Annotated in this window: 49 protein-coding genes; 25 read left to right on the top strand and 24 right to left on the bottom strand. The window is 68.0% G+C overall.

Annotated elements, in window-relative coordinates; genetic code table 11:
* Window positions 1-1,637 (top strand): hydroxysqualene dehydroxylase (locus tag NJ1_RS30750; protein WP_067701284.1); only part of this gene is annotated, 1,637 nt, incomplete at its 5' end.
* Window positions 1,638-1,700: 63 nt separating this feature from the next.
* On the opposite strand, the gene NJ1_RS30755 is transcribed toward NJ1_RS30750, so the two are convergent.
* Both NJ1_RS30755 and NJ1_RS30760 read right to left on the bottom strand, forming a co-directional pair.
* Window positions 1,701-3,182, bottom strand: a complete 1,482-nt coding sequence (locus NJ1_RS30755) for a bifunctional phosphatase PAP2/diacylglycerol kinase family protein (protein ID WP_218025290.1) — start codon at window positions 3,180-3,182, stop codon at window positions 1,701-1,703.
* Window positions 3,183-3,338: 156 nt separating this feature from the next.
* Entirely contained in the window at window positions 3,339-3,851 is a 513-nt protein-coding gene (locus NJ1_RS30760; RefSeq protein WP_067701290.1) for a MarR family winged helix-turn-helix transcriptional regulator, read from the bottom strand.
* 176 nt (window positions 3,852-4,027) lie between these two features.
* Between NJ1_RS30760 and NJ1_RS30765 the strand changes: the two genes are divergently transcribed.
* The 4 genes from NJ1_RS30765 (at window position 4,028) to NJ1_RS30780 (ending at window position 6,719) form a co-directional block, all read left to right on the top strand.
* Entirely contained in the window at window positions 4,028-4,450 is a 423-nt protein-coding gene (locus tag NJ1_RS30765) for a cupin domain-containing protein (protein ID WP_245717664.1), read from the top strand.
* 158 nt (window positions 4,451-4,608) lie between these two features.
* Complete coding sequence (locus NJ1_RS30770) at window positions 4,609-5,025, top strand: acyl-CoA thioesterase (protein ID WP_067701296.1); 417 nt, start codon at window positions 4,609-4,611, stop codon at window positions 5,023-5,025.
* A 236-nt stretch (window positions 5,026-5,261) separates the two neighbouring features.
* A complete protein-coding gene (locus NJ1_RS30775; protein WP_067701300.1) occupies window positions 5,262-5,750 on the top strand; it encodes a hypothetical protein in 489 nt (162 codons plus the stop codon).
* Window positions 5,751-5,759: 9 nt separating this feature from the next.
* Complete coding sequence (locus tag NJ1_RS30780; protein WP_067701303.1) at window positions 5,760-6,719, top strand: MvdC/MvdD family ATP grasp protein; 960 nt, start codon at window positions 5,760-5,762, stop codon at window positions 6,717-6,719.
* Window positions 6,720-6,845: 126 nt separating this feature from the next.
* Here NJ1_RS30780 and NJ1_RS38475 read toward each other — a convergent pair whose 3' ends face one another.
* The 4 genes from NJ1_RS38475 to NJ1_RS30795 all read right to left on the bottom strand — a co-directional run bounded on the left by NJ1_RS38475 (window position 6,846) and on the right by NJ1_RS30795 (window position 11,787).
* Entirely contained in the window at window positions 6,846-7,094 is a 249-nt protein-coding gene (locus NJ1_RS38475; RefSeq protein ID WP_084479034.1) for a helix-turn-helix domain-containing protein, read from the bottom strand.
* 184 nt (window positions 7,095-7,278) lie between these two features.
* A complete protein-coding gene (locus NJ1_RS30785; protein ID WP_067701306.1) occupies window positions 7,279-8,910 on the bottom strand; it encodes an ABC-F family ATP-binding cassette domain-containing protein in 1,632 nt (543 codons plus the stop codon).
* 421 nt (window positions 8,911-9,331) lie between these two features.
* Window positions 9,332-9,748 carry a response regulator gene (locus NJ1_RS30790; protein WP_067701309.1) on the bottom strand — a complete coding sequence of 139 codons (417 nt, stop codon included), beginning with the start codon at window positions 9,746-9,748 and terminating at the stop codon, window positions 9,332-9,334.
* Window positions 9,727-11,787 carry a SpoIIE family protein phosphatase gene (locus NJ1_RS30795; protein ID WP_067701312.1) on the bottom strand — a complete coding sequence of 687 codons (2,061 nt, stop codon included), beginning with the start codon at window positions 11,785-11,787 and terminating at the stop codon, window positions 9,727-9,729. Before NJ1_RS30795 ends, NJ1_RS30790 begins: the two co-directional genes overlap by 22 nt.
* A 116-nt stretch (window positions 11,788-11,903) precedes the next feature.
* Here NJ1_RS30795 and NJ1_RS30800 point away from each other — a divergent pair, with 116 nt between their 5' ends.
* From NJ1_RS30800 to NJ1_RS39450, 7 genes are all read left to right on the top strand, one after another.
* On the top strand, window positions 11,904-14,225 hold the full coding sequence (locus NJ1_RS30800; RefSeq protein ID WP_067701315.1) for an ATP-binding protein: 2,322 nt from the start codon (window positions 11,904-11,906) through the stop codon (window positions 14,223-14,225).
* Window positions 14,226-14,452: 227 nt separating this feature from the next.
* On the top strand, window positions 14,453-14,803 hold the full coding sequence (locus NJ1_RS30805; RefSeq protein ID WP_218025291.1) for an STAS domain-containing protein: 351 nt from the start codon (window positions 14,453-14,455) through the stop codon (window positions 14,801-14,803).
* 43 nt (window positions 14,804-14,846) lie between these two features.
* Window positions 14,847-15,251, top strand: a complete 405-nt coding sequence (locus NJ1_RS30810; RefSeq protein ID WP_067701318.1) for an ATP-binding protein — start codon at window positions 14,847-14,849, stop codon at window positions 15,249-15,251.
* Window positions 15,252-15,469: 218 nt separating this feature from the next.
* Window positions 15,470-15,616, top strand: coding sequence for a hypothetical protein (locus NJ1_RS39445; RefSeq protein ID WP_157574365.1), 147 nt, complete (start codon window positions 15,470-15,472; stop codon window positions 15,614-15,616).
* Between the two features lie 185 nt (window positions 15,617-15,801).
* A complete protein-coding gene (locus NJ1_RS30815) occupies window positions 15,802-16,248 on the top strand; it encodes a hypothetical protein (protein ID WP_067701321.1) in 447 nt (148 codons plus the stop codon).
* 5 nt (window positions 16,249-16,253) lie between these two features.
* Entirely contained in the window at window positions 16,254-16,505 is a 252-nt protein-coding gene (locus tag NJ1_RS30820) for a DUF4235 domain-containing protein (protein ID WP_067701396.1), read from the top strand.
* 27 nt (window positions 16,506-16,532) lie between these two features.
* On the top strand, window positions 16,533-16,676 hold the full coding sequence (locus NJ1_RS39450) for a hypothetical protein (protein ID WP_157574367.1): 144 nt from the start codon (window positions 16,533-16,535) through the stop codon (window positions 16,674-16,676).
* A gap of 151 nt (window positions 16,677-16,827) precedes the next feature.
* Here NJ1_RS39450 and NJ1_RS30825 read toward each other — a convergent pair whose 3' ends face one another.
* Together NJ1_RS30825 and NJ1_RS30830 are read right to left on the bottom strand one after the other, a co-directional pair.
* A complete protein-coding gene (locus NJ1_RS30825; protein WP_067701324.1) occupies window positions 16,828-18,063 on the bottom strand; it encodes a thiolase family protein in 1,236 nt (411 codons plus the stop codon).
* Between the two features lie 82 nt (window positions 18,064-18,145).
* Window positions 18,146-18,484 (bottom strand): hypothetical protein, encoded by a 339-nt coding sequence (locus NJ1_RS30830; protein WP_067701327.1) that lies wholly within the window; start codon window positions 18,482-18,484, stop codon window positions 18,146-18,148.
* Window positions 18,485-18,690: 206 nt separating this feature from the next.
* Between NJ1_RS30830 and NJ1_RS30835 the strand changes: the two genes are divergently transcribed.
* The gene (locus tag NJ1_RS30835; protein WP_067701329.1) at window positions 18,691-20,856 is read left to right on the top strand and encodes a catalase; all 2,166 of its coding nucleotides are present in this window, start codon (window positions 18,691-18,693) and stop codon (window positions 20,854-20,856) included.
* Window positions 20,857-20,943: 87 nt separating this feature from the next.
* Here NJ1_RS30835 and NJ1_RS30840 read toward each other — a convergent pair whose 3' ends face one another.
* Complete coding sequence (locus NJ1_RS30840; RefSeq protein WP_067701332.1) at window positions 20,944-21,762, bottom strand: MBL fold metallo-hydrolase; 819 nt, start codon at window positions 21,760-21,762, stop codon at window positions 20,944-20,946.
* A gap of 40 nt (window positions 21,763-21,802) precedes the next feature.
* On the opposite strand from NJ1_RS30840, the gene NJ1_RS30845 reads away from it, so the two are divergent.
* The 7 genes from NJ1_RS30845 to NJ1_RS30875 all read left to right on the top strand — a co-directional run bounded on the left by NJ1_RS30845 (window position 21,803) and on the right by NJ1_RS30875 (window position 29,117).
* A complete protein-coding gene (locus NJ1_RS30845; RefSeq protein ID WP_169813226.1) occupies window positions 21,803-22,477 on the top strand; it encodes a helix-turn-helix domain-containing protein in 675 nt (224 codons plus the stop codon).
* A 144-nt stretch (window positions 22,478-22,621) separates the two neighbouring features.
* Window positions 22,622-23,257 carry a TetR/AcrR family transcriptional regulator gene (locus tag NJ1_RS30850; RefSeq protein ID WP_067701335.1) on the top strand — a complete coding sequence of 212 codons (636 nt, stop codon included), beginning with the start codon at window positions 22,622-22,624 and terminating at the stop codon, window positions 23,255-23,257.
* Between the two features lie 86 nt (window positions 23,258-23,343).
* Window positions 23,344-24,471 carry a phosphotransferase family protein gene (locus tag NJ1_RS30855; RefSeq protein ID WP_067701338.1) on the top strand — a complete coding sequence of 376 codons (1,128 nt, stop codon included), beginning with the start codon at window positions 23,344-23,346 and terminating at the stop codon, window positions 24,469-24,471.
* Window positions 24,472-24,517: 46 nt separating this feature from the next.
* Window positions 24,518-25,603, top strand: a complete 1,086-nt coding sequence (locus NJ1_RS30860) for a TIGR03857 family LLM class F420-dependent oxidoreductase (RefSeq protein ID WP_067701402.1) — start codon at window positions 24,518-24,520, stop codon at window positions 25,601-25,603.
* 395 nt (window positions 25,604-25,998) lie between these two features.
* Complete coding sequence (locus tag NJ1_RS30865; protein WP_067701341.1) at window positions 25,999-26,835, top strand: SAM-dependent methyltransferase; 837 nt, start codon at window positions 25,999-26,001, stop codon at window positions 26,833-26,835.
* Window positions 26,836-26,974: 139 nt separating this feature from the next.
* Window positions 26,975-27,412, top strand: a complete 438-nt coding sequence (locus NJ1_RS30870) for a nitroreductase family deazaflavin-dependent oxidoreductase (RefSeq protein ID WP_157574369.1) — start codon at window positions 26,975-26,977, stop codon at window positions 27,410-27,412.
* 541 nt (window positions 27,413-27,953) lie between these two features.
* Complete coding sequence (locus NJ1_RS30875; protein WP_067701344.1) at window positions 27,954-29,117, top strand: 3-ketosteroid-9-alpha-monooxygenase, oxygenase component; 1,164 nt, start codon at window positions 27,954-27,956, stop codon at window positions 29,115-29,117.
* Here NJ1_RS30875 and NJ1_RS30880 read toward each other — a convergent pair.
* The 4 genes from NJ1_RS30880 to NJ1_RS30895 all read right to left on the bottom strand — a co-directional run bounded on the left by NJ1_RS30880 (window position 29,114) and on the right by NJ1_RS30895 (window position 33,315).
* Entirely contained in the window at window positions 29,114-29,893 is a 780-nt protein-coding gene (locus tag NJ1_RS30880; protein ID WP_067701346.1) for an SGNH/GDSL hydrolase family protein, read from the bottom strand. The genes NJ1_RS30875 and NJ1_RS30880 overlap by 4 nt on opposite strands.
* 93 nt (window positions 29,894-29,986) lie before the next feature.
* Window positions 29,987-31,135: an FAD-dependent oxidoreductase gene (locus tag NJ1_RS30885; RefSeq protein WP_067701349.1), complete on the bottom strand. Its 1,149-nt coding sequence runs from the start codon at window positions 31,133-31,135 to the stop codon at window positions 29,987-29,989.
* On the bottom strand, window positions 31,132-32,022 hold the full coding sequence (locus NJ1_RS30890; protein ID WP_067701352.1) for a DUF1295 domain-containing protein: 891 nt from the start codon (window positions 32,020-32,022) through the stop codon (window positions 31,132-31,134). Before NJ1_RS30890 ends, NJ1_RS30885 begins: the two co-directional genes overlap by 4 nt.
* A 12-nt stretch (window positions 32,023-32,034) precedes the next feature.
* A complete protein-coding gene (locus NJ1_RS30895; RefSeq protein WP_174557142.1) occupies window positions 32,035-33,315 on the bottom strand; it encodes a hypothetical protein in 1,281 nt (426 codons plus the stop codon).
* Between the two features lie 173 nt (window positions 33,316-33,488).
* Between NJ1_RS30895 and NJ1_RS30900 the strand changes: the two genes are divergently transcribed.
* The 3 genes from NJ1_RS30900 to def all read left to right on the top strand — a co-directional run bounded on the left by NJ1_RS30900 (window position 33,489) and on the right by def (window position 37,221).
* On the top strand, window positions 33,489-35,327 hold the full coding sequence (locus NJ1_RS30900; RefSeq protein ID WP_084479039.1) for an LVIVD repeat-containing protein: 1,839 nt from the start codon (window positions 33,489-33,491) through the stop codon (window positions 35,325-35,327).
* A 48-nt stretch (window positions 35,328-35,375) separates the two neighbouring features.
* The gene (locus NJ1_RS30905; protein ID WP_067701360.1) at window positions 35,376-36,380 is read left to right on the top strand and encodes a PHP domain-containing protein; all 1,005 of its coding nucleotides are present in this window, start codon (window positions 35,376-35,378) and stop codon (window positions 36,378-36,380) included.
* Window positions 36,381-36,585: 205 nt separating this feature from the next.
* Window positions 36,586-37,221 carry a peptide deformylase gene (def, locus tag NJ1_RS30910; RefSeq protein WP_067701363.1) on the top strand — a complete coding sequence of 212 codons (636 nt, stop codon included), beginning with the start codon at window positions 36,586-36,588 and terminating at the stop codon, window positions 37,219-37,221.
* Here the strand turns inward: def and NJ1_RS30915 are convergent.
* The 11 genes from NJ1_RS30915 to NJ1_RS30965 all read right to left on the bottom strand — a co-directional run bounded on the left by NJ1_RS30915 (window position 37,148) and on the right by NJ1_RS30965 (window position 49,559).
* A complete protein-coding gene (locus NJ1_RS30915; RefSeq protein WP_084479040.1) occupies window positions 37,148-38,095 on the bottom strand; it encodes an alpha/beta fold hydrolase in 948 nt (315 codons plus the stop codon). The two genes, def and NJ1_RS30915, sit on opposite strands and share 74 nt — an antisense overlap.
* 18 nt (window positions 38,096-38,113) lie before the next feature.
* Window positions 38,114-39,328 (bottom strand): cytochrome P450, encoded by a 1,215-nt coding sequence (locus NJ1_RS30920; protein WP_067701366.1) that lies wholly within the window; start codon window positions 39,326-39,328, stop codon window positions 38,114-38,116.
* Between the two features lie 28 nt (window positions 39,329-39,356).
* Window positions 39,357-39,800: a PaaI family thioesterase gene (locus NJ1_RS30925; RefSeq protein WP_067701369.1), complete on the bottom strand. Its 444-nt coding sequence runs from the start codon at window positions 39,798-39,800 to the stop codon at window positions 39,357-39,359.
* The gene (locus NJ1_RS30930) at window positions 39,797-41,602 is read right to left on the bottom strand and encodes a fatty acyl-AMP ligase (protein ID WP_245717662.1); all 1,806 of its coding nucleotides are present in this window, start codon (window positions 41,600-41,602) and stop codon (window positions 39,797-39,799) included. The genes NJ1_RS30925 and NJ1_RS30930 overlap by 4 nt, the downstream gene beginning before the upstream one ends.
* Window positions 41,599-42,879 carry a cytochrome P450 gene (locus NJ1_RS30935; protein ID WP_084479041.1) on the bottom strand — a complete coding sequence of 427 codons (1,281 nt, stop codon included), beginning with the start codon at window positions 42,877-42,879 and terminating at the stop codon, window positions 41,599-41,601. Before NJ1_RS30935 ends, NJ1_RS30930 begins: the two co-directional genes overlap by 4 nt.
* Before the next feature lie 5 nt (window positions 42,880-42,884).
* Window positions 42,885-43,778 (bottom strand): SAM-dependent methyltransferase, encoded by an 894-nt coding sequence (locus NJ1_RS30940; RefSeq protein WP_067701372.1) that lies wholly within the window; start codon window positions 43,776-43,778, stop codon window positions 42,885-42,887.
* 2 nt (window positions 43,779-43,780) lie between these two features.
* Window positions 43,781-44,038 (bottom strand): acyl carrier protein, encoded by a 258-nt coding sequence (locus tag NJ1_RS30945; RefSeq protein ID WP_067701375.1) that lies wholly within the window; start codon window positions 44,036-44,038, stop codon window positions 43,781-43,783.
* A gap of 11 nt (window positions 44,039-44,049) precedes the next feature.
* Window positions 44,050-44,949 carry an acyl-CoA desaturase gene (locus tag NJ1_RS30950; protein WP_245717663.1) on the bottom strand — a complete coding sequence of 300 codons (900 nt, stop codon included), beginning with the start codon at window positions 44,947-44,949 and terminating at the stop codon, window positions 44,050-44,052.
* Between the two features lie 225 nt (window positions 44,950-45,174).
* Window positions 45,175-47,223, bottom strand: a complete 2,049-nt coding sequence (locus NJ1_RS30955) for an MMPL family transporter (protein ID WP_084479045.1) — start codon at window positions 47,221-47,223, stop codon at window positions 45,175-45,177.
* Window positions 47,224-47,342: 119 nt separating this feature from the next.
* Window positions 47,343-47,945, bottom strand: a complete 603-nt coding sequence (locus NJ1_RS30960) for a lipocalin family protein (protein ID WP_067701381.1) — start codon at window positions 47,943-47,945, stop codon at window positions 47,343-47,345.
* Between the two features lie 150 nt (window positions 47,946-48,095).
* Window positions 48,096-49,559 carry a dihydroorotase gene (locus NJ1_RS30965; protein WP_067701384.1) on the bottom strand — a complete coding sequence of 488 codons (1,464 nt, stop codon included), beginning with the start codon at window positions 49,557-49,559 and terminating at the stop codon, window positions 48,096-48,098.
* 145 nt (window positions 49,560-49,704) lie between these two features.
* Between NJ1_RS30965 and NJ1_RS30970 the strand changes: the two genes are divergently transcribed.
* Both NJ1_RS30970 and NJ1_RS30975 read left to right on the top strand, forming a co-directional pair.
* Complete coding sequence (locus tag NJ1_RS30970) at window positions 49,705-50,892, top strand: CaiB/BaiF CoA transferase family protein (RefSeq protein ID WP_067701386.1); 1,188 nt, start codon at window positions 49,705-49,707, stop codon at window positions 50,890-50,892.
* Entirely contained in the window at window positions 50,889-51,707 is an 819-nt protein-coding gene (locus NJ1_RS30975) for a cyclase family protein (RefSeq protein WP_067701389.1), read from the top strand. The genes NJ1_RS30970 and NJ1_RS30975 overlap by 4 nt, the downstream gene beginning before the upstream one ends.
* Window positions 51,708-51,820 lie beyond the last annotated feature (113 nt).

The raw sequence follows: 51,820 nt of genomic DNA on the forward strand, positions 1-51,820 counted from the left end.
CGGGTGCCGAGCGCACGGTCGCGGTCTTCGGCGGCGGCGTATCGGGGCTGACCGTCGCGCACGAACTGATCGAGCGCGGCTACGAGGTCACCGTCTACGAACCCTCGGCGCTGGGCGGCAAGGCCCGGAGCATGCCGGTGCCCGGGACCGCCGCCGGCGGGCGCATGGATCTGCCCGGCGAGCACGGCTTCCGCTTCTTTCCCGGCTGCTATCAGCACGTTCCGGACACCATGCGCCGAATCCCGTTCCCCGGCAACGCCAATGGCGTGGCGGACAATCTGGTCCGGGTCGAGGCCACCACCGCCGGATTCCCGAACCTGCCGCCCATCGTCCTGCCGGTGGAGATCGGCGGCCTCTCCGAACTGACACCGGAGGTCATTCGCTCGACGATCTCGGGTGTGGTGGGCTTCGTCCCGCAATTGCCGCCCCAGGAACTGGCGTTCTTCACCCAGCAGATGATGCGGTGGTTCACCAGCTGCACCGAACGCCGCTTCGGCGAATGGGAGTACCGGTCCTGGACCGATGTCATGCAGGCCGAAGGAAAATCCGCCGCCTACCGGGACTATCTGGTCAACGCGCTCACCCGGATCACCGTCGCCGCCAAGCCCCACCGCAGCTCCGCCCGCACCATCGGAACCATCGGCGAGGCGCTCGTGCTGGCCGGAACCGGACTGGTGCCGGGCTATCAGGGCGGAGTGGATCGAATTCTCAACCGCCCCACCAACGAAGCGTGGATCGAGCCGTGGGTGGACTACCTGCGCGGCCGGGGCGTGCGATTCGTGCTGGGGTCCAAGGCCGTCGGATTCCGGACCGACGGTGCGCGGATCGTGTCCGCGACGGTCACCGGAGCGGGATCGGTGCAGGCGGACTGGTACGTGTGCGCGATGCCGGTGGAACGCACGGTGCCGCTGCTGAGCGAGGACATCCTCACCCTGGACCCGAGCCTGGCGGGCATGGCGGAACTGGAGGTGGACTGGATGGTGGGCATCCAGTACTACCTGACCACTCCGACCGCACTGCCCGAAGGACACGTCGCCGCGCTCGGCTCGCCGTGGGCGCTGACCGCCCTGCGCCAGGCGCCGATGTGGGTGGGCGATTTCAGCTCCCGATACGGCGACGGCACCGTGCGCGAATGCCTCTCGGTGGACGTCTCGGACTGGGACAGCCCCGGCATACTGTTCGGCAAGGCAGCCAAGGAGTGCACGAAAGACGAGGTGGCGCAGGAAGTCTGGGCGCAGTTGAAAATGTGGCTCAACACCTCCACCGGCTGGCTGCGCGACGAGGACATCCACTCCTGGTTTCTGGACCCCGGCGTGCACTGGTCCGGCGGGACCGCGACCAATGACACTCCGCTGCTGGTTAATACGGCCGGTTCCTACGATCACCGGCCGACCGCCGCGTGCGCGGTGGGGAATCTCTTCTTCGCCGGAGACCACGTGCGCACCCATATCGATCTGGCGACCATGGAGGGCGCCAACGAATCCGGCAGATCCGCCGCCAACGCGGTACTCGACGCGGCGGGTGACAGCGCGGAGCGAGCAAGGATCTTCCCGCTTTTCGCACCGCCGGTATTCGAACCGTTCAAGCAGGTCGACGCGCAGCGATATCGGGCCGGACTCCCCCATCTGCTCGGCTGAGCCGATCCGGTCGGACGGCTCACCGCTCGCGCTCGAGCCGGCCCGGCGCCGCTGTCCCGTGGGTCAGGAGGGCCAGGGGGAACGCCGATTGTGCGGGCGGAAACGATCGGCCCAGAGCGGATTCGACTCGTCTCGCCGATAGACCGCGAGGCGACCGGCCATGGAGAAGCGCAGGCGGGTGGCCGAGCCGACCACTTCGCCATCGGTCGCGAGTGCCTCGGGGCTGGGCAGGTGCACCCGCAGCTCCGGTAGCCGGCGTTCGCCGTAGACCTTGCTGTTGCCGATCGCGGCCAAGGCCAGCGCCACGATCGCGCGGGTGCGCGACCAGCGCACATCGGCCCGGACCCAGCGCACGTCCAGCAGGCCCGAGTCCAGCCGATCGCGGAAGGCGGGCACGGCTCCGCGCGGATGGTAGGGCCCGTTGCCGATGAACAGGAACCAGACCCGCTGCCAGCGACCGTCGAGGCAGATCTCGATCGGCTCGGCATTGCGCAACGTCACGACCAGGGCGGCGGCGAACGCGGGCCATTTGCCCCAGCGCTTCTCCCAGTGCTCCCGCAGGCGCACCAGCTCCGGGTAGGTGCCGAGGCTGGCGGTATTGATCAGATTCTTGATGCGGGTGCCGGATTCGTCGTCGAACTCGACCTGGGCGATGTCCACCGCGACGGCCTCCCCCGCCCCGGTCGCGTCGACCACCTCGATCAGGTCGTAGACACCCAGGTCGCGGGCGAAATGGTTGAGGGTGCCGGTGGGGATGACGACCAGCGGCAGCCCGTGTCGCAGCGCGACCGCGGCGACCGATCCGACCGTGCCGTCGCCACCGGCCACGCCGAGCGCCAGCATCGGCTCGGCCTGTTCGGCCAGGAACTGTTCGAGTTGATCCGCGCCATCGAGATCCGGTCGGGTGCGCAGCAGCACGGCGGCGGGGAGTGCGGCGGCGATATCGTCGGTGGGGTCGTACTTGGCGTCACCGGAGACCGGATTCACCACCACCACAAGACCTTTGCCGTCCACCATCGCGGGCACCTCGTGCACCGATCGGGCCCGCGCCTCGTCGGACTCACGGACCGGCCACCAGCGCCGGGTCGCCAGTGCGACGCCCGCGCCCACCACCGCGCCGACGAGTACATCGGAGCTCCAGTGCACGCCGGTGTGCACCCGCGAATAGGCGACCGTCGCGGCCAGCGGCGCGACAATCATTGCGGTGCGCGGACTTTCGAGTGCCACCGCGGTGGCGAACGCCGCCGCACTGGCACTGTGTCCCGAGGGAAAGGACGAGGAGAGCGGCGCGGGAACCAACCGGCGGTGCTCCGGCAGCAGGTCCGCGGCGGGGCGGCGTCGGGCGACCAGGGGCTTGAGCACGCCGTTGACGAGCAGACTGGCCCCCGCGATGGAGACGACGCCGCGCATACCGGCCCGGCGCAGTGTCCCCTTGCGCGTGGCGAGCAGGGCGGCCGTGCCCAGCCACAGCATTCCGTGGTCGGCGCTGCCGGTGAGCCGCAGCAGGCCCGCGTCGATCGGGGTGGGTGGCAGGTCCGCGACCATCGACCCCAGGGTCCGATCGAACCGACCGACACCGCGAAACTTCTGCCGCACCACACCACTCACAGACTCGAGCCTACCCATCGCCCGATCGCGTCAGCGCGAAAGCGTGCGGCACAGGCTGTTTGGAGAGCTTCGCCGATCGGTTCGCGGGTGCGATCACGGCGATTCCCCGCGTTCGAGGTCGGTCAGCAGCGCCCGTGTCAGCCGATCCAACTCCTGTCGATCCTGCGCGGAAAGCGCCGACAGCATCCGGGTCTCGTTGGCCACGTGCTCGGTCACCACCACATCGATCAGTTCCAGGCCCCGGTCGGTGAGGGCCACCTTCACCGCCCGCCGATCGGCCGCGTCGGCGATCCGCCGTACCAGCCCGGCCTGTTCGAGCCGGTCGAGGCGTCCGGTCATACCGGCGCGCGAGAGCATGAGCGTGTCGGCCATGACCGACGGGTTGAGCTCGAACGGCGCACCCGAGCGGCGCAGCGTCGCGAGTACGTCGAATTCGCCGCGCTGCAGGTCGTGGGCGGTGAACACCGCTTCGATCCGCTTGCCGGCGACGAGCGAGAGCCTGCCGAGTCGCCCGATGATGGCCATCGCCTCCACTTCCAGATCGGGCCGTTCGTGCCGCCACTGTGCCGCGATCGCGTCCACCGCGTCCGGTTGTGTCTCACCCATGGACAACATTCTATTCGCTGAGATATAGTTCGGTAGCGAATTATCAATCACCGAACAGTTCGGAGCTCGACATGAACGCCCTCGACATCAACGCCTCGGCCGATCACACCGCCGCCCGCCCGGTCGCCATCCGCCAGCCTCAGGAGGCGATCACCCTCGGCACGGACTCGGTCACCATGCGACTTCTCATCGACGCCAACGAGACGGGCGGGTCGGTCAGCACCCTCGAGGTGTCGATGGCACAGGGCGCGGACGGCGCGGCCCCGCACTTCCACACCCGCTCGGACGAGTTGTTCTATGTCGCGGACGGGGAATTGCAGCTGCTGGCCGGGGATCGCATCGTCACCGTCGGTGCGGGCGGATCGATCGTGGTGCCCAAGCACATGCCGCATGCCTTCGGCGCGACCGCGGACTCCTCGGCCCGGATCCTGATCGCCCTCATGCCCGGCGTCGAGCGCTTCGGCTACTTCCGGTTGCTCGACCGGATCGCCAAGGGCGAATCGGACTTCACCGAACTGGCTGCCGCCCAGGAGGAATACGACAACCACTTCATCGACGCTCCCGAGTGGTGGGCCGAGCGCAACGCGAACCGTCGCTGAGCCGGAGCGCGATGCGGCCGAGGCCAATCCGCGGCAATATCGACGGAGCGGACCCGACGGCGGATAGCCCGGCAGTCGCCCGCCCGCACCGGAACCACTGTGCCCCACACCACTGTGAACAGGGAATGGACGCCGGAGGTCCCCGGGTTGTTCGCTGTATGGCTTTCTCCGTTCCCGTCACCGTCCGCGGCTATGAGCTCGATATCAACGGCCATCTCAATCAGGCCGTCTATCTGCAATACGCGGAGCACGCGCGCTGGGAGCTGCTGCGGGCGGCCGGGGTGCAGGAGGAGAAGATGATCGGCTCCGGAATCGGACCGGTCGTACTCGAGAACACCATCAAGTACTTCCGCGAACTGCACGGCGGCGACGAGGTGACGGTGAGCTGCGAGTTCGAGTGGCTGGGCGGGAAGACCTTCCGCATGCATCAGCTCATCAGCAAGATCGACGGCACGGTGTCTGCTCAGATCGACGTGGTCGGCGGAATCATGGATCTGACCCTGCGCAAACTCGTCACCGATCCGGGTGGGCGGCTGCGCGAGATCGCCGAATCCCCCGAGGTACTCGGCCTCTGATCATGGGGCGGGCCATCGTGCGTCGCGACCCGCCGGCTCCGCACTTTCGGTTGCCACGGTCGCAGCCCAGCTGAACTCACGGCGAAAAACTCTCGGCCGTAGCGGTTTCCGTTATCCAGGCAAAGTTTGCCGGGACGGTTGAAATCTCTCGTTGCGAACCGAATACGCCCGGTCGCGGGATATGATTCAGATCACGCTCGGCCCCTCAGCAAATCCCGAGCAGATCGGAGTTCAGCATGACTGGCGCCCTGCACCGACCCGGATCCACCACCCTCACCGCAGCCGCTCCGCCACTACCTGGCTATCTCGTCGCAGCCACCGAGAGACATATCAGCGTGCGCGTCAGCGACGGCACCTGGACCTTCTGCCGAGCCGACGTTCTCGATCTGACCGATTGGGACGCCGCCGCGCCGGACGTTTCCGCACGGGACGTTTCCGCACGGGACGTTTCCGAAGGCCGCCCGGTCCTGGTGCGCCTGCGCAACGGCGCCACCGCCGACTTCACCCAGCGCCGCCGGATCGAACTGACCGAACGGCCGCTCTCGCTCGCCCAGGAACTCAGCCCCGCGCGCGGCGACGAGGAATTGCGGCGGCTCACCGAAACCTGGGCTCGCGGACTGGAACTCACCCCGCATCCGGGCGCGGGCGGCGCCACCATGACGTGCTGCCAGACCCGCTCACTGCACGGCAGCGACGACGGCATCGCCTGCGACAGCCTGGACTGACGAACCCGCATGACCCCCCGCACCACGGGCTCGGTGCTGATCGTCACCGAAGCCGACGACCTGCACGGCGACGCACTCGCCTCGACGCTGCGGAAGCATCACGCGCTCAATGCTCTTCGCATCGACATGCGCGACTTCCCGCGTGAGAACGGCACTTTCCGCCTGGGTGAGGACGGCAGCTACCGCTCCCTGTCGCACGTGCTCGGACTCGACGACGTCACCTCGGTGTGGTGGCGGCGACCGCAACCCTGTGCGGTACCCCGCAGCGCCCGCGCCGAGGACGATGCCTATCGTCAAGCCGAATCCGACGCCTTCCTGCAGGGTCTGCTGTGGTCGATTCCCGCACTGTGGGTGAACGATCCGGGCGCGGACCGCACCGCCGGTCGCAAGATCGTGCAGTTGGAGACGGCGTACCGCGCGGGTTTCTCGGTGCCGGAGACGCTGATCACCAATGATGCCGAGGAAGCGCGCTCGTTCATCGAATCCCGGCCCGGCCCCGTGGTTTTCAAGCGGATCGGCACCGTACGCGGCGCGTTCACCGAAACCCGCCTGGTGACCGCCGCCGATCTGGATCGCCTCGGCACGATTCGCAACTCCCCCACCGTGTTCCAGGACTACATCCACGCCGAATGCGATCTGCGGGTGGTGTGGGTGGACGGCATCGAGTGGACGGTGCGGATCGATTCGCAATCCGGTGTGGGACGGGTGGATTCGCGACTGGACACCGCGGTGGCGTTCACGCCGGACCGGTTACCGGCCTCGGTGAGCAAGTCGATGACCACGCTGATGGGCGCCCTCGGGCTCGCCTTCGGCGTGGTCGACCTGCGAGTCGGCCGGGACGGCGAATTCCACTTCCTGGAGGTGAACCCGCAGGGGCAGTTCGCCTATCTGGAGATCAAGACGGGCATGCCGATATTCGAGAGCCTGTCGAACCTGCTGGTCTACGGTGACGGCACCGTCACGCACTGACGGCATCGTCATCGGCCAACGGCCGCAGTCTGATTCGCGAAGCGATCGGACCCCGAGGGTGGAACGGCCCGAACCCGGGGGTTCCGCGGACCTGGCCGCGAAAGTCCCCCCGAGAGCCGGGATCTGCTACTTGCTACCGGCTTTGGCAGCCTTGCGGCGGTTCGCGCCGCCTCGGCTGCGGAGTTGCACATGCGACTCCACCAGCACATTGTGGATGAAGCCGTACGATCTCCCGGTATCCCGGGCCAGGGACCGGATGCTGGCTCCGGCCTCGTACTGCTTCTTGAGTTGGGATTGCAAGCGGTCTCGCGACTTTCCCGTGACGCGCGTGCCCTTACCCAATACGGATTTTCCCTGTGCGGGCCTGTCACTCATGGGGCTTCCTCCGAGTCGCCGTGGCGCCTCATTCCAGGTTAGAGACTCGGAGGGCTGTGATCAATGAAACGGTGTGATCGGTGTCACCAATTACTCAATCGGGACGTTTCCGGGACCGTTTTCGCGGCTGCGGACCGGCTGCCACACCGGAAAGCGGTGTGGCGCCGAGCGAAACGGGACGTGCTCAGGCGAGCTGGATGAGCTCCAGATAGTCCTGGGACCAGTGATCCTCGGTGCCGTCCGGCAGCATGATGACGCGCTCGGGGTTCAGCGCCTCGGCCGCACCCGGATCGTGCGTAACCAGCACCACGGCACCGGCGTACGAGCGCAGCGCGTCCAGCACCTGTTCACGCGAGATCGGGTCGAGGTTGTTGGTGGGCTCGTCCAGCAGCAGGACGTTCGCGGCGGAGGACACCAGTCCGGCCAGGGCGAGGCGGGTCTTCTCACCGCCGGACAGGGTGCCCGCGGGCTGATCCAACTGGGGTCCGGAGAACATGAACGCGCCGAGCAGACTGCGCAGATTCTGTTCTCCCGCATCGGGAGCCGCGTACCGGATGTTCTCCCACACGGTCGCGTGATCGTCGAGGGTGTCGTGCTCCTGCGCGAAATAGCCGACCTTCAAACCGTGGCCGGGCTCGATGGCGCCCGCGGTGAGCTGTTCGGCGCCGGCGAGCAGTCGCAGCAGCGTGGTCTTGCCCGCACCGTTGAGCCCGAGCACCACGACTCGGCTGCCACGGTCGATCGCCAGGTCGACACCGGCGAAAATCTCCAGCGAGCCATACATTTTGGTGAGATTCTTGGCCATCAGCGGCGTCTTGCCGCAGGCGGCGGGCTCGGGGAACCGGATCTTGGCCACCCGGTCGGACACCCGAATCTCGTCCACCTCGCTGAGCATTCGCTCCGCGCGCTTGAGCATGTTCTGTGCCGCAACGGCTTTGGTGGCCTTGGCGCCCATCTTGGCGGCCTGCACCTTGAGCGCGCCGGCCTTCTTCTCCGCATTGGCGCGCTCGCGGCGGCGGCGCTGCTCGTCGGTGGCCCGGGCGTCGAGGTACTTCTGCCAGGTCATGTTGTAGATGTCGGCCTCGCCGCGCACGGCGTCCAGGAACCACACCTTGTTCACCACGTCGGCCAGCAGATCCACATCGTGGGAGATCACGATGAGGCCGCCGTCGTGGTTCTGCAGGAATCCGCGCAGCCAGGTGATCGAGTCCGCGTCGAGGTGGTTGGTGGGCTCGTCCAGGAGCAGGACCGTGTCGGACTTGCCGCCGCTGCCGTCGGAGGCGGCGAAAAGGATGCGCGCCAACTCGATTCGGCGACGCTGACCACCAGAGAGGGTGCGCAACTGCTGGCTCATCACCCGATCCGGCAGCCCGAGACTGCTGCAGATGCGAGCGGCTTCACTCTCCGCGACATATCCGCCCAGTGCGGAGAAACGGTCCTCGAGCTGTCCGTACTTGCGGATCGCCCGGTCCCGCGCGCTCTCGTCGGCCACCTCGGCCATCAGCGCCTGCTGCTTCTCCATATCGCGCAGCAGCGTGTCCAGGCCACGCGCGGACAGCACCCGGTCGCGCCCGAGCACGTCCAGGTTGCCCTCCTTGGGGTCCTGTGGCAGATACCCGAGATCACCCGACCGGATCACCTTGCCCGCATACGGCTCGCCCTCACCGGCGAGGATCCGCAGCGTGGTGGTCTTCCCGGCGCCGTTGCGGCCGACGAGACCGATCCGGTCGCCGCTCTGCACCCGCAGCGCCGAACCGGGCGCTGTCAGCAGGGTGCGGACTCCGGCCCGGACCTCCAGGTCGGTCGCGGTGATCACAAATCTCTCCTCGTACGCGTGGGTGCTGATCGATAACTGAGCGATTCTGCGTCGTCCAGACGGCAAGAACCACCGATTTTATCTCGAGCAACGGAGACCCCGAGGTCAGGGGCACCCTCCGGGGGCCCTACCTGCTCGGATTCCCTTTCACGCGGGCACCGGGTCCCGATGTGGGCCGGGATATCGTGCGCACAGCGGAGAACCCGAAACAGCACAGATCGACCGATTCACTCCGCCCAGTTCATCGACCGCTTCCCGGCGGATCCGAACACTCATATGCCGGACTGTGGGTCTCCTGTCACCGCACCGTGCACGATCTCCTCACCGAGCGCAGTCCAGGACCTCGGCGCCGGGCACGACGGTTCGGCAGGTACAGCCGGTCGATCGGAGGACCGATCTCCCGGGTGTACCGGCCGCGAGCCTAGGCAGCCGTCCAGTAATCGACCGCGCCCTGCAGCACGGTACGGAACAGCGCGAAGTCCACCGGCTTGTAGATATAGCTGTCCGCCCCCGCCGCGTAGCAGCGTTCGATGTCGTCGGCGGTGGTCGACGAGGTGAACACCACCACGGTGATGTCGGCCAGGGCGGCATCGGCCCGAATCCGTTCCAGCACAGACAATCCACTGATACCCGGCATGTTGAGATCGAGGAAGACCAGCATCGGCCGCGGCCGCGTCTCATCGCGCAGGCGCGTCAGCGCGGCATGGCCATCGATGACGAATTCCAGCCGCAGATGCGGATGTGAGGCATGGAGCGCGCGTTCGATGGCTTCACGGTCCTCGTCACTGTCCTCCACGAGCAGCACGAGTTGCTCGGTCAGCTGGTCATCTCGGCCCATGCCGAGCCTCCGTTCGTAGCGCGCTCGGGTCCCGCGGGGGTGATGTCCAGGCGCGTCCACGCGGCGTCGCCGCAGACGCGCAGATGTGCCGTGGTGATTCCGTCGGCCTGCCACGCTCGCAGCCGTTCGGTGAAATCGACCGGCAGGGTGGTGTTTTCAGCGTCGCCGCGCAGTCTCCCGACAGCGTCCAGCGCGGTCTCGACCACGTTCTCGAGTTCGACGGTGGCGTCGTGGACGACCGGGCCGAGATGGCGCAGGACCAGCACGGCCGCATCGTCGTGCACGCGGAATCGACCTGCTCCCGCGGTCAGCGTCCGCGCCAGCTGCGCGGGCGGAAGCTCGCGCAGCCGGGTGAGCGTAGCGGGAAGTTCGGGTTCGAAGAAAAGCCCGTCGTCGTCGCGCGCCTCGGTCAGCCCGTCGGTGTACAGCAGCACGGTATCGCCGGGACGCAGCCGGACCGTGGCGGGCTCGAGGGAGAGTTCGGGCAAATGTCCGACGAGCAGACCCGAGCAGGCGGGTTCCTCCACCTGCCCCTCGCGCCGAATCACCAGCGGCCGCGGATGCCCGGCGGCGAAGATCTCCGCGCGGCAGTCCTGGCCGCCGGGTTCGACGCTCAGGCTGGCCACCGCCAGAGTCAGGAAGCGAGTGATCTTCTCGTGCAACATCTTCGCGTTCAGCGCGTGCAACGCCCGCTCGACCGAATGCCCCGCGGTGAGCAGAGTCTCCACCGTGTGCCGGGCGAGTCCGGTCAACGCCGCCGCGGCCGCGCCGCGTCCGCACACGTCGCCGATCACCGCGTGCAGCCGAGCATCGGGCGCCACGACCGCGCCGTAGAAGTCACCGCCGACATCGAGCGTGTTCTCGGCCACCCGGTACGAGGAGGCGATCTCGATCCCCTCGACGGTGGGCAGGATGCCCGGCAGCAAATGCTGCTGCAGCTGCAGCACGTCGCGGCGCTGGCGTTCGTGCAGGGCGGCATTGTCCACGGCCAAGGCGGCGCGACCGGCGAGATTGTGCAGGAACTCCGCGGTCACCCGGCGGGGCGAGCCGTGCCGCTGAAAGACGCTGAGCAATCCCACTTCTCGCCCGTGCGCGCGCAGCACCATGGTGGCCATGGTGTCGAGGTTGGCGTCCGCGGGCAGGTCGGCGGGCCGGGGCCGGGCCGAATCCTCCCCGGTGCTGTCGAGACCGTGTACCGACACGCTTCCCGCCCAGCGCCCTTCGCGCAGATACTCGGCCAACCGGCGCTCCCTGCGAGCGTCGACGTGCGCGACCGCGACCGGTTTCAATCGGCCGTCGCGCTCGACGTGCACGGCCGCGCCGTCGGCGATCGCGGGCACCACCATTCGCACGATGGCCCGCAGCGTGTCATCGATGTCAAGGGATGAGCTCATTCGCAGCGACGCCTCGGCCAGGATCGCGTCCTGTACCTGCCGCCAGCCCAGCGCCGAACGCTCGGCGCGCCTGCGGTCCGTGGCCGCGGCGATATCGCGCACCTGGCCTACGGCTCCCACCACCCGGGCGGCGGAGGGCCCGGCGGTGATCACACCGATGACGGCGCGCCCGCCGCCATCGCGGCGATAACTCGCGGAAACGACGTGTGCCCCGGCACGGGCCCGGCCGGTTGCCACGAGCGGTCCGAGTCCGGCGGCACCCACCTGGAACGAACCGGGTCCCGGATCGGACCGCTCGGGCGACGGACCGCTCGATCCCACACCATCGTCGGGTCGGTCGCGTCTGCGCGCGGGGATCTGCTCGCGATCCGGGGCGAGGCCCGCCGTCGTGCCGGCAGCGGCCGCATGCGCGGTGTGGCGCGCGATCTCGCTGTTCAGCTCCGTCGCCAGTTCGTCTGTGAACAGGTGGATTCCGTCCGCATCCGCCCAGGCGCGCCCGGAGGACCCGGGACCGTCCAGGCTGAACGCCGCCTCCACATCCGGCCGGTCCCGCAGGCCGCACAGCAGCGCGGGGATCGGGTCGTCGGCCTCGTGCAGACTCGACCACCACCCGTGCAGCAGGGTCGACCATGACGGCTGTTCCATGCGCTCACACACTCCCTTCCGGGAGTCCGGGACACCCGACACCTACTGTAGGGTCCCGCCTCGACATGGTGTTCGCTCGGCTCGCTCGACGAGCCACCTGCGGGGAAGGTGTGCCTGTGGATCGATCCGCGGATCCGGCGACCGACGGCGGCTGGCAGCTCGACGAACGCGCTCGGCTTGCCGAAGCGGCGGCCGGGCCGAGCTTCGATCTGTCGGTCTGCCTCAACGAGCCCATCCACCAGCTGGGCGGTATCCAGTCCTACGGCGCGCTGCTCGCGCTCGACGAAGCCGGCGCGGTAGCGGTCGCCAGCGCCAATTGCCAAGACGTGCTGGGTGTTTCACCGGACTCGCTGCTCGGCTCCCCGATCGAGGCGCTGATCGGCGCCGAGGGCGTCGCCGCGCTGGAATCCACCCTGGCCGCGCCCACCGGCGATCGCGGGCTGACGGTGCTGACCGTGCGCGATGCCGAATTCGACGTCACGGTGTACCGCTCCGACGAGCTTCGGGTCCTGGAATTCGAACCCGCTCCCTCCACCCGCCCGTTCACCTTCTCCCGCTTCTATCCGAGCCTGCGCGCCACCCTGACCCGCCTGCAGGACGGGCGCGGCGTGCTCGAGGTGTGCGCGACCGCGGTCTCCGAGATTCGGGCACTGACCGGCTACGACCGGGTCGTGGCCTATCGTTTCGAGGGCCGCGACGGCCCCGGTGAGGTGATCGCGGAATCGGTGTCCGAACGCCTCGAGCCCTGGTACGGCCTGTGGTTTCCGGCCACCGATATCCCACCCCAAGCGCGCACCCTGTACGAGCGCAACTGGATTCGCGTGATCGACGACGTCGACGACGCCACCGCTGCCCTCGTCCCACCGGTGCTCACCCACACCGGCAGGCCGCTGGATCTGTCCGATTCCACCCTGCGCACCGTGTCCGGCTTCCATCTCGAGTACCTGCGCAACATCGAGGTGGCCTCGTCGATGTCGGTATCGCTGCTGCGCGACGGACAGCTGTGGGGGCTCATCGCCTGTCATGGCCTGAGCCCGCGTCGGCTCACACCCGAGATCCGCTCGGCCTGTGAGCTTTTCGGCGTGATGCTGTCGCTGCAATTGGCCGCCCTGCAGGACTCCGAGTTCGCCGAGGCACGACAGCGAGCCCGAAAGGCGTTGTCGCGTCTGGTGACCGCGCTGGACGCCGATATCGGCGCGTCCGTGTCGGCCAATGGTGAGCTGTTGGGCGAGCTGGTCGATGCCGACGCGGTGGCGCTGTCGGTCGACGGGGACACCACCCTGGTGGCCGGTGCGCCCGAACTGGTCTCTGCCGAACTTCTCGACACGCTGCGCCGGCACCTCCCACCGCTGGGCTCCGGCAAGGTCTGGAGCAGCGATTGCCTCGGTGACGTGGATCCCGACCTGGCGAGGCTGTCCCCCGGGCTGTGCGGCGCGCTGGTGCTGGGCGTCAACGGCACGCAGGACCTGATCGTGTGGCTGCGCCGCGAACGGCCCACCTCGCGTACCTGGGCCACCGATCCGTCGATTCCGGTGCGGCTGGGTCCACACGGCGAACGACTGACCCCTCGCGGTTCATCGGCCGTGTACCGAGCCACCGTGAGCGGCCACAGCCTGCCGTGGACCGCGGCGGACGTGGCCGTGGCCGAGGAGTTCGGGAACGCCGTCACCGAGGTGGTGCTGCGGCACAGCGCCCGGCTGGCCGCGCTCAATGCCGAATTGCGCCGACTGAACGACGATTTGCACACCTTCGCCCATGCTGCCGCGCACGAGCTCAAGGAGCCGCTGCGCGGTATTGCCAACTCGGCCATCTTCATCACCGAAGATGCCGCGGACGACCTCGACCCGGTCACCGTGCGCCGTCTGGACACCATTCGCGGTCTGGCCAAACGGATGGACGAGCTGATCAACTCGCTACTGCATTTCGCGCAGCTCGGCCGCGCCGAACTGCGCCGCGACACCCTCGATCTGCGCCGGGCGACCGAACACGCGCTCGAGATCGCCGGCCCCAGGCTCGACGAGCAGCGCATCGTGTTGGCCCTGCCCGAGCCGGGCGTGATCGTGGCCGCGGACCCGGACCGGTTGCAGGAGGTGCTGATCAACCTGCTGGTCAATGCCGCGAAGTACGCCCGCGCCGAGGATCCGCGTGAGGTCGCCGTGGGCGCGGTCACCCAGGATTCGGGCGTACCGGCGTACTTCGTCGCCGACAACGGCATCGGCATTCCGGGCAGCGATCAGAAGGAAGTGCTGCGCCTGTTTCGCCGCCTGCACCCGCGCGGCGCACACGGCGGCGGCCATGGCGCCGGGCTGGCAATCGTGGAGCGGATCATCACCCGGCACGGTGGCCGTCTGTGGCTGGACTCGGAACCGGGGCTGGGGACCACGGTGTGGTTCACCCTCGCGCCCGAACCGGAGCAGCAACCCGCGAGCGAGGGCTGACTCCACACGCCCCACACTCCACACGCGATCGCGCGCTCCGGATATGCTGTCTGGCGCGGCGATTGAGCAAACAGTCGACCGCGTTATCGTCACCGCGTGCGGACACGCGCGTCATCGCGCCCGCCGACGAGGACGTTCGGCGTGCGTGAGAGCGCGCGCTCTCGGCCGACGACCGTGCGGCCCAGCGGGTTTCGCACCCGCGGAAATCGCAGAGAAGGGTCTTGTTTGTGCGTTTGACGGATCAGCAACGTGGTTTCGACGTCGATGTGGTGTCGATCGGTTCCACCGCCGTGGTAGTCGCCAGCGGTGAAGTGGACATCAACACCGCCCCACAACTGCAGGATGCGATCGAGCACGCCCACGCACAATGGGGCGGTGACCTCGTGATCGATCTGTCCCGTGTCGAATTCTTCGATTCCACGGGCGTGAACGTCCTGCTCCGCGCGATGAAGACCATCGGATCACCCCCACGGGTGGTGGCGTCCTACGCCGTTCGCCGACCACTCGAAGCCACCGGTCTGACAAAAATCTTCACCCTGTACGAATCCGTCGACGACGCCGCCACCGGGCTGCGCTGAACGGATCGAGTGAACAATGTTTCCCCAGAACCCAAGGGACATCATGGACGATTCCGGTCACGGCGAGCGCGTCTTCGACCTCGAATTCCGCGCCGTCAACGAGGAACTGCAACGAGTGCGCCACGCTCTGCGAAACTGGTTGCGCGACATCGTCACCGACGAGCACCACGCGTACGACATCCTGCTCGCGGTCGGTGAGGCCTGCACCAATTCCGTGGAGCACGGCCATCGCGGCGACGGCCGCAACCTGCGCGTGCGCGCCACGGCCGACGATGTGCAGGTACGCATCACCATCGTCGACGGCGGCACCTGGCGCGTCCACCGCTCCCTGCCCGACACCGATCGCGGCCGCGGCCTGCGCCTGATGCGCACGCTCGTCCCCGAGGTGAACATTCGCACCAGTGGCACCGGCACCGTGGTGGAGCTCGCCACCCCGCTCTCGGCCTGAACCACCGCGGCGCCCGGGCCCGGTCCCCGACGGTGGCCGGGACTGCCGGGACGCAGCACGAGCGAATGAAAACTCGGACATAGGACATTGATCACGACGACCGCCCGGATTGCGGCTGCTCGTTCGGGGTAGCTCGCGGAGTACGGCTCGAGTGTGGGGATTCCCGCACCGATGACTCCGTGACGACTTCCTCCGACGCCAGGGAACGGATCGAGACAATGACCGCTGCACGCACTGACGAACCTTTCGGGGACCGCGACGACGAGCGCGATGATCAGGGGCGGACCGAGTCTGCGCCGGATCCCGTCGCGACCACCGAAGATCAAGCGGCCAATATGGATAACGAAGGTGACATTCCGAAGTGAACGCGCCTCGGCCGGGCACGGGCACCGGTCACCCGGAGAACACGCCGCGCCGTTTTATGCGCGCGTTGCCGGGTAACTCGCCCTCGAGCGTGAGGCGAACGGCAGTGAGCCATGGCTCCGGCGCCGAACGAGGCGATCGAGAATGTCCGAGAGGACGTCGAAACCATCAAGGACGGGAGTCGACGATGAGCGACACTCCAGAACCGCACAGGCCCGAATCAGCCGAGGAATCGCGGCACAACCGCGACGAGGCACCGCAGGAACTCGGGCTAACCATTGCCGAATCGGACCTCACGCAGACCATCGCCGAATCGTCGGACAAGGCGGATATCGAGGCCCGCACCGAGGATGCGGATATCGAGGCCCGCGCGCAGGACACCGTCCGGGCCACCGCCGACGCCGCACACCGAGGCGCCGCCAACGCGGATGAGCATGCCCGGGACATCGCGGGACAGGTGCGCGAACAGGTCGTCCGAGCGGTCGGCACCGCCGCCACAGCCACACCCGCACCGGTCGCCGCTCGCGGCCGCCAGCTGGCCGACATCGTGCGGCGACACCCGATACCTGTCGCGACCGCCGTCGCCTCCGGGTTCGGTTTGACCTGGTGGGCCACCAGGCGGGGGCGCGCGTGAGCACGATGTACAAGCCCATCGGCCTGCTCATCGGGGTGCTCGGCGGCATCGCCGCCAACGCGGCCTTCACCCAGATCTGGCGTCGAGTCAGCGGAGAGGACCAGGCGCCCAGCGCCACGGCCCGCGAATACGGCTGGCGCGAGGTTCTGGTGGCCGCGGCGCTGCAGGGCGCGATCTTCGGATTGGTGAAGGCGACCATCGACCGGGCCGGCGCCTCGGGATATCAGCGCCTGACCGGAACCTGGCCCGACAAGTAAGACCATTCCTGAGAAAGGTTGAGGACCATGGCTTTTCGAGACATCATCGCGCAACTGCACCAGGACATCACCACCGCCGAAGACGCAGGCGATCAAGTGACCGCCGCCCACCTGCGCAAGGAACTCGACGAGGCGAAGCGCAAGGGCGAGGAAGCCGCCGAACCGCAATAGCCTCACCATCCAGTCGGCTCCGACAGGAGGCCGTGGTGCAGCCCGTCCGGCCCGTAACCCCGGACGGGCTGCACCACGGCCTCCTACGACAAGACCTCCGGCTCGCTCGCGGGCGTGGGATCGCGCGAGCAGTCGGCGAGTGCCGCTTTTCTCAGGCGGCGGGGTTTTCCAGCACGATGGCGACGCCTTGGCCGGATCCGATGCAGACCCCGATCGCGCCGTACCGCGCATTGCGTTCTCGCAGTTCGGTAGCCAGCGTCAAGACATAGCGGGCGCCCGTCGCACCGAACGGATGGCCGATCGCCACCGCGCCGCCATTGGGTGTCAGCTTCTCGTCGGGAACGGTGAAACCGCCCAGCTGAGTGGGCAATTCGCGTAACACGCCGAGCGCCTGGGCACTGAATGCCTCGTGCACTTCCCACACGTCGATCTGCTCGGGTGCGAGTCCGGCTCGTCGCAGAGCCAGCGGCAGCGCCCACGCCGGCGCCAAACCCATGTAGAGCGGGTCGATCCCGTACACCGCGGAGGACACCACTCGGGCCAGCGGTTCGACACCGAGTTCGGCCGCTCGTTCACCCGATGCCAGGACCAGCGCACTGGCACCGTCCGTCAGCGGAGTCGAGTTCCCCGCGGTCATCTGCGTCGTCCCCGGCTGCGGGGCCAGCGCGGCCAGCCGCTCGGCTGTCGTGTCCTGCCTGATGAATTCATCGTGCTCGAACAGGCGAGTGGGCGTCTTCCTGGTCCCGGCGATCTCGACCGGCATGATCTCCTTCGCCAGTCGCCCGGAATCCCTGGCCGCCAACGCGTTCCGCTGCGTGCGGAGCGCGAACGCGTCGATCTCCTCACGAGTCAGCCCGTAGCGGTTCGCGACATTCTGCGCCGTCTCGATCATTCCGATGTAGGCATTACGCGCCAGCAGCGCGGGATTGGCCGGCCCGCCCGCGCCCGCCCACATGGTGTCGAGCAGGATTTGCGGGCCACGGGGCCCGAACGCGGAGTCGCCCTTCATATATGCCCACCCCGACCGCGACATCGACTCGACGCCACAGGCGATCCCGACTCCGAGATCCCCGGCCTTGATCGCGTGCGCGACATTGATCGTCGCGCTCAGTGACGACCCGCAGAACCGGTTGATCGTCACCCCGGCCACGGTGTCGGGGAATCCCGCCGCCAAGGCGGCCCACCGCGCGACATCGCCCATCCCCTCATGTGCGGGGTTCACACACCCCGCGACGATGTCCTCGATCTGATCCAGTCCCACCCCGACGCGCTCACACGCGCCCCTCATGGTCATCCCCAGCAAATCGTCAGCCCGAATGTGCGAGAGCGAGCCACCATAACGAGCGAACGGTGTCCGCACACCGCCGAGCACGAACGCGTCGGTCATCACATCTCCTTCGATCGGGTCCCGAGCCTCACCGCCACCGGCGCCGGAACCATCATGAGCACGGTGATCGGCAGCTGGGCCACTATCCCAGGTCGCCGGCCGCCCCGCGCGCGTCGCGATATGCGAGCAGATGGGTCAGGAACGGATGCGGGCGCTCGATACCCAGTGTGCGCAACGATGGTGTGTCCGTTGCCATGTCAGGAGTCGGCGGCAGCGCGAGTTCGCCGAACAGCACACCTTGCAGCTCACGTTCGGAGTACAGATCCACCGGTCGGCCGATGACCTCCCACGCAGCAGCCTCGGACAGCTGTGAGGGGCTGGGGTCATTGCTCTTGACAACATGGGTAGGGGAAAGATCGGACCTCTTCGATTCGTAATCGGAATCGGTCATGTCAGCATGCTCGTCGACGATGTGCGTCATATTCCAGCCGACACGCCGCCGAGGGCTATCGATAAGTGCCAGAGACGCACCGCCCGACCTCCGCGGGCCTCCCTGTCCTCGGTTCCGTTGTGCATGACCCGAGGCCGTCCACCCCGCCGCTGCCGGGCGCGTTTGTTTGGCGCCTGACGACGTGGGCAACCGCTCGCGCATCCACCGAGTTCACTCGTCCACAGGAGGTACGCCCGATGGCTGGATCCACCCGCCGCCCCAAGTCACAACCTGTCCTGCCCGGCGCTCCCGCCAGTGCGCCGCCCAGCCTCGAGGAACCCACGAAGGCGCGCCCGCCGCTGCCTCCCAAGCCGGACCAGGGCGGGCCCGCCACGATCACCCCGACCGGAGCCGCCACCGACCTGCCCCGGGCCGCGGTCGCTCAGCAGGGTGCGCTGCTGACCACTTCGCAGGGCGCGCGGCCCGGCGACACCGATCACTCCCTCAAGGCCGGCCCCCGCGGTCCGCTGCTGCTGCAGGATCATCATCTGCGCGAGAAGATCACGCACTTCGACCATGAGCGCATTCCGGAGCGAGTCGTGCACGCGCGCGGAGCCGCCGCACACGGCGTCTTCATCGGCAATGGCGCGGCCAAGAAGGTCTGCTGTGCCGGGCTGTTCGAAAAAGGCCGGGAGACAGAGGTTTTCGTACGGTTCTCCACCGTCCTCGGCTCCCGCGGATCTGCCGACACAGTCCGGGACACCCGCGGCTTCGCGACCAAGTTCTACACCCGGGAGGGTGTGCTGGACCTGGTCGGCAACAACATCCCGGTGTTCTTCATCCAGGACGCGATCAAGTTTCCCGATGTCGTGCATGCCGCGAAACCCCATCCCGACCGCGAGATTCCCCAGGCCCAGAGCGCGCACGACACGTTCTGGGATTTCGTCACCCTGCACACCGAGGCGACCGCGCACACCCTGTGGAACATGTCCGACCGCGGCATTCCGCGCTCGTATCGGATGATGGAGGGGTTCGGGGTACACACCTTCCGGTTGATCAACCACAAGGGTGAATCGGTGCTGGTGAAGTTTCACTGGAAGCCGAAACTCGGTGTGCACTCGCTGATCTGGGAGGAAGCGCAGATCGCCGCCGGGGTCGATCCGGACATGCATCGCCGCGATCTCGCCGATGCCATCGAATCCGGCGCGTTCCCGCAGTGGGATCTGGGCATTCAGGTGTTCCCCGATACCGAGGAGCAGATGTTCGACGGCATCGATCTGCTCGATCCGACCAAGTTCGTGCCCGAAGAGCTTGCGCCCGTACAGATCATCGGCACCATGACGCTGACCGCCAACCCCACCAATTACTTCAGCGAAACCGAGCAGGTCGCCTTCCATCCGGGGCATCTGGTGCGCGGGATCGACGTCACCAACGATCCGCTGCTGCAGGGCCGGTTGTTCTCCTACATCGACACCCAGATCACCCGGCTCGGCGGACCCAACTTCGCCCAGCTCCCGATCAACAGGCCGCATGCTCCGGTCAACGACATGCTCCGCGATGGAATGCACCAGAGCGCAGTGCATTCCGGCGTCGCACCGTATCGACCCAACAGCCTCGACGGTGGCTGCCCGTTCATCGCCGGTGCGCGCGAGGGTGTGCAGATCGAATTCCCCGAACTCGTGCACGGGAACAAGGAGCGTTCCGCCGCAGCGACTTTCGACGATCACTTCAGCTCCGCCCGGCTCTTCTACGCCAGCCTCAGCGATATCGAGCAAGCTCATGTCGCCGCTGCCTACACCTTCGAACTGGGCAAATGCTACGAGACGGCGATCAAACAGCGCGCCATCCCGATCTTGCGGCAGATCGATGAGAATCTGGCTCGCACGGTCGCCGCTGGGCTCGGACTGCCCGTCGAAGGCAAAGCGCCCAAGGCGCCCGAACCGACCGTGTCTGCAACACTTTCGCAATTGGGCGAGACCTGGCCCACGGACGGACGCATCATCGGCCTGTTCGCCACCGAGGACACCGATCTCGCTGATCTGTCCGCGACCGTGGCGGCCATCGCGAAAAGCTCCATGACACCGCTGGTCATCGGACCGCACGGCGGCACTTTCGGTTCGGGGGCGAAACAGGTGCCGATCTCGCGCACCCTCGACACCGCCCGCTCCATCGAGTTCGACGCCCTCCTCATCACCGGCATCGCACCCGACCCGCGACTGAACGTGCTGCTACAGGAGGCGCACCGCCATCTCAAGGCCATCGGGTACACCCCGCAGGGCCACGAGGCGATCATCGCCGCGGGAATCGACGACAAGTCCGCCGGAGTCGAGCCCGGCACGAATATCAAGGCCGCGTTCGACGCTGTCGCGACACTGCTGCCTGAGCATCGAGTGTGGGCCAGGGTGGCCGAGCAAACGCGTTGAGACGCACAGCCATCCGCGTACGAGTCCGAATGGGGCCGCAGTGTATGACCGGGCGCACCCATCTCCGGCCCCTGAGCGACAGCTCGGTCAGCCGATCGGCGGTGCGAGGTATTCCAGCGCGTAGCCCGCGCCCGAGGCGCTGACACGGGCGATGCCCGGGGAGTCGAGGTGGGCGCCGGCCACGAAGTGATGTGGTCGGGTCAGTCGTTCGAGCAGGGCCGCTCGCGCGGTGCGCGCCTGACTCTGATCGCCGTCGAACTCCCAGGACACGCCCGGTCGCTCGAATTGAAGTGTGGGAACGTGAACTGTGTCGCCCCACACGATGAGATGCCCGGCGCCGCTGCGAATCTCGTAAACGGTGTGCCCGGGTGTGTGGCCCGGTGTCGGAATCGCGGTGGCCCACTCGTTGATGGAGACCAGCTCCGACACGGGTACGACCCGGTCGAGGATCGGCGCGAGCCGCCCGGTGAACACCGAGGTGTCACCCGCGCCGATCCACACGCGCTCGAGCCCGGGGAACGCCTGCGAACCGCCCGGGGCGATCAGTCCGCTCACGTGGTCTTCGTGGTTGTGTGTGATGGCCACATCGGTGATGCGCGCGCGGTCGATTCCCGCCTCGTCGAGCGCGTCGTAGATCAGCCCCATGGTCGGGTCGTGCCAGTTGTCGGATGCACCGGTGTCGATGAGGACCGACCGCGTGCCGTCGGTGACGAAGAAGGCGTTGACCGAGAGTCGCAAATTGTCCCCGACCAGCGGAACCGAAGGCGGCAGCTCACCGAGAACGCACCCGTCCTCGGTGCGGAGCCGGGTGGGTGGCATGTCGATGTACCCGTCTCGCAACGAGATCACCCGCAGATCGCCGAATTCGAACGTGGCATGGTGCCGGCCACTCGAGATCGAGCGCATGGATCCTCCATCGGTGTCGAGCGCCTGACGCGCGTCTCTGATGGAAGACAGTATCTTCTTTAGAAGAAATGTACAGTGTGGGCGGCGAGATGCCCTTCGATCGAGGAGCACGGTGGTCGAGCAAGACGACAGCGCGACAGCAGAGCACGGCGATTTGGCCGGCGCGTTCGGCGGTAACGTACGGCGCCGCCGCGAGGAAGCGGGCCTGACGCTCGAGCAACTCTCCACACAGTCGTCGGTCAGCCGCGCGATGCTGTCCAAGGTCGAACGCGGCGAGAAGAGCCCGACAATCGGCGTCGCGTCCAAGATCGCCCACGCGCTCGACGCATCGCTCTCGGACCTGATCGGCGGGCCGGCGGCCGCCAGAACCGAAGTGGCGGTTGTCATGCGCAAGAACGAACGCCCGGTCTTCCGTGATCCGGAAACCGGCTTCGAACGGCACATGGTGTCCGCAGCCCCTGGCGCGGGAGGCGGCGAGATGGTCGTGCACTACCTCCCCGCGCACGTCTCGACCGGTCTGCTGCCCGCCTATCCGCCGGGTACGGAAAAGCAGCTCGTGGTCATCGAGGGCACTCTCACCGTCGCGATCGGTGGAATCAGCGAGACCCTGAACGCGGGCGACTCCGTGTTCTTCCAGGCCGACGCGGAGCACGGCTTCGCCAACCGAACGAATTCTCCCTGCGAATACATCATGGTCATTTCGCGCAGAAGCTGAACCACCGCACGGGATCTCCGACCGGCACGGCCTCGGGAACCCCGTCGCCTTCCGACCTCACGACCGGGCTCCGTTCATCCTGCCGCTATCGTCGGAGCGATCGGAGACTCCGGGAAATCAGGGACGGGTGGAGCGGAAGCAGCGATGAGCGAGACGAGTTCGACAATGCAGTCCGCGGCGGGAACTCGACTCAACCGCAAGGGGCGTGAGACGCGGCAGCGGCTGCTCGATATCGCGATCGTGTGTCTCGCCGAGGGGTCCGGAGAGCCGTTGTCGGCCAATCGGATCGCCCGTGAGGCGGGGGTCAGCTGGGGCACGCTGAAGCATCAATTCGGCGATATCGACGGGTTGTGGGCCGCGGTGCTCGTGGAATTGACCGATCGCAGTGGGGCGAACAGTCCCGAGATCTGGCCGCAGGTGAGCGGATCGATCCGGGATCGGGTGCGGGAGATGGTCGATGCGATGTGGACCATCCTGGACACGCCCGAAGGGCGGGCGGTCGAGACGCTGCGGGCCGGGCTGCCCACCGGCCGGGACGAGCGGCTCGAGGTCTTTCCGCTGACCACGGCGGCGATGGCCGGGTACGAGGACGCCTGGCTCAGGGCGTTCGAGTACTTTCTGGCGGACCTGACCCTCGATTCGGGCAAGGTGCATCGGGTCAGGGCCATGATTCCGATGGCCGTGCGCGGCATCAATAACGAGCGCCGACTCTCCTCCCCCGCCGAACTGACCGACGCGCGCCACTGCCTGGTCGATGCCGTGGCCTCCTACCTGCGGTAACTCCATTCTTTGAGAACCCTCGTTGACAATTGCGATGGGGAGGCCCACTGTTACCTCCACCTTTCGCAATCAGTCAGGAGTGATCCATGTCTCCGTCTTCCGAGGATCAGGGCATGCGCCTGCAGCGCAGCAGCCGCGACCCGGCCGCCCTGATCCCCCGCCTCACCGAATGGCTGGCGACACAACTGCCCGAGAAGGCCGACCCGACTCTCGCACTCGGATCCGGCATCGACAGCAACGGCATGTCGGCGGAGACCCTCACGCTCACTCTGAGCTGGCGTGAAGCCGGGGAATCGCAGGTCGCCGAACTGATCGCCCGGGTGGTACCGGCTCCGGGCGACTTCCCCGTCTACGAGACCTACAGCCTGCCCGACCAATTCGAGGTCATGCGCATCGTGGCCGACGCCGGCGGCGTGCCGGTGCCGCGGGTTCGGTTTCTCGAGCCGACCGGTGAGGTACTGGGCACGCCTTTCCTGCTGATGGACCGCGTCCAGGGCCAGGTGCCGCCCGATGTCATGCCCTACACGTTCGGCGACAACTGGCTCTTCGACGCCACGCCCGAGCAACAGCGCCGCGTGCAGGAAAGCACGATCGAGACCATGGCGGCGCTGCATGCGATCCCGAACGCCGCAACCACTTTCGCGTTCCTTGACGCCGCACAGGCCGGTGCGAGTGTGCTCGAACGAAACCTGAACCGAGCCAGGGCGTGGTACGAGTTCGCGGCGCGCGATATCGGTCCGTCACCGTTGGCGGAGCGAATCCTGAGATGGCTCGGGGACAACGTGCCGCAGTCCCACGAGACCGTGCTGTCCTGGGGTGACGCGCGCCTCGGCAACTGCATGTACCGGGACTTCGCGCCGGTCGCCGTGCTCGACTGGGAAATGGCGACCATCGGCCCCCGCGAGCTCGACGTGGCCTGGATGGTGTTCGGGCACCGCGTTTTTCACGCGATCGCCCAGAACTTCGGTCTGCCTGGCATGCCGGACTTCATGCGCGAGCAGGACGTGCGGGCGAGCTACGCCGCGCACTCGGGCGTCGAACTCGCCGACCTGACCTGGTACACGATGTTCGCCGCCCTGAACTACAGCGTCGTCTTCCTGCGCGCGGGAGGTCGGCAGATCCACTTCGGCGAGATGGAACGCCCCGACGACATCGAAGTGCTGCTCCATCACCGCGCACTCGTGGAAGAACTGCTCACCGAACTCGGCGCCTGACACCCGGCCTCGACTCCACAACCTCTGGGAAAGAACAACTCTCGTGATCGACCAACTGAACGAACTGGCCTACTACTGCATCACCCGGCACCCAGCGGACGCCCGTGTCCTGCTGCCCGAGGCCCGCGACGCGGAGCGACTCGGACTCGGCTCGTGCATGATCGGCGAGCGCATGACGGTCAAGGACTCCGCCGTGCTGTCCGGCGGCCTCGCCGGATGCACGACCGACCTCGGAATCGCCGCCGCCGCAACGAATCACCACACCCGGCATCCGATGGTGACCGCGACGATCGGCTCGACCATGCAGGCGATGACGGAGGGCCGCTACGCCATGGCGTTCGGTCGCGGGATGGCGGCGAACTGGAAGGCGATCGGCCTGCCCGCCGTCACCGAGGCCCAGCTGCGGGATTTCGTCGGCATCCTGCGCCGCCTGTGGAACGGCGAGACGATCCTGAATCATGATGGGCCCGCGGGCACATGGCCGGTCCTGTATCACCAGAACGGGCTCGACGACGCACCCCCGATCGGGTTCGTCGCGGTAGGCCCGAAGACTCTCGAACTCGCGGGTGAGATCGGCGACTTCGTCGTGCTGCACACCTTCTTCTCCGACGAGGCCACCGCCAATTCCGTTGCGGCGGTGCGCCGCGGCGCCGAACGAGCGGGCAAGGATCCCGACAGTGTCCGCATCTGGTCGTGCCTGGCGACCGCGAGTGACGCGCTCTCCGAGGCCGATCAGCTGCGCCGGCGCACCGGTCGCCTGGTGACGTACCTGCAGGCGTACGCCGACATCCTGATCAGCGCCAACGGCTGGGATCCACAGGTGTGGGACCGAATCCGCGCCACTCAGCTGTTCCAGGACGCCGCGGCCGCCGGGCCTATCGACGCCTCCGCGTCCGTCGAGGTGCTCGAGCAGTTCGACGCCCTCATTCCGGACGAATGGCTCGATTCGGCCGCGTACGGCACCGCACAGCAGTGCGTGCGGAAGATCTCCCGCGAGCTGGACCTCGGCTGCCACTCGGTGATCATGCACGGCGCGAGCCCGCACGAACTGGAGTCGATCGTCGAGGACTACCGCGCGAACCGACCCACCCTGCGCCGCGCCGTCGCGGCGAATCCGGGAAAGTTCGCCTGAGAGAACGGGTCTCGCATCCGCCGGGCCGACCTCCATCGCGTCGGCTCGGCGGCCGGATTCGTGAATCAGGACATCGGGAGCGAACCGGCCATTTCCGGCGCGGGATCTCGGCGGGGACGGTGGCCGCCGCCAAGACGGTACCCACCCCCAGCCCTGCCATCGGCCGACTGCCGGGTGCGTGCCGATCAGGTGACGGCCATCCCGGCGCACTGCGGATTCATCACCGCCGCAGAGCGATCGGGCGCCCGAGATCCGGCTTCGGCCAGGCGAAACATGATACCGGTGTCCTTATCGGGTATCCAAAGCTGTTGCTGATCAACGTATTCGCGCGATATTTGCGGTCTCCATGCCGCATAATTGTGGCGATTCGACCACACCACACCGAGGAGTCTGCGATGCCCGAGTCCGACTACCCGAGCTCGGTGCCGGTCGGGGTGGACACCACCCGCGCCAGCATCGCCCGGGTGTACGACGCCTTCCTGCACGGCAAGGACAACTTCGCGGTCGACCGCGAGGTGCTCGCCCGAGTGCAGGCCGTCGCCCCGCAGGCGACCGACCTGGCCTGGGCCAACCGTGACTTCCTGATCCGAGTGTGCCGCTTCCTGGTTCGCAACGCGGGTATCGACCAGTTCCTCGACCTCGGGTCGGGGCTGCCGACGGCCGAGAACACCCACCAGGTGGTCCAGCGCGTCAATCCCGACGCGCGGGTGGCGTACGTGGACAACGATCCGATGGTCCTGGCGCACGGCCGGGCCCTGCTGGCCGAGAACAGCAAGGCCACGATCTCCACCTGCGACATCTTCCAACCGCTGGAAGTACTCAAGAGCGCATCGGTTCTCGAGCATCTGGATTTCTCCCGCCCGGTGGCACTGTTACAGGTGGGGACGCTGCACCATTACCTCGGCGACGACTCGGCCGAGATCATGCAGACCTATATCGACGCGCTGCCCTCCGGATCGTTCGTGGCGATCTCGCACTTCTTCGACCCGAAGGATCCGCAGGAGCCCGAGCTCAGCGAATTGGCGGAGAAGATGGAGGACAAGTTCATCCACAGCCCGATGGGCAGCGGCCGTTTCCGCACCCGCGAGGAAATCCAGGCCATGTTCGGTGATCTGGAAATGATCGAACCCGGACTGGTGCTGTGCGACGACTGGTGGCAGGACGGCCCGCGCATGAGCATGCTCAGCGCCGTGCGGCACTGCATCGTCGGTGGCGTCGGCCGCAAGCCGTAACGGACGAGCCGGTCGCATGGATGGGCCGGCCGAACCTGCGCCGGTCGGACGGCCCGAAAAGCTGACCGACCGACCGGTTGACAGGTCTTCGCACCGGGGGCAAAGTCGTTGGGGCAGGGTCGTTCTGGGGAGGAAAACGATGGCGAACGGATTCTCGGGCACGGTCGCGGCCGTAGCGGTACGCCTGTCGTCCATGATGGGGCCGCGCAGAATGCGCACCCTGGCGAAATTCAACAGGTACGTCACCAACCCGGTTCAGCGACTCTGGGCGCCCCGGCTTGCACACTACGCGCTGATCGAACACGTCGGCCGCAAGTCCGGCAAGACCTTTCGAACCCCGGTCATGGTCTTCGTCGAGAACGACGCCCTCTCGGTCCTGCTGAACTACGGCGCCGGCTCCGATTGGGTCCGCAACATCCAAGCCGCCGACGGCGCCGAGCTGACCCACCGCGGCCGCCGCTACCGCCTCACCGACCCCCGAGTCCTGCCCTCGAACTCACCGGACCTCCCCATCCAGATCCGCGAAGCCGGAACCCACGCCGACAGCGCCCTGTACGGAATCCTGGCCCCCATCTGATCCGAGGTCTCACCGCGGCCGCCCGAGGGCGATCGCTCATCGGCCGCCGCCCTCGCCGTGACGGTACGGCAGGGTCATCGATCGCAATCGTCGGCCACACGTTCATCCTCGCCTAATGTGTTGCCCGACACTCGTGTTCGCGGCCATTGACAGTATCCGCCATGTCACTGCCACGGGGGTGGGCGGCGGGTTGCGCGATCAGTGCTGACCGGTGTGATTCTCGCGGCGGAGGCCGGCGTGTGCGGCCACAGGGGGTGTGGTGGTCGGTGTGATTTCGCACTCTGCCGGGTCGATCGGCGAATATCTGTGGTGGCGTGGACGGTTCGGGGTCGGTGTGGGGCGGGTGCTCGCCAATGGCCTGATGGGGACGCTCGTGGCGGGTGAGTGAGCGCCGCCGGGGAGGGTTCTACACCGGATTCGCGGTTGGGCCGAATGCCGTCGGCAGGTGCGCGCGAGGCCATTTCACCGATTTGCGGGACCTCCGGGCAGCTAGGAAGCTGGTCCGGTTCCGAGTTGCCGCAGTAAGGGAGGACTTCACACCATGGCCGCTACTCCCCCTGTGCAAACCCATAGGGTCCGCGAGATCGATGTGGGCGCCGCGCCTTCCCGGTACGCGCGGGGCTGGCACTGCGTGGGTTTGGCCGCCTCGTTCCGGGACGGCGAACCGCACTCGATCGAGGCGTTCGGCACCAAGCTGGTGGTGTGGGCCGACAATGACGGTGACCTCAAGGTGCTCGACGGTTACTGCCGTCACCTGGGCGCGGATCTATCCCGGGGCACGATCAAGGACGGCAATATCGCGTGCCCGTTCCATGACTGGCGCTGGAGCGGTTCGGGCAAGTGCGCCGATATCCCGTACGCGCGGCGCGTTCCGCCGCTGGCCCGCACTCGCGCCTGGACCACGCTCGAGCGCAACGGGCAGCTGTTCGTGTGGCACGACCACGAGGGCAATCAGCCCCCGCCCGAGGTCACCATCCCGTGGATCGAGGGCCCGTTCGAGCAGGACGGCAGCCACAATCCCGAGTGGACGCAGTGGACCTGGAACTCGCTGCTCATCGAGGGCGCGCACTGCCGCGAGATCATCGACAACGTCGTGGACATGGCGCACTTCTTCTACATCCACTACGCCTTCCCGGTGCACTTCAAGAACGTGTTCGAAGGCCATGTCGCCACGCAGTACCTGAAGACCAAGCCGCGCACCGACATCGGGTTCGCGGCCGAGTACGGCGACACCCTGCTCACCTCCGAGGCGTCCTATTTCGGCCCGTCGTACATGATCAATCCGCTGCGAAACAACTTCGGCGGCTTCGAGATCGAGAGTGTGCTGATCAACTGCCACTACCCGGTCAGTCAGAATTCCTTCGTCCTGCAGTGGGGTATGACCCTGCACAAGCCCGCCGGCCTGCCGGACGAGGCCGCGGACATGATGGTGAACCAGATGGAGCAGGGCATCAGCGTCGGCTTCCTGCAGGACGTGGAGATCTGGAAGCACAAGTCCAAGATCGACAATCCGCTGCTGTGCGAGGACGACGGCCCGGTCTATCACCTGCGCCGGTGGTACGAGCAGTTCTATGTCGACGTCGCCGATATCGATCCGAAGTCGGTGAGCCGCTTGGAGTTCGAGGTCGACACCACCAAGGCAAACGAGGCGTGGGAAGCCGAGGTCGCCGACAACCTCGCCCAGCGCGCGCTCGAGAAAACCTAGGACGGCCCGTCGTCGTACGGAAGCAGGTCGGGTCGTTTGGCCGGGCGGCCGTCTCCGGAGGATCGACCGGTGATCCGACGCCCGATCCACGGACCCAGGTGCTCACGCGCGAACCGCAGATCACCGATCCGCCGGGTGCCCCAACTCGGCGGCACGGTGGCGGCCAGCGGGGCCAGCCAATCGTCCTCGGCATCCATGCCCAGGCCCTGCCACACCGCTTCGGCCACCCGCCGATGTCCCTCGGCGGTCAGGTGCAGCCGGTCCACGTCCCACATCCGCTGATCACCCAGGACCGCCGCGCCGTAGAGGTCCACGACCACCGCGTCGTGCTCGGCCGCGAGTTCCTCGACGATGGTGAACAGTTCCTCCACCCGCGGGCGGAACCGTTCGAAAACCGGGCCGTTGCGGCCCGGACTGCGCATCAGCACCAGTTGTTTGCAGGAGGGTGCGAGCATCTCGACGGCCTCGGTGAGCTTCGCGCGGACCCGGCCCATGTCGACCTTGGGCCGCAGGGTGTCGTTCAAACCGCCGACGAGGGTCACCACATCGGCCCGCATCGCGGCGGCGAGCGGGGCCTGCTCCTCGGCGATCTGCCCGATGAGTTTGCCTCGGACCGCGAGGTTGGCGTATCGGAATCCGGGTGTGCGGGCGGCCATGCGCGCGGCGAGCAGGTCGGCCCAGCCGCGATAGGAACCGTCGGGCAGCGCGTCGGACATGCCCTCGGTGAACGAGTCGCCGACCGCGACGAAGCTGGTGTAGGTGGGATTCGTTTCCATGACTAAGCAATCGTATCCCTGCCGCCCGCGCACCGGCCGCGGGGCGCGAGCGCGGCGCGCAGCCCGACCGCGACCCGCCGAACACCCGGGCGACTACGGCCGATCGACCGGAATCGCCGACGACTCGAGTACCTGACCCGCAGGCTTTCGCACCCCGCCGTAGATACCCCGCCACACGATGAACGGCTGCAACCGCGACCACGCCGGAATCCGGAACGCCCGGCCACCCGGACCGAATATCTCCAGGATGTCGCGCTGCGTCCCGACCACCGAACCCCACCGCCGCGCCGCGGCGGTGAACCGTTTCGCGCGTCTCCCGTCCAGGTCGGCCCGAATGTTGTGTGCCAGCAGCCCATCCGCGCGACTGCGGGCCGAGGTGCGCAGCGGGTCGGTCGCGGCGACATCGCCGATCGCGTAGACCCCGGGCGCGGACGGGACGCGCAGATACTCGTCGACCACGACGAATCCGCGATCGTCCAGCAGGCTGTCCGGCAGCCACGTCGTGTTCGGGGTGGTGCGGCCGATCGTCCACAGCACGGCATCGGCACTGCTCGCGTCCTGCCCGGTACTCCATTCGACCGGTCCGGCGGTGATCTCGTCGCAGCCGAAACCCTCGGGCACCACCGCGCGATGCCCCGGATGCAGGCCGACCCCGAGGTTCCGCAGCCGTGCGCTCAGCGCCGACCAGACCTTGCCGTGATGCTGCGGGAGTGCGCGCTCACCGGGGAAGTACAGGTCCACCCGGGTGCCCGGCCAGGTGGTGGCCACATTCAGGGCACTGCTCACCGCGGCCGCGCCACCGCCGAGCACGATGACCGACTCGGCGGCCGCGAGACGGCGGTGATCCGCGGCGATCGCGGCCGCGACCTGATCGGCGCTCTGCAGATCCGGGCGGCGCCAGAACCCGTTCGTCACACCGGTCGCGATCACCAGAACGTCGTACGACTCGGTGGCGGCGATTCCGTCGGGCCCGGTGAGATGAACCCGACGGGTCTCGAGGTCCACTCCGGTCAGCGTGCCGTGCACCGTTCGCACCCGATCGAGGCGGCGATAGCGGTCGAAGGACACCCAGTAGTCGCGCGCCCACTCGTGCGGACGGGACAGCCGCATGCCGAGCTCCTGGCCGCTGACCAGTCCGGGTTTGCTCGAAATACCCACCACGTCGGCGTATTTGGCGAGATGGATGGCCGTGAGCAGTCCGGTGTCGCCGAGACCGGCGATGAGAATCCGTGGCCGGTTCACGCCGCGCCCACCTTCGCGCGGCGCGGCGGGCGCGGGACGAAGCGCGGCACGCGGTCGATGATCTCCTGGTAGTCCGGCCGCCGTTCGAGGCTGCGCTGCTCCATCATCGGAATGCTCGCGCCCTGGAACATCGCGACCATGCCGATCGCGCCGAGGAACACCCACCACCAGTGCTGCGGCGCGGCGGCCAGGCCGAACAGGCCCAGCGCGAACCAGAAGCCGAACTCGCCGAAGTAGTTCGGATGCCGCGACCAGCTCCAGAGCCCCCGGTCCATCGCCTGACCCGGGCGGCGGCGCGCGGCGAAGCGATACATCTGCAGATCGGCGACGAACGAGAGCGTCACCGCGCCGATTCCGATCAGCAACGCGAGCGCGTCCAGCCATCCGATTCCCCGGTCGGTGGTGGTCAGCACGGCGTACACCGGCAGCATCCCCGCGAACACCTGCAGGGTCGGGAACACGTGGATCCCCATCAGATCGGCCAGCGCTTCGGCTTTGCCCGCCTTGGCGCGCAGCATCGGATAGCGCCAATCCTCATGGTGCAGACCGGGAAACGCGTAGAGCCAGTTCCCCGTCAACCGGATCGACCAGAACACGACGACACCCAGCACCAGCCAGGCCCGGGCGCTGTTCGCCGGAGTGCCGATCTCGACCCACCAGGCGATCATCAGCAATGGCGGCAGCACGCTCCAGTAGGCGTCGTAGAAACTCGAGTTCTTGTGCAGGCGGCTGGCGGCGAACACCACGAGCGTGGCGATCAGATCCGCGATCAATCCGTCCAGAAGCAGTGAGAAGGTTTCCGGTCCCCAGGCCAGCCACGCACCGCCCGCTCCGAAGGCCAGGAGGTAGGCGACCCCGACACGCACGATCGACTCGGTCTTGCTCATGCGATGACCGTACTAGAACATGTTCCATTTCGGGAGCGGACGAACCCGGTTGCCGCTGTCACCGCACCGGCCGCGGCGCGGCCGGGGCACGGGTCCCGCCCACCGCCGCCGGAGGTCGCGGATCATCGGCAGCCACAGCAGCGTCAGGATCACCACGGCGAGAAGGTGCCAGGGCAGTCGCCACCACCACGGCGTCACCGTCGGGAGCGATGTCGCGGCGGGGCCGGCGGGGGTGGCGAACGACCAGGCGAGGAAGGCATCGCCGATCGGGAGCACACCGAGGGCGTAGCGTTTGGAGCCACCGAAAGTGACCGGGGCACCGAATGTTTCACCGAGCGCGGTCAGCGATCCGCCGAGTTCGCGATCCCCGTTCGCACGCGCCGCTCCGAGAGCGACGGCCGTGGCGGACAGACTGATACCGGAAATCAGCGGGCCCGAATCGACGTCGCCCGTGCCGTGCGTGCCGCGCGGATACTCCCGGACCCCGGTCAGGCCGAACGGGGCGTCGACGAACGCCCGCCGGAACGCCGCGTATTGCTCACCCGCCCATCGGGAATCGATCTCGGGCAGGAAACGCTGGATCACCGCCTGCGACGATCCGCGCGCACCGTCCGTCGCGGGCAGCACCTGGTGCGGCAGCAGGCCGGTCGACGGATCCAGCTGTGCCCGAGCCGCGCTGAGCCACTGCTCGATCACCGCGCCGAATCGCGGGCCCACGACCCGGTCGTGCATTCGCAGCGCCGCCACGGCCACCACATTGTCGACCGGCCACGCCTGGCGCGGATACGCCTGCAGGAAAGGACCGTTCGCGGTGAACGCCGCCGCCAGCGCCTCACAATCCGCCGTGAATCGCGCCGTCTCGGGTGCACCGGCCCCGGCCAGCTCGACCACCGCACCGCGCAGCCGGCTGGACCATCCGACGTAGAACACTCCGTACGCGGGCGTGAGTCGCGCATCGAAAACCGCTCTGCCCGACGCTGATTCCGTCCGCGTCAGTGCCCACCGCGATTCCCGCAACGCTTCCTCCCGACGCCCCGGATCGGCGCGCGCGAGGTCCGTCCACGCCAATCCGTACAGGACATAGGAGAAGAAGTAGCCCTCCGGGAACTGCTCCTGCATCCGCTCCGCGGCGCCCGAATCCAATTCCCCACGCAGAAAACGCAACTGGGCCACGACCTCGGAGGCCGGCTGTTCGTCGTGGTACAGGCGGATCTGCGGAATCAGGATCAGCACCGTGAGCACGGCCGCGACGGTGACATACGTCGCGCGCAACGCGGTCCGAAGAGAGATCACCTTCCCGACTGTAGGCGGGGCGCCCCCGTGCTCCCGCACCCTGCACATCGCTCGCGGTTCCGCAAGGCCCCCGAGGCCGGTGTCCGAGGGTTCGAATGCGGCCTCCGGGATGAGTTTCGCGGGTCGTCGGCTGACGAGACTGGTCAGCGTTGTCCACGAGAGGGAGTCATCGGATGAACGTGCCGAAACGACGGCGCAGATCGCTCGTCGTGCTGATGGTCATCGGCATCGCGCTCAGCGCCGGAACCGGTGGAGCGATAGTGACGCGGGCCATCGACGATCGCCGCGGCGACAACGCGCGCGCGAGCGGCCCGCAGGACCGCGATGTGCCCCTCCTCTGCCAGGACAGTCGACCTGCGACGGTGGATCCGGGCAGTTACGGAATGCAGAACGACGGCTCGTTCCTGCACCCGTCGCTCACCTACGTGAACGAGGAAGAGCAGCATCCCTTCCCGCGCGGAGGCGAAGAGCTGTTCCCGGAAACCGGCGGATACGACCCGAACACCTACAAGAGCGACAACGTGAGCGTGGAGGCGCACTATCCCGGCGCCCGGTTCACCCCGGACCCGTTCCATTCCTGGCAGAACATCGTGGATTTCGACGGCCGGCGCTACATGTTCCAGTACGACCGCAGCGAAGCCCGGGTCTACGACATCACCGACGTGAAGAACGTGCAGGTGGTCGAATCACTGAGCCGCGAGGACGTCGCCGGTGCGGAGGGCAACGACGAGTCCGTGGCCGGTCAGGATTGGGCCGCCCACGACTTCTGGGGAGCCTCCACCATCCAGTGGAGCGAGAAGTACAACGGCTACATCATGGTGCAGAGCTTCGAGATGCGCCGTCAGGTGCCGTTCTGGATGGGCGACACACCGGCCGAGAGCAAGTACGCCGCCACAGAGGGCGTGGCCGCCGCGCGCGCCGACACCCAGCTCAAGGGCTTCAAGGTCTACAAGTTGAACGGTCCCAGGAAGCGCGATTGGCAGCTGCTGGCGACGGTGAGCACCGATGAGACGCAACGCGATCCGCTCGCGCCGGACCTCACCCGAGCACAGCAGGGGTCGGGCTCGCTGGATGTGCCGCAGTGGAGCGGCGGCCGCTACATGTTCCTCTCGACCGCGCCCAGCGACGACTGGTCGATGCAGGAGTATCCGACATACCTGTACGCCAACGGTTTTCAGGTCTGGGACATGGCCGATCCCGCCGCCCCGGCGCTGCTGGACACCTGGCATCACGAGGGCACGGTGCGCGGCGAGGACGAGGCGTACCGGTCCAATCCGCGCTGCGGTAATCGGACCTCGTGGATGGGGTCGCGCAATCCGCTCTATCTCCCCACCCCGATCGAGGAGGGCGGCAGGTACGGCTTCGCCGCCATGGGCGGCTTCGGTATGTCGATCATCGACCTGTCCGATCCGTCGCACCTGCGCGAGGTCTCTCACCTGGATATCCCGATGTCCGTCTCGGGCACCGAGGCCGACAATGTCGACGTCTCCCAGTTCGAGTCGACCGGCATGGTCTATCTGAGCGGCTACCCGCTCGCCGAGGACTGCTTCGAGCCGTACAAGGACATCTTCCAGATCGATGCCACCGATCCCGCGCATCCGAGAATCGTGGGCAGACTCCCCCGCCCGACCCCTCCCGCGGGCGTCGCGGTGACGGACTACTGCCAGCGTGGCGGCAGTTTCGGCCCGAAGCGCAGCGGCTATTACACCTCGCCCGGCGATCCGGAGAAAGGCCTGCTGATCTACGACTTCTACAACGCGGGAGCACAGTTCTTCGACGTCTCGGATCCGAAGAATCCGAAGGTCGCCGGCTATTTCGCGCCTCCGACCTTCGGACCCGAGACCGCGGACTGGGCGCGCAGCAATCCGACCCACGGCGTGTACGTCGAGCACGACCGCAAGATCGCCTGGTTGATGACCAATGACGGCATCTACGCGCTGTCGTCGCCCTCGCTGCTGGGCACGCCGAACCTCGGCGCTCCCACCGTGCCGTTCCGCACCAGCGCCCGATGAGCGACGGCCCGGCCGCCGCGCGCCGGGCCGAACGTTCACACTGGAGGGATGGATCCTGTCGCCGCTCTGCGCCAGATCGCGTTCTACAAGGACCGCGCCCGCGAGGATTCGCGCCGGGTGATGGCCTATCGCACGGCCGCCGATATCGTCGAGCGGCTCGACGAGGCCCAGCGCGAGCACCTCGGCCGGACCAGGGGGTGGCAGTCGCTGCCGGGTATCGGGCCCAAGACCGCCACGGTGATCGAACAGGCCTGGGCGGGGAACGAGCCCGATACGCTCACCGCGTTGCGCGCCGCCGCGCAGGACCTGGGCGGCGGCGCGGTACGGGCGGCGTTGAAGGGCGATCTGCACCTGCATTCGAATTGGTCGGACGGCTCGGCCCCGATCGCGGAAATGATGGCTGCCGCACAGCAATTGGGGCACGAGTACTGCGCGCTCACCGACCACTCACCGCGGTTGACCGTCGCCAACGGGCTGTCCGCGCAGCGGTTGCGCGAGCAGCTCGACGTCATCGACGACCTCCGTGCGCGATTCGCGCCGATGCGCATTCTCACCGGTATCGAGGTCGACATTCTGGACGACGGCTCGCTCGATCAGGAGCCCGAACTGCTCGAACGCCTCGACATCGTGGTGGCCAGCGTGCACTCCAAGCTCAAGATGGACTCCACCGCGATGACCCGGCGGATGGTGCGCGCGGTATCGGGCGGTCAGGCGAACATCCTCGGGCACTGCACCGGCCGGCTCGTCGAAGGCAATCGGGGCCTGCGCGCGGAGTCGGCGTTCGATGCCGAGGCCGTGTTCACCGCCTGTCGTGACCACGGCGTCGCGGTCGAGATCAATTCCCGCCCGGAGCGTCGTGATCCACCCACCCGGCTCCTGAAGTCCGCGCTCGAGATCGGCTGCGTGTTCTCCATCGACACCGACGCGCACGCCCCCGGCCAACTCGACTTCCTCGGCTACGGCGCACAGCGCGCCCTGGACAACGACGTACCCGTCGACCGCATCGTCAACACCTGGTCCGTGGACAAACTGCTCGCGTGGGCTGCGGCCTAGCGGCACCCTCCACGATCACCCAGCACTGTTCGATCCTCAACCGCCGCACCGAGGCCACCTGCCGATGGACCGACGGCCACTGACGCGATCGACGACCACCTCGCCACCTCGCCGATGACCGCCGCGCTCGAAACCACTGTGCTGCCGCACTCGAAACCACTGTGCCGCTGCACGGATCGACGTTCGACGATGCGAGGCTTGTGCCATGACGACATTTCTGCCGGATCTGGTCGAACAGCTGCTCGCGGGTCCGCATCCGCTCCCGATAGCGGCGGCGGGCGACCCGGTGCTGCGCGTACCCGCCGCCCGTTACGACGGCCAGCTGACCTCGGAACAGTTGAGTCGCTTGATATCCGCCATGCGCGACACCATGTACGCCGCACCCGGCGTCGGCCTGGCCGCACCGCAGATCGGCATTCCCCTGCGGCTCGCCGTGGTCGAGGATCGCGCCGACGTGCCGCCGGAGGTGCGGGCCGCACGCGAGCGGTTCCCGCTCCCCTTCCGCGTACTGATCAACCCCGAGTACCACGCCGTGGGCGAGGCGCGCTCGGCGTTCTTCGAAGGGTGCCTCAGCGTCCCCGGCTGGGCGGCCGTGGTAGCCCGGCCCACCACCGTGCGGGTGCGCGGCGCGAACGAGCACGGCGAGTCCTTCGACGAGGAAGTCAGCGGCTGGACCGCGCGAATCCTGCAGCACGAGACCGATCATCTCGACGGCACGCTCTACCTCGACCGCGCGATCACCCGGTCGCTGACCTCCGCCGAGAACTTCACCGAACATTGGAACCAGCCCACTCCCGAGAACGCCGCGCGCGCACTGCGTTTCGACATATCCACCTCCTGACGCGGACTCCGCTCAGCGGAGACGGACCTCGGCGTGCGACCGTCCCCGGCTCACCCCCGTCGACGGTGTCGAGGAAGCGCCGCAACAGTTCGGTGATCGTGGTGGGTTGTTCGAGAGTGCTGGTGTGCCCGCAGTTCTCGATGACGTGCAACTGCGCGCCGTCGATCGAGGTCGAGAGCTGCCGGGAGCGAGCCGGCGGAGTGGCCACGTCGTCCGCGCCGACCAGGATCAGGACGGGCATCGAGATGGACGGGATCTCGCTCTCGACCGCTGTCCGATCGGCCACCCCCAGCACGGCTTTGCGCACCGCGGCCCGGTCGCACCGGCGCAGCCGCTCGGCCCATTCGTCCAGGACGGCCCGGTTCGCGGGGTCGGCCAGGAACGCCGGTCCGAACAGGTGCGGCCGCACCCGGGGCAGGATCGGCGTCGGGCCGAACAGCCGCAGCGCCAGGGCGAGTCGCTTGTACTCGGCGATCTTGTTCGGCTCCTCCGCCCCGGCGCTGGTGTCCAGCAGGGTCAGCGATCGCAGCAGGTGCCCGTGGCGGGCGGCGATGCGCTGCCCGACGAACCCGCCCATGGACAGGCCCACCCAGTGCGCGGGCGCGAGCCCCAGTTCCCGGATCAGGCGGATCGCGTCACCGGTGAGGGTGTCCATGTCGTATCCACCCGCGGCGGGCGGGGTCTCGCCCTGTCCGCGCCAGTCGATCGTGACGCATCGATAGTGCGTGCGCAGGATGTCGATCTGTTCGCGAAACATCCAGCCGCCGAACAACAATCCGTGACCGAACACGATGGCGGGCGCGTCCGGGCGAGCGGCCGGGGCTCCGGTGTCGGTGTAGGCGATCGGCACGCCGTCGATGGTGAGGATCGGCAAGGGTTCTCCTGATGCGGGCTAGAGGGTGATCGAGAGGGCCGCGGGCCCGCGCAGGTTGACCCGCCCGTTCCAGCGCAGCTGGTCCACCTGCGCGTCCGGGAAGCGTTCGACGAAGCGCGGGAACATGATTCGGCCCTGCATGCGGACCAGGGCCGCGCCCAGGCAGTGGTGGATGCCCGCGCCGAAGGAGATGTGCTGCGCGGCGTTCGGCCGGTCCAGGCGCAGGGTGTCGGCATCGGCGCCCCAGAAGCGCCGATCGCGCGCGGCGGCGGCCAGGCACAGGATGACCCAACTGCCGCCGGGGATTTCGGCGTCGCCGACCAGGAAGGGCGCGATGGTGATCCGGCGCATCAGGTGCACGGGGGTGTCGTAGCGCAGCAGTTCCTCCACCGCGTTGGCGGCCAGCGCGGGCTCCTGCCGCAGTCTCCGGGCCTGGCCGGGATTGCGCAGCAGGGCGAGCAATCCGCCGCCGAGGTGGTTCACCGTCGTTTCGTGACCGGCGATGTAGAGCAGCATGACCTGCGCGATCAACTCGTCCTCGCTCAGCACGTCACCGTCCTCCTCGGCGGAGATGAGCGTGGTCAGCACATCGTCCCCGGGATGGGCGCGCTTCCAGCGGATCAGGTCGGCGACCATCCCACGCAGCTCCTCGTCCGCGGCGCGGATCCGGGCCTGCAGCGCGGGGTCGGCCAGCGGCTCGAGCGCGCGCACCAGCGTCGCGGTGAGCTCGCGCAGCCGGGTGTGCTCGAGCACCGGAATGCCCAGCAGGTCGGAGATCACCGCGAACGGCAGCGGAAAAGCGAGATCGGCGACGAGATCCGCGCCGCCGTTCGCCGCGATCCGATCCAGCGCCGCCTCGACGTGCGCCTCGATGCGCGGCCGCAGCGCCTCGATGGCGCGCCGGGTGAACGCCTTGGTGACCAGCCGCCGCAACCGCGTGTGATCGGGTGGATCCTGATCGAGCATGGAGAGTCCACGCATCATGCGGTTCTGTTTGCCGAGCGTGCCGGTATCGCTCTTGAAGACGGGCAGCCGGGTGAGGTGCCGCTCGTCGACCGAGTGCGCCGATCGCTGCAACCGGGAGACGTCGTCGTATCGCGACACCACCCAGAATCCGAGCGGATGCTCGTGCACTGGCGCGTCCGCGAGCATCCGCGCGTAGTGCGGATACGGATCGGCGGCGAATGCGGCGGTGAACGGATCGAAGACGAACGTTCCGGTGTCGATACTCATGACTGCTCCCCCGGGTCAGCGAAAAGATTCAGAACAATTTGACGTTGCGCATGGTCACCAACGCTGTCGCGCACAGGGTTTCGGCGTCCTCGTCGTCGATCGAGAAGACCTCCGCCGCGGCGATGGTGATCAGTGCGCCCGGCTTGATCACCCGCCCGCGCGCCACCACCGTGGGCCCCTTCGCGGGCGCGAGGATCTTGACCGTGTAGTCGATGGTCATGTTCACCCAACCGGGCTGCAGCAGCGTCCCGGCGGCCGAGCCGGCCGCGAAGTCCGCGAGCGAACCCAGGACGCCGCCCTGGAAGAATCCGTCGTGCTGGGTGAGTTCGACACGGTGCGGCTGCACGATCTCCGCCTCCCCCGGCGCCAATCGGCCGAAGCCGAATCCCAGATGGCGCGCGGCGGGCATGCTCAGGACCGCGGCCGTGACGGCCTGCTCGAAGTCGGGGTTCTTGGCTTCCCAGGTGGTCATCGCTGCGCGCTCCTCGGTGACGAATCGGCGGGTTCGAACGATTGCCGGGCCGCTGCCCAGAGTTCGAACCCGTTCTCCAGGTACCGCTTTCGGGCAGCGGATCGCATGATCTTGCCGCTGCTGGTCTTGCGCAACTGATCGGCCACGACCAGCACCAGCGCGCCGATCGCCAGCCCGTGCTCGCGCAGCACCGCCGCACGGATCGCCCCGGCGATGTCGGCGTCGTTCACCGGCGCGTGCTCCCGCTTGATCTCCTGCACGACGACCAGCTTCTCGCCGTCGGTTCCCGGCACCGCGAACGCGGCCACGCCACCGGCCCGCAGCGCGGGATGCGCTGTCTGCGTGGTGTGTTCGATATCGTGCGGGTAGTGATTGCGGCCGCGGATGATCACCAGATCCTTGAGCCGCCCGACAACGTACAGCTCCCCGTCCAGGATCATCCCGAGATCGCCGGTGCGCAGATACGTCCGGCCGGGGTGATCGGCGAGGCGCGCGTGGAACACCTCGGCCGTCGCCTCCGGATTCGCCCAATAGCCCTGTGCGACATGCTCACCCGAGACCCAGATCTCACCCGCCTGATCCGGGGCGCAGGGCTGTCCGGTCTCCGGATCCACGATTCGCACGTCCTCGCCGGGCAGGATCTCTCCCGAGCCGACCAGCGTGCGCGCCTCGGTTCCGGTCGCGGCGGCGTAGCGCCGATCCCCCAGCGCCCGCGCCTGCGCCTCGACGCTGCGCGGACCTCGCCCCTTCGCGCTGCCCGAGACCAGCAGCGTCGCCTCGGCCAGACCGTAGCAGGGGTACAGCGCCGCCTCCCGGAATCCGTACGGCGCGAACACATCCGCGAATCGGCGCAGGGTCTGCGACCGGATCGGTTCCGCACCGTCGAACGCGACCTGCCAACTGCTCAGGTCCAGGTCGGGCGGCGGCGCGGCGGCGGTGGCCCGGGCGATGCACGATTCGAACGCGAAGTTCGGCCCGCCGCTGGTGTGCGCCCGGTAGCGGGAGATCGCCGTGAGCCACAGCAGTGGCCGGCGCACGAAGGTGACCGGTGACATCAGCACGCTGGTCGCGCCGACGTAGAGCGGTTGCAGCACATTGCCGATCAGCCCTTGATCGTGGAAGAAGGGCGCCCAGCCCACCACGGTCGAGTCGCGGTCGTGGCCGAAGCCGAGCCGGATCATCTCCTGATTGGCGACAAGATTCCGGTGCGAGACCATCACGCCCTTGGGCGCGGAGGTCGAGCCCGAGGTGTACTGCAGGAACGCCACCGAATCCGCCGCTGCCCGCTCGATCGTGACATCGCTCGTGGCCGCGGGCACCGCGTCGACGCCGATCCACTGCACCTGCCCGCAGACCGGCTCGAGAACCGTTCGCAGCGGCTCGATCACCGGGTTCAGGGTCAGCACCACCGCCGGGCGGCAGTCGCGCACGATGGACCGGGTCGCCTCCTGAACCTGCCCGCGCCGGGGCGGATTCACCGGCACCGCGATCACGCGCGCGTAGAGGCAGCCGAAGTAGGCCACGATGAAGTCCAGGCTCTGCGGGAACACCAGCAGTGCGCGATCCCCCGGCGCACAGCGCCTCGAGAGCTCCTGCGCGACCGCGAGCGCGCGGGCGTGTAGTTCGCCGTAGGTGAGCGTGTCGGTCTCCGCACCGTCCTCACCGAGGAAGATGTACGCGGTCCGATCCGAATCCTCGCCGGCGCGGCGCGCCAGGATCTCGGGCAGCAGAGCCGGGTGCGACATGTCGGTCCTCACCTCGATGCGACGGCCGTCCGGTGCGGATGTCGTCGTCTCGGTCACGGAGCCTCCCGGACGACGACCGGAAGGCTTGTCAACCCGCGCACGATGAAACTGTGGTCCTGCCACTGCAATTCGGTGGCGCGCGGTTCGAGATGCCCGAGGTGCTCGAAGGCGATCTCGGCCTGCAGTTCGGCGAGCAGCCCGCCCAGGCATCCGTGCATGCCGTGGCCGAAGGCGAGGTGCGCGCCGGTGTCCCGGGTGAGATCGAATTCGTCGGGCCGGTCGAAGACCTCGGGATCGCGATTGGCCGCACCCAGGCAGATCAGCACCTGATCCCCGTCCCGGATCACCGCGCCGCCGATGGCCACGTCCCGCGTGGCCACGCGCTTGGTCAGTTGCAGCGGGCAGTCGTAGCGCAGCGTCTCCCCGACGACGGCCTTGGCCAGGCCCGGGTCGCGGCGCAGCAGCGCGGCCTGCTCGGGATGGCGCAGCAGCGCCAGCACTCCGTTGCCGACAAGCGATTTCGTGGTCTCGTTGCCGGCGACGAAGCACATGATGCAGACGAAGATCAGTTCCTCGTCGGTCAGGGTGTCACCGCCCGCGGTCCGCGCGGCCAGCAGTCGGCTGATCAGGTCGGTCCCGGGATGGGCTCGGCGTTCGGCCAGCAGAGCCTCGAGCGCGTCCGTGAATTCCTCGACGACTTCCACGACGCGCACGAAGTCCGCGGCCTTCATCATTCCGGGTTCCAGCAGGAACCGGATGTCGTGGGTCCACGGGCCGACGCGCTCGCGCAGTTGCTCGGGCAACGCCATCCACTCGCACAGCACGCTGATCGGCAGCGGCGCGGCGAAGTCGGCGATCACGTCCATGCCGCCCGCACTCCGGGCCCGCGCCATCAGGTCCGCCGCGACCCGGGAGACCAGGGGGCGCAGCTCGGCGACCGCGCGCGCGGTGAACACCCGGTTCACCAGTCCGCGCAGTCGTGCGTGGTCCGGATTGTCGGTGAACACCAACGACTTACGGCCCAGGCGCTCGATGCGGGCCACATCGCGGTGTCCCAGCCGCGCGGCCTGCTCGCTGACCAGCTGGGGAATCAGTCCGGCGCTGAAGCTGCGATCCTGCAGGACCGCGCGCGCGTCGGCATGCCGGGTGAGCACCCACATGCCCAGCGTCCGATGCACCGGCGCGGTCTCGCGCAGCTGCCGGTACAGCGGATAGGGATCCCGCCGGAAGTCCGCGCTGAACGGGTTGAACCGGATCCGCGCCGGGGTGGACGTCACAGAGCTTCCGGAGGCGACAGCGGTCCCGGCGCCGAGAGCGTTCTCGCTCACCGTCATCCGGCTCACCCGCGCCGCTCGCCGAAGTATCCGTCGGGGTACGCGCGCAGGACCAGCCGGTACAGGCTGAGCTTGCCCATCCGGAATCCGAGCGCCGACAGCTTGAGGTAGCGCAGGTACCGTGCGACGGCTTCCTCGCCCACCAGGTCGGTGGCCTCGGCGCGATGGGTGCGCAGCCGGCGGGCCCACTCCTCGCAGGTCCAGGCGTAGTCGAGGCGGCCGCTGATGATCGACCGCACCTCGAAGATGCCCTCCGCGGCGGCGGTGATCTCCGCGAGCGTCGGCAGATCCGCGTCGGGGAAGATGTCCTGCTGCATGAACGAACTCGCCTGTTCGCGAGACATGTTCGCGTACGCGATGGTCTGCAGCGACAGCACGCCGCCCTCGCGCAGCCAGTCCCGGCAGCGGGTGAAGAACTCGCGGTACACGCGGATCTTCTCCGCCGGAGAGTCCTCGGGGCGGGCGAAGTGTTCGAACGCGCCGATGGAGATGATCCCGTCGAAGCGCTCCCGCGGCTCGTAGTGCAGCCAGTTCTGGATGCGCACCTCGACACCCGGCAGCTCTTGTGCGAGAACGAATTCCGCCTGCTCGTCGCTGAGCGTGAGGCCCACCGCCCGGGACACACCGTGTTGCTGCGAGAGCCGCCGCAGGATCGCGCCCCAGCCGCAGCCGATGTCGAGCACCGCGTCCGCGTCGGCCGCCCCGATCGCGTCGAGGTGATGGCGAAGCTTGTTCTCCTGCGCGATTTCCAGTGTGTCGGAGTCGTTCTCGCGCAGTGCGCACGAGTAGCTCAGTGACGGATCGAGCCACAGCCGGTAGAACTCGTTGCCGATGTCGTAGTGATGCCGGATCGCCGCCGCGGCGGTGGCGGCCCGATCGCCGGCGTGCGCGGTGCCCATGATCAGGCCACGCTCCGCCGGCTCTGCTCGTGCAGATAGGTGGCGACCGCGTCGATGTTCGGGTTCTCGAACAGATCCTCCGGCGACAGCTCGATGCCGTACCGGTCCTCCACGTCGATCAGCAGCGCGACGGCCAGCGCCGAATCGACGCCGAGCCGGTCGAAGTCCGCCGACGGATCCACCGCGTTCGCAGGCATCTCGAGCAGGTTCCCGAGATACTCCTGGCACCACAGCACGATCGCTTCTCTACTGGTGTCCATATCGAATGTCCTTACGCTGCGCGGGGAGTGGAGTCGGAGGTAGCCGAAATGCGTTTCGCGGCCATGCGCGCCTCGCTGGGCACTTTCAAGTCCCAGGCGAGTCCGAATACCGCGAAGGTCTTGATGAGCCAGAATCCGGGATCCAGGCGATACCAGTTCAGTCCGAAGGACGGCGACTCGGGAAAGGCGTGGTGATTGTTGTGCCACGATTCGCCCAGCGATACCAGGGCGAATACGCCGCCGTTATGGCTGTTCTCGCGGGATTCGTACGGTCGGGTGCCGAACATGTGCAGGAACGAATTGATCGCCCACACGATGTGTTCGAGCACGAACATGCGCACGAATCCGCCCCACAGCAGTCCGCTGATCGCACCGGTCCAGCTCAGCGAGATCAGCCCGCCGAGTGCGGCCGGCAGTGCCAGGCCCAGCGCCACCCAGTAGTAGTACAGCCGGGCGATGCGCACCAGGGCGCGGTTCTTGATCAGATCGGGCGCGTAGTGCACCACGTTCGGGTATTCGTGCCTGCGCATCCACAGGAAGTGCGAGTGCGCCAGACCGCGCAGCGCGCCCCGCAGTCCATCGCCGGACAGGTTGGGCGAGTGCGGATCTCCCTCGCGATCGCTGTACTCGTGATGCCGCCGGTGCAACGCGACCCAGGACACCACCGGGCCCTGCCCGGCCATCGAGCCGAGGATCGCGAGCAGTCCCTCCACCCACGGCGCCGCCTTGAAGGTGCGGTGAGTGAAGAGCCGGTGATATCCGACGGTCACACCGAGTCCGGTGAGCAGCCACATCGCGAAAAGCAGCCCGAATTCCAGGAACCCGAAGGGCCGCACCACCAGAAAGGCGAAGGCGGCTGCCGTGCCGATGATCGGCATGATGTCGAAAAGCAGGAAATGGCGCCGCTGCAATCGATGAATGTACGGGCTGCTGATCGTCTTGCGCCGCGGACCGGCTTCTCCGGATTCGTTCTCCGGCTCCGCAATTCGAGACGCGGGCGGTATCGTTTCTTCGGTCATCTCACAGTGCCACACATTCATGAGTACGAGATCCGAGCTCAGGTCCCGTGACACTAACAGCGGCCGAAACCGCCTTCGATCCGCTCGCGCCGCCCTCGATCGCGGGATCGGAAATGCTTATCCTCGGGGCCGCACGCTCCGTTCGGGCCGGCGAGGGTCGCTCGTTTCGAGGCTGGGCCGCACGCTCGGGTCGACGCGGAAAAGCGGGTTGGGCCACCAGATTCGGGGCCCGATCACCGCGAACAGCGCGGGAATGACGATCGTGCGCACCACGAAGGTGTCCAGCAGAATGCCGGTGCCGACCACGATGCCCAACTGGGTCAGGGTGATCAGCGGCAGCACACCCAGCACACAGAACACTGCCGCCAGCACGATGCCCGCGCTGGTGATCACCGCGCCGGTCGAGGCGACAGCGCGCACCATCCCCTCGGTGGTGCCGTGCTCGGGGGTCTCCTCCTTCGCTCGGCTGACCAGGAAGATCGTGTAGTCCACCCCGAGCGCCACCAGGAACAGGAATGCGAAGAGCGGCACATTGGTATCGAGTGCGGGGAAGCCGAACACGTGGCTGCCGAGCAGACTTCCGAGTCCGAGCGCGGCCAGCGCGCTCAATGCGCTCACCCCGACGAGGATGATGGTGGCGGGCACCGCGCGCAGCAGGATCAGCAGCACCGCGGTCACCATCGCGAGAATCAGTGGGATCAGCAGGATCTGATCGCGCCGTGCCGCGTCGCGGGTGTCCAGGGCCTGGGCATCGGACCCGCCGACCCGGGCGTGCGCCTCCGGTGCGGTGGCGAGTCGCTCACGCAGCGACGCCACGATCGCGAACGCCCGCTCGGACTCGGGCGAGGCGTCCAGCACGACCGACCATCGGGTCAGTCCGGTGTCGGAACTGCCCGAGCGAGTCGCCCGGGTCACGCCCTCGGTGCCGTCCAGGATCTGCTGCACCCGGGCATCGTTGCCCGCGGCGGCCAGCACCACCGCCGGATCGGAGGATCCGGAGGAGAAGTGCGCGCCGAGGGTCTTCAGCCCGTCCACCGATTCGGCGCGGACGCGGAACTGCTCCGATTGCGAGAGCCCGATATGGGTGCCGAACAGCGCACTGGCACACAGGATCAGCAGCGTCAGGGTGGCCACGCTGACCACCGCTGGACGCCGCACCACCCGCCGCGCGATGCCATACCAGAGTCCGGTCGGCGTCGCGCCGCGATCTCCGTTGCGGGGAATGAAGGGCCAGAACACCTTTCGCCCGCACAGCGCCAGCGCGGGTGGCAGCGCCAGCAGGACGAACACCACGGCCACCACGAGTCCGGCGGCCGCGAACGCACCGAGGCTGCGGGTATTGGGCAGCAGTGCCAGCAGCAGGGTCGAGAGCGCCAGTACCACGGTCACATTGCTGGCCAGGATGGCGGGCCCGGCCCGTCGCACGGCGATTCGCAGAGCTGCCCTGGCGTCGTCGGTGTGGTGCAACTCGTCCCGGTAGCGCGAAATGAGCAGCAGCGCATAGTTGGTGCCCGCGCCGAACACCAGCACGCTGGTGATCCCGGAGGTCGATCCGTCGAAAGCCAGTCCGGTCCACTGCGACAGCCCGGTGCCCACCGAGGCCGCGACCCGGTCGGCGATGCCGACCACCGACAGCGGCAGCAGCCACAGCACCGGCGAGCGGTAGGTGGCGATCAGCAGCACCATCACCACCACCGCGGTGACCACGAGCAACAGCACGTTCGCCCCGGAGAAGGAATTCGCGACGTCCGCGCCGAAGGCCGGACCGCCGGTCAGCTGCAACCGCAGGTCGGCGGGTGCGCCCGCGGAGGCCGCGGTGCGCAACTGCTTCACCCGATCGGTGAGATCGAAGCCGCTCAGGTCCGAGGACAGCGTGACCTGACCCAACCCGGCGCGACGATCCGGGGAGATCACCAGAGCTTGCCCGGGCGATCCGCCCATCCGCGTCAGCGCCTCGCGGCCCGCGTCCAGGTCCGAGGCGGTCAGCTCGCCGTCGTCGGTCCGGGTGACCACCAGGACCGCGGAACTGGTTGTGCCGTCCGGGAATTGCTTCAGGGCGTCCTTGACCGCCGCGGACTCGGCACTGGAGGGAAGCGAGTCGGGCGATTTGCTGCCCGAATCGTTCTCGCCGATGCCCACCATGGCGAGGGCGGCGAGCGCCACCATCGCGAGCAGGAAGGCCCAGGACTTGCGTCCGGTGACCAGTGCCGCGTATCGATCCCACACATTCACGCCGCAACCCTATTCAGATACATGATCGATTCGCAGTATGGCCGGTCCGATGCTCAGATCGTGCACAGCGGCGCGATGGCGTCGAGTCCACCGGTGGCCGGCGTCGTCAGGTACACGCACGAGTTCTCACCGGCGGCGGCGATGGCCTCGCGCACATCCTGCCACTGCGCGGCGTCGAGCGAGGGTGTGCGCGAGAGCACGAAACCCGAGAGCCGGTCGGGATCGGTGACCAGGGCCCACGAGTAGTCCGGCCCCAGGGCGGTCACGATGTAGTTGGTCGCGCCGTAGCGGGACTCCTGGGTCGGGACTCCCGGAAAGCTGACGTGCAGCTGTGCGTTGGTGCTGGGGTCGTTGACCGTCGCGGTGCCGCGAATCTCGTTGAGCGCACCGGTCCAGGTGAGGCAGGTGTTGTGCACGGCGATATCGCCCTGTGCGTCCTTCGAGTACTCCGCGCGAGTGTCGCGGGCACAGATCAGATTGAAGTACTGCGGGATGGCGGCGAGTTGCTGCCAGGTTCCGGCGTAGCGCTCCAGATCCAGGGCGGGAATGGGAGCCGGGGGTGCGGCCGCCGCGATCGGCGCGCCGAGTGTCGTCGAGGCCAGAACCGCGGTGGCGGCAGCGGCCACCGTCACGGCGGCCCGTATCCGAATGCTCATCGTCGTTCCTCCTGAGTCGATCCACGAACGTCTGCTACCTCGCCTTCGATATGCGACCGCGTGCGGACTGGTCAGTCCCACCACTTGTTCGCGCGCCGACGAGCAACCTTCGCGGCGACTACCCGCCGACGATGAGCTCACACATCCCGATCAGGCCGGATCGCGGCGCAGATAGCCACCGCGCGGATCACCCTGCACCCGGCCGTCACGGCAGATGTGGTGCCCCCGCAGGAACACGTCGGTGACGCGCGCCCCGATCTCGAAGCCCTCGAACGGGGTGTACTCCTGCGCGGACTCGGAGTCCGCGGCGTGCACGGTCCACCTGGCATCGGGATCGATCAGCACCAGGTCGGCGTCGTACCCCGGTGCGATCGTTCCCTTTCTCGCGAGCCCGTAGCGCCGCGCCGGATTCCACGCGGTCAGCTCCGCGATGCGCGAGAGCGCCAGACCCCGTTTCATCCCCTCGCCGACCAAGCCGGGCAGCAGGTACTCCGCACCGCCGAAGCCCGATTTCGCGCTGAACACGTCGTCGCGATCGGCCCCGAATTTCTGTTCGTCCCGGCAGCAGGCGTGGTCGCTGACCACCCAGTCGATCTCGCCGGCCAGCAGATGCCGCCACAGTGCCTCCACGTCCGCGCGCTCGCGCAGCGGCGGATTCACCTTGCCGCCGTTGCCGTGCGCGGTGTCGACATCGGCGAGCAGATGCCCGATGGTCGCCTCGCGCCGGAAATCCACGCGCGGGAAGGCCGTGGCCATGGTGAGAGCCGCCTCGACCGCCTTCGCGGAGGACAGGTGCAGCAGGTTGATATTGGCCAGACCGGTCTCGTGCGCCAGGTACGAGGCCATGGTGATGGCCAGGCCCTCCGAGTGCGCGGGCCGCGAGGCACTGTAGGCGCGCAGTCCGGTGAGGGTGCCGTCGCGTTCCACCAGGGCGGTGTAGGCGGCCATGATCTCGGCGGTCTCGCAGTGCAGCGACAGTGAGATCCGTTCACCGAGAGTTTCCCGGGCCCGCTGTACCGCGCGCATGACGAATTCGAAATGCGCGAGATCGTAGCGATCCTCCGGCCCGATCATGAGGAAATCGGCCTGATCCTGCGAGCGGCCGTGCAGTCCGTGGCCGCCGTAGAACATGAAGATCTTGAACGAGGTGATCCCGAAATCCCGGACCAGGGAAGGTATCTCGGCGATGTGCTCGGCTGTCATCGGCGCCAGGTGCAGCGCGTGATCGACGAACGATCGCCCGGCCATCGCGTCCAGCGCCACGGGTACGAAATCGCGGTACGCACCACCGCGATCGAGGTAGTAGCGCCCGGTGCGCAGATAGCTCAGCGAGGTGGTCACCCCACCCTGCGCGCACGCCCGGCTCTCGGTGCCGGTGTCCGCGGCCAGATCTCGATAGATCCCCCAGTGCTGATGCGCGTCGATCACCCCGGGAAAGGCGAGCAGGCCCTGCGCGTCGACGACCCGATCCACGCCGTGCGTGCTCAGGTCGGCACCCACCTCGGTTACCAGGCCCCCGGCGACGGCGACATCGACCGGCTCGGGATGGTCGGTGCCCGGATCGCCCGGGCGCACCACGCGGGCGTTGCGGATCAGCAGTTCGGTCGCGGTCACGGCCCACGCTCCAGTTTCCTTGTGCGAAACAGCTTTACCAATTCAGCGATCTTCGCAGTAGGATGCGCTGACAGTCAACGTCACAACGCAACGCTTGTGTTTCGTACAGGGAAACCCTGCGGGTGAGTGCGGTAAGGAGCGTGCAATGGACGGCCCACTCTCCGGCATCCGGGTACTGGATGCGGCGACACTGTTCGCGGGCCCGCTGGCCGGGACCATGCTGGCCGATTTCGGCGCGGACGTGGTCAAGATCGAGCATCCGCGGGGTGATCCGGTGCGCGGCCACGGCGCGCAGCGCGACGGTGTCGGGCTGTGGTGGAAGCTGCTGGGTCGCGGAAAACAGTCGGTCACCCTGTATCTGGGCGCACCGGAGGGCCAGCGGATCTTCCGGCGGCTGGTGGCCGACGCCGATGTGGTGATCGAGAACTTCCGGCCCGGCACCCTGGAGCGCTGGGGCCTGGGCTACGAGGAACTGCGCGCGATCAATCCCCGGCTGGTATTGGCGCGGGTCACCGGATTCGGTCAGATCGGCCCGTACGCGCGACGTCCCGGATTCGGTACCCTCGCCGAGGCCATGAGCGGATTCGCGGCCCTCACCGGTGAGCCGGACGGGCCGCCCACACTGCCGCCGTTCGGCCTGGCCGACGGAATCGCGGCGCTGGCAACGGCTTTCGCCATCATGACCGCCCTGCGCGCCCGCGACCGCGACGGCCACGGTCAGCAGATCGACATGGCCATCATCGAACCGATCCTCACCCTGCTCGGCCCGCAACTCATCGCGTACGACCAGCTCGGGGAACTGCAACCGCGCACCGGGAACCGCTCCACCAACAATGCGCCGCGCAATATCTATCGCACCGCCGACGACCGCTGGGTGGCGGTGTCCACCAGCGCCCAGTCCATCGCCGAACGGGTCCTGCGGCTGGTCGGCCGCCCCGATCTGACCCGGGAGCCGTGGTTCGGTTCCGGAACCGAAAGGGCAAGGCACGCCGACGAACTCGACGCGGCCGTGGGCGGGTGGATCGCCGAGCGCAAGGCCGAGGAGGTGATTCGCGCCTTCGACGCCGCCGAGGCCGCCATCGCGCCGGTCTACACCGCCGCCGAGGTGCTCGCCGACCCGCACTACCGGGCGCTGGGCACCATCGCCGAACTCCACGACGAGGAACTCGGACCGGTCCGCATGCAGAACGTGATGTTCCGTCTCTCGGAGACACCCGGCCGCATTCGCTGGACCGGCCCACCGCTGGGAGCGCACACCGCCGAGGTGCTGGGCGCGTACGGCATCGACGCCGACGCTCTGACCCAGCTGCGCGCCGCGGGGGTGATCCGATGACGGCCCGAGATCCCCTGGTGGAATTGGTTCGTGGCGGAGTGCGCCTCGTCGAGCTCGGCCGCCCGTTCCGTACCGGAATGCCGTGCTCGCCCAATCATCCGGGCTTCCGGATGACCCTGGCGCGTCGGCACGGCGATCTGGTGCGCCCCGACGGCGGGTCGGCCGCGAACGAGATCATCGTGACCGGCGGCCATGTCGGAACCCATATCGACGCCCTGAGCCATGTCAGTCAGGACGGCAAACTGCACGGCGGCGTAGACGCGATGGACGCCCAGCGCGGTGGCGCGTTCTCGGCCCATGGCGCGGAACATCTTCCGGGACTGCTGCGGCGCGGAGTCCTGCTGGACATCGCACGCCTGCACGACACCGACACGCTCCCCGGGGGATACGAGATCGGCGCCGACGATCTCGAGCGCGCGGCGACGCAGGCCGGGGTGAGGCCGGAGACCGGGGATGTGGTCCTGGTGCGCACCGGCTGGGCCCGGCTGTTCGACGACGGCCCCGCATACCTGGGCGCCGAGTCGGGAGTGCCGGGAATCGGCGTGGCGGGCGCGAGATGGCTTGCCGCGCAGGACATCACCGCGACCGGCGCGGACACCACCGCATACGAGCGCCTGGCTCCCGGCGCCGGCCACTCGGTCCTGCCGGTGCACCGGGTGCTGCTGGTCGAGTCGGGCATCTACATCATGGAGCACCTGGACCTGGAGGACCTCGCCGCGGCGGGCATCAGCGAATTCGTCTTCCTGCTCGCTCCCCTGCGCATCGTCGGTGGCACCGGCTCGCCCGTGCGCCCGCTCGCGGCGGTGACCCGATGACCGCCGCCACCATCGTGCACCGGCTGGCCGAATTCGCGGCCGGGGCACGCGATCGTGGTGTCGGTGCGCCGCTGCGCGAGGACGCGGCCCGCCGCCTGCTCGACGTGCTGGGC

This window comes from Nocardia jejuensis NBRC 103114 (assembly GCF_001613145.1).
In the GTDB taxonomy this organism is placed as follows: Bacteria; Actinomycetota; Actinomycetes; order Mycobacteriales; family Mycobacteriaceae; genus Nocardia; species Nocardia jejuensis.

What these genes read in the sequence shown, in the direction of transcription:
- NJ1_RS30755 (WP_218025290.1), bottom strand. Translation starts at nt 3,182, where the DNA reads ATGGTCGCGGACCTGCCACCCACCCCGATCGACGCGGGCCTGCTGCGG.
- NJ1_RS30760 (WP_067701290.1), bottom strand. Translation starts at nt 3,851, where the DNA reads ATGGGTGAGACACAACCGGACGCGGTGGACGCGATCGCGGCACAGTGG.
- NJ1_RS30765 (WP_245717664.1), top strand. Translation starts at nt 4,028, where the DNA reads ATGCGACTTCTCATCGACGCCAACGAGACGGGCGGGTCGGTCAGCACC.
- NJ1_RS30770 (WP_067701296.1), top strand. Translation starts at nt 4,609, where the DNA reads ATGGCTTTCTCCGTTCCCGTCACCGTCCGCGGCTATGAGCTCGATATC.
- NJ1_RS30775 (WP_067701300.1), top strand. Translation starts at nt 5,262, where the DNA reads ATGACTGGCGCCCTGCACCGACCCGGATCCACCACCCTCACCGCAGCC.
- NJ1_RS30780 (WP_067701303.1), top strand. Translation starts at nt 5,760, where the DNA reads ATGACCCCCCGCACCACGGGCTCGGTGCTGATCGTCACCGAAGCCGAC.
- NJ1_RS38475 (WP_084479034.1), bottom strand. Translation starts at nt 7,094, where the DNA reads ATGAGTGACAGGCCCGCACAGGGAAAATCCGTATTGGGTAAGGGCACG.
- NJ1_RS30790 (WP_067701309.1), bottom strand. Translation starts at nt 9,748, where the DNA reads ATGGGCCGAGATGACCAGCTGACCGAGCAACTCGTGCTGCTCGTGGAG.
- NJ1_RS30795 (WP_067701312.1), bottom strand. Translation starts at nt 11,787, where the DNA reads ATGGAACAGCCGTCATGGTCGACCCTGCTGCACGGGTGGTGGTCGAGT.
- NJ1_RS30810 (WP_067701318.1), top strand. Translation starts at nt 14,847, where the DNA reads ATGGACGATTCCGGTCACGGCGAGCGCGTCTTCGACCTCGAATTCCGC.
- NJ1_RS39445 (WP_157574365.1), top strand. Translation starts at nt 15,470, where the DNA reads ATGACCGCTGCACGCACTGACGAACCTTTCGGGGACCGCGACGACGAG.
- NJ1_RS30815 (WP_067701321.1), top strand. Translation starts at nt 15,802, where the DNA reads ATGAGCGACACTCCAGAACCGCACAGGCCCGAATCAGCCGAGGAATCG.
- NJ1_RS30820 (WP_067701396.1), top strand. Translation starts at nt 16,254, where the DNA reads ATGTACAAGCCCATCGGCCTGCTCATCGGGGTGCTCGGCGGCATCGCC.
- NJ1_RS39450 (WP_157574367.1), top strand. Translation starts at nt 16,533, where the DNA reads ATGGCTTTTCGAGACATCATCGCGCAACTGCACCAGGACATCACCACC.
- NJ1_RS30825 (WP_067701324.1), bottom strand. Translation starts at nt 18,063, where the DNA reads ATGACCGACGCGTTCGTGCTCGGCGGTGTGCGGACACCGTTCGCTCGT.
- NJ1_RS30830 (WP_067701327.1), bottom strand. Translation starts at nt 18,484, where the DNA reads ATGACGCACATCGTCGACGAGCATGCTGACATGACCGATTCCGATTAC.
- NJ1_RS30835 (WP_067701329.1), top strand. Translation starts at nt 18,691, where the DNA reads ATGGCTGGATCCACCCGCCGCCCCAAGTCACAACCTGTCCTGCCCGGC.
- NJ1_RS30840 (WP_067701332.1), bottom strand. Translation starts at nt 21,762, where the DNA reads ATGCGCTCGATCTCGAGTGGCCGGCACCATGCCACGTTCGAATTCGGC.
- NJ1_RS30845 (WP_169813226.1), top strand. Translation starts at nt 21,803, where the DNA reads ATGGAAGACAGTATCTTCTTTAGAAGAAATGTACAGTGTGGGCGGCGA.
- NJ1_RS30850 (WP_067701335.1), top strand. Translation starts at nt 22,622, where the DNA reads ATGAGCGAGACGAGTTCGACAATGCAGTCCGCGGCGGGAACTCGACTC.
- NJ1_RS30855 (WP_067701338.1), top strand. Translation starts at nt 23,344, where the DNA reads ATGTCTCCGTCTTCCGAGGATCAGGGCATGCGCCTGCAGCGCAGCAGC.
- NJ1_RS30865 (WP_067701341.1), top strand. Translation starts at nt 25,999, where the DNA reads ATGCCCGAGTCCGACTACCCGAGCTCGGTGCCGGTCGGGGTGGACACC.
- NJ1_RS30870 (WP_157574369.1), top strand. Translation starts at nt 26,975, where the DNA reads ATGGCGAACGGATTCTCGGGCACGGTCGCGGCCGTAGCGGTACGCCTG.
- NJ1_RS30875 (WP_067701344.1), top strand. Translation starts at nt 27,954, where the DNA reads ATGGCCGCTACTCCCCCTGTGCAAACCCATAGGGTCCGCGAGATCGAT.
- NJ1_RS30880 (WP_067701346.1), bottom strand. Translation starts at nt 29,893, where the DNA reads ATGGAAACGAATCCCACCTACACCAGCTTCGTCGCGGTCGGCGACTCG.
- NJ1_RS30890 (WP_067701352.1), bottom strand. Translation starts at nt 32,022, where the DNA reads ATGAGCAAGACCGAGTCGATCGTGCGTGTCGGGGTCGCCTACCTCCTG.
- NJ1_RS30900 (WP_084479039.1), top strand. Translation starts at nt 33,489, where the DNA reads ATGAACGTGCCGAAACGACGGCGCAGATCGCTCGTCGTGCTGATGGTC.
- NJ1_RS30905 (WP_067701360.1), top strand. Translation starts at nt 35,376, where the DNA reads ATGGATCCTGTCGCCGCTCTGCGCCAGATCGCGTTCTACAAGGACCGC.
- def (WP_067701363.1), top strand. Translation starts at nt 36,586, where the DNA reads ATGACGACATTTCTGCCGGATCTGGTCGAACAGCTGCTCGCGGGTCCG.
- NJ1_RS30920 (WP_067701366.1), bottom strand. Translation starts at nt 39,328, where the DNA reads ATGAGTATCGACACCGGAACGTTCGTCTTCGATCCGTTCACCGCCGCA.
- NJ1_RS30925 (WP_067701369.1), bottom strand. Translation starts at nt 39,800, where the DNA reads ATGACCACCTGGGAAGCCAAGAACCCCGACTTCGAGCAGGCCGTCACG.
- NJ1_RS30935 (WP_084479041.1), bottom strand. Translation starts at nt 42,879, where the DNA reads ATGACGGTGAGCGAGAACGCTCTCGGCGCCGGGACCGCTGTCGCCTCC.
- NJ1_RS30940 (WP_067701372.1), bottom strand. Translation starts at nt 43,778, where the DNA reads ATGGGCACCGCGCACGCCGGCGATCGGGCCGCCACCGCCGCGGCGGCG.
- NJ1_RS30945 (WP_067701375.1), bottom strand. Translation starts at nt 44,038, where the DNA reads ATGGACACCAGTAGAGAAGCGATCGTGCTGTGGTGCCAGGAGTATCTC.
- NJ1_RS30955 (WP_084479045.1), bottom strand. Translation starts at nt 47,223, where the DNA reads ATGGTGGCGCTCGCCGCCCTCGCCATGGTGGGCATCGGCGAGAACGAT.
- NJ1_RS30960 (WP_067701381.1), bottom strand. Translation starts at nt 47,945, where the DNA reads ATGAGCATTCGGATACGGGCCGCCGTGACGGTGGCCGCTGCCGCCACC.
- NJ1_RS30970 (WP_067701386.1), top strand. Translation starts at nt 49,705, where the DNA reads ATGGACGGCCCACTCTCCGGCATCCGGGTACTGGATGCGGCGACACTG.
- NJ1_RS30975 (WP_067701389.1), top strand. Translation starts at nt 50,889, where the DNA reads ATGACGGCCCGAGATCCCCTGGTGGAATTGGTTCGTGGCGGAGTGCGC.